Here is a 55,915-nt window from a genome sequence, read left to right as displayed (position 1 = left end):
CCGTGACGATCGGACGCACCGACATCGTGTTCCACGTCGTCGCGCAGGCCGCGCCCCCGCCGCGCCCGACCATGTCGGCCGAAGACGCCACGCGCGCCTACGACCTCCGCGAGCAGGGCCCGCTGTCATGAGCGAACTGACCCTGCTGCTCCTCCGCATCGGCTTCCTCGTGCTGATGTGGGCGTTCGTCTTCGCCGTCGTCTACTCGCTGCGCGCCGATCTCTTCGGCGTGAAGGTGCGAAAGATGCCGGATGCCGCACCCGCCGCCGCAGCACCCGCCGCCGCGGCGGCGACTCCGCCCCGGGGCGGTGCCACCGCGCCCGTCGCGCCGGCCGCCGCGCCCGTCGCCTCGGGGCCGAAGGGCGGACCCGCCACCGCCGCGTCGGTGTCGCGCATCGTCATCACGAGCGGACCCAAGGCCGGCATCGAGCTCCCGCTCGGCAACGAACCGCTCACGATCGGGCGCTCCAGCGAGTCGGCGCTCGTGATCCGCGACGACTACACCTCGAGCCACCACGCGCGCCTCGTGCTGTGGGGCGATCAGTGGATGATCCAGGACCTCGACTCGACCAACGGCACGTGGCACGACGGCCAGCGGGTCACGGCGCCGGCTCCCGTGACGATCGGCGCACCGATCAAGGTCGGCGCGACGACCTTCGAGCTGCGGAAGTAAGCGGCGGAACCCCTCCCCATGGTCTTCCAGGGCTCGAGCGTCGCCATCTCGCACACGGGCAAGGTGCGCTCCAACAACCAGGACTCCGGCTACGCCGGCTCGAACCTGTTCGTCGTGGCCGACGGCATGGGAGGCCACGCCGGCGGTGACGTCGCGTCGAGCCTCGCGATCGCCCGGCTGCAGGCCCTCGACCGACCCTACGAATCGACGGCGGAGGCCGAGCGCGAACTGCGCGACGCGATCTCGGATGCCGCGGCCCAGCTGATCGACACGGTCGGCGATCGCCCGGAGCTGGCGGGCATGGGAACCACCGTCAGCGCGCTGATCATGGTGGACGACTACGCCGTCATCGCCCACATCGGCGACTCGCGCATCTACCTCTTCCGCGACGGCGCGCTCACGCAGATCACCACGGACCACACCTTCGTGCAGCGCCTCGTGGACTCGGGCCGCATCACGCCGGAAGAGGCCCGGTACCACCCTCGGCGCTCTGTCCTCATGCGCGTGCTCGGCGACATGGACCCCGACCCCGAGCTCGACACGTTCATCATGCCGACCCAGCCCGGCGACCGCTGGCTGCTGTGCTCGGACGGCCTGTCCGGCGTGGTCGACGACGCCCACACGTCCAAGGCGCTCGCGCTCGGGCTGGCGCCCGGACGCACGGCCGACAACCTCCTCAAGCAGGCTCTCGACGGCGGTGCGCCCGACAACGTCACGATCGTCCTCGTCGACGTCGGGGGGCAGCATCCCCTCTTCTCCGGCACGCCCACCGTCGTCGGATCCGCCTCCAACCCGGTCGGGGTCGACGTGCCCGCGGCTCGCCCGGGCCGGACGAGCTGGCTGCACCCCAACCGTCAGGCGGCGAACGAGCCGACGCACTTCGAGCCGGCGGCGGAGTTCCTCGAGCAGCTCATCGAGGAGGACCGCCGCCGCGTGCGCCGCCGCCGCATCGGGTGGATCGTCGGCCTGGTTCTCGTGATCGCCCTCATCGTCGGCGCCCTGTTCGTCGGCTACCAGTGGACCCAGACGCGCTACTTCGTGGGTGCCGATGAGGACACCGTCGTGATCTACCGCGGCGTGCAGCAGGGGATCGGTCCGATCTCGCTGTCGACGCCCTACGAAGACACCGAGATCCCGCTCGACTCGCTGCCCGAGTTCGCGCGGGCGACGGTCGAGGGGACCATCTCGGCAAGCTCCCTCTCAGACGCACGGCGTATCGTCGCGACCATTCTGGAGACCTCGGGAGGGGGCGGATGAGCGGCTCCTCGGCCACGGCGACCGAAGCGGTGTCCACCGACACCGCGGTGGTGCGCGCCCTGCGGCGCATCCGCGTTCCCCAGACGCAGCGCAACCGCGAACTGGGTCTGCTCGTCTTCGCATTCCTCATCAACGGCTCCGCGGTCGCCCTCGTGCAGCTCGGGGCGCTCGGTGCGATCGACTGGACCTTCCTCGTCTACTGCGGTGGACTGACGGCGCTCGTCTTCGCCCTGCACATCGTGCTGCGACTGCGCGCGCGGGATGCCGACCCCTTCGTCGTGCCGATCGCCACCCTGCTCACGGGGCTGGGGCTCGCGATGATCTACCGCCTCGACATCGCCCGCGAACGTCACGGCTGGGATGCCTTCTCGACGCGGCAGCTCGCGTGGGCCGCGATCGCCATCGTCGGCGCGATCGCGGTGGTGCTGCTGCTGCGCAACTACCGGGTGCTGTTCCGCTACACGTATGTCTTCGGCTTCACGGGCATCGTGCTGCTCATCCTGCCGATCATCCCGGGCCTGGGCACCAATGCCAATGCGGACGTCTGGGTCTCGCTCGGCTTCTTCAGCTTCCAGCCGGGGGAGCTGGCGAAGATCGCGCTGGCGATCTTCTTCGCGGGATACCTCGTGCGCACGCGGGAGAGCCTCACGTCGGTCGGCACGCGCTTCCTCGGCATGACATGGCCGCGCGCGCGTGAGCTCGGGCCACTCCTGGTGATCTGGCTGATCTCGCTCGGCATCATCGTCATGCAGCGCGACCTCGGCACCGGCCTCCTCATCTTCGGCATGTTCGTGGCCATGCTCTACGTCGCGACCGGCAAGACCAGCTGGGTGCTCATCGGCGTGACGCTCGCCGCGGTGGGCGCGGTCATCGCCTCGCAGGTGCTCGCGTACGTGAACGGGCGCTTCACGAACTGGCTGGATGCCTTCAACCCGACCGTGATCGACGCCCCCGGCGGCAGCTACCAGCTCGTGCAGGGCATCTTCGGTCTCGCGCAGGGCGGGCTCGTCGGCACGGGGCTCGGACAGGGCCGGCCCTATCTCACGCCCGTCGCCGAGAGCGACTACATCCTCCCCGCTCTCGGCGAAGAGCTCGGCCTCATCGGGGTGTTCGCGATCCTCTGCCTGTACATGGTGTTCACGAGCCGCGGGGTGCGCATCGGCCTGGCCGGGCAGGACGACTTCGGCAAGCTCCTCGCCACGGGCCTGTCGTTCACGATCGCGCTGCAGGTGTTCATCATGGTCGGCGGCGTCACGCGCATCATCCCGCTCACGGGCCTCACGACCCCGTTCCTCGCCGCCGGCGGATCCTCGTTGGTGGCGAACTGGATCATCGTCGCGCTCCTGCTCCGCATCTCGGACGGCGTGCGCAGCCGGCCCCGGGTGGTGATCGGCTGACATGACGAAGGAGCACGCGGTCGTTCCGGGCTCGCGTCAGCGAGCCCATCGCCCGAAGGGGGCGATCTCATGACGAAAGAACTCAGGCGTCTCAGCATCCTGATGCTGATCATGTTCCTCGCACTGTTCGGCTCGACCAGCTGGATCCAGGTCGTCAACGCCGAAGAACTCGCGGAGAACCCCCGCAACACCCGGGCTCTCTACGATTCGTTCGAGGTCCAGCGCGGCTCCATCATCGCCAGCGGCACCGCGATCGCGTCGTCCGTGCCGTCGAACGACGTGTACAGCTGGCAGCGCCAATACGTCGAGCCCGACATGTGGGCGCCCGTCACGGGATACATCAACCCGGCGCTCGGCCGCGAAGCGGGGACGGGCATCGAGCAGGCGATGAACTCGTACCTCACCGGCACGGCCGGTTCGCAGTTCCTGTCCCGCATCGAGCGCATCTTCACCGGTCAGCCCCCGCGAGGCTCCAACGTCGTGCTCAGCCTGGACGCCGACGTGCAGCGGGCCGCGTACGAAGCGCTCGGCGACCTGCAGGGTGCCGTGCTCGCGATCGAGCCCTCCACCGGCCGCGTCCTCGCGATGGTGACGAGCCCGAGCTACGACACGAACCTGCTCGCGTCCCACAACACGACCGAGGTGAACGCCGCCTACGACGCGCTCGTCGCCGATCCGGGCAAGCCCCTCTCCAACCGCGCCATCGCCGGCGACCTCAACCCTCCGGGTTCCACGTTCAAGCTGGTCGTCGCCTCGGCCGCGCTCGCCTCGGGCGACTACACCCCGGAGTCGACGCTCCCGAACCCGGCGACCTACCGGCTGCCGCAGTCGGATGCCGTGATCTACAACGACACCCGGGGCACATGCGGTCCCGGCGAAGAGGTGACGATCGCCGACGCCCTTCGCCTGAGCTGCAACATCCCGATGGCCCAGCTCGCGGTCGAGCTCGGCGACACGGCGATCCGCGAGGAAGCCGAGAAGTACGGCTTCAACTTCTCGTTCGAGCTCCCGCTCGTCTCGACGCCCTCCAGCTATCCGCGCGCGCTCGACGACGCCCAGACCGCGCTCACCGGCTTCGGCCAGGGTCAGGTGATCGCCACGCCGCTGCAGATGGCGATGGTGTCCGCCGGGATCGCGAACGGCGGAGTGGTGATGAACCCGAGGATGGTGGACCGCGTGATCGGTCCCGACCTCTCCGTGCAGGAGGACTTCCCCGACGTCGAGTTCGGCCGGGCCCTCGAAGAGGATCTGGCGGAGGAGATGGTCACGATGATGGTCGCCAATGTCAGTGAGGGCATCGCGACCGGTGCAAGAATAGACGGCGTCGACGTGGCCGGGAAGACCGGGACCGCGGAGAACGGTCCCGGCGAGCCGTACACCCTGTGGTTCACCGGGTTCGCCCCCGCGGACGACCCTCAGGTGGCCGTCGCGGTGGTCGTCGAAGACGGCGGCGGGCAAGGGCAGTCGGGCAGCAGCAACAGGATTGCGGCTCCCATCGCAAAGAAGGTCATGGAGGCGGTGCTGGGCAGATGAGACCGACGCAGGGTGTGACCTTCGGAGGCCGGTACGAGCTGGAATCGCGGATCGCGATCGGCGGTATGGGCGAGGTGTGGGAGGCGACCGACCACGTCATCGGACGCACGGTCGCCATCAAGATCCTCAAGGACGAATACATGGGGGATCCGGGCTTCCTCGAGCGCTTCCGCGCCGAGGCCCGGCATGCCGCACTCGTCAACCACGAGGGCATCGCCAGCGTGTTCGACTACGGCGAGGAGAACGGCAGCGCGTTCCTCGTGATGGAGCTCGTGCCCGGCGAGGCGCTGTCGACGATCCTCGAACGCGACGGCACGCTGTCCACCGACAAGACTCTGGACGTCGTCGCGCAGACATCGGCGGCGCTGCAGGCGGCCCACGCGGCCGGACTCGTGCACCGTGACATCAAGCCGGGAAACCTGCTGATCACCCCCGACGGCCGCGTCAAGATCACCGACTTCGGCATCGCCCGCATCGCCGACCAGGTCCCGCTCACGGCGACCGGTCAGGTCATGGGCACGGTGCAGTACCTGTCCCCCGAGCAGGCCTCGGGGCATCCGGCATCCCCCGCGACCGACACCTATTCGCTGGGCATCGTCGCGTACGAGTGCCTCGCCGGCAAGCGGCCCTTCACGGGCGAGTCGCAGGTCGCGATCGCGATGGCGCAGATCAACGAGCAGCCGCCTCCGCTGCCGCCGACGGTCCCCGTCCCCGTCCAGAACCTCGTCATGGCGATGATCGCCAAGAAGCCGGAGGACCGCCCGGCGTCCGCCGCGGCCGTGGCTCGCGCCGCGACCGCCCTCCGCCGGGGCGACATCGCCGCCGCAGCCGCCGCCGTGCCGGCCATCGCCGCCGGGTCGGCCACCGGCGACGACATGACGCAGCTGCTCACGTCGGGTGCCGACACGTCCGCCGCCACGCGGATCCTGCCGGCCGCAGGAGTGGCGGGCGAGGAGGTCGTCGAGGGCGAGGAGCCCGAGAAGAAGAAGCGCAGCCCGTGGACATGGCCGCTCATCGCGCTCATCGTGCTGCTGCTGCTCGTGCTCGGCGGCACGGTGTGGGCGCTCCTGGCGAATCAGGGCGGCGACCCCAACCCGACGGGCACATCGACCTCAGCCTCCCCCACGCCGTCTGACACTCCCACCCCGACGCCGACCCAGACCACCGAGGAACGCGTCGACGTGGGCGCCCTGGGCCTCACCGGCAAGACGTGCGCCGACGCCCGCGCGCTCGTGGAGGGCGCGGAGCTCGTCGCGAACTGCGTCGAGGGCAACGCGGCGCCCACCGCCGGGGATCAGGATGTCGTCTACGACGTCAACCCGACCGGCCGTGTACCCCTGGGCACCACGATCAACCTGACGTACTACGGCCCCCAGGTGCCGATGCCCAATCCCGCCGCGCCCACCTTCGCCGCCGCGACGGTCGCACCGGGCGGGACCATCCAGGTCGACTGGGCGGGATACACCTGCCCGGCGGGCGAGGGCTCGGTGAGCGCCTACAACCTGACGGCGACCAACGGCACCTTCGCGAACGGACAGTCGACGTCGTCGTTCGGTCAGGCCGATCGCTCGGCGCAGATCACCGTCCCGACGACCGCGACCGGAAACCTCGTGGTCAGCTACACCGTGACCTGCACCGGCGGTCCGTCCGGCGACCGAACCTCGGGAGCTTCGCCCGAGGCGAGCGTGCCGATCGAGCCCGCGGCCGGAGGCGACGAAGGCGACGGCTGACCGGCGGTCACGTCGTACGAGCGGGGAGGGTGGCCGGTGCCGGCCGCCTGTCCCCGCTCGGATAGTCTGGCAGTTGTTCCATTCGGGGAGTGACCTGTGACAGCTGAGCCGCGCGTGCTATCGGGGCGTTATCGCATCGACGAGCCGATCGGACGCGGCGGAATGGCGAGCGTCTACCGCGGCTACGACCTGACCCTCGGTCGCGCCGTGGCGATCAAGATCCTCGACCGCGAGCTCGCCGACGACAACGCGTTCCGCACGCGGTTCCGCCTCGAGGCGCAGGCCGCGTCGCGCATGGCGCATCCCACGATCGTCCGCGTGTACGACGCGGGCGAGGACACCTCCACCGACGCCGACGGCCGGGTGCGGCCGGTCCCGTTCATCGTCATGGAGCTCGTGCACGGAGCGCTGCTCAAGGACATCATCGCCGAGGGTCCCGTGCCGGTGACGGATGCCGTCCGCTACGTCGACGGCATCCTCGAGGCTCTCGAGTACTCGCACCGCGCCGGCGTCGTGCATCGCGACATCAAGCCCGGCAACGTGATGGTCACCGGCGCCGGCCAGGTCAAGGTGATGGACTTCGGCATCGCGCGCGCCGTCTCCGACAGCTCGTCGACCGTCGCCGAGACCACGGCGATCCTCGGCACGGCCGCCTACTTCTCGCCCGAGCAGGCCAAGGGCGAGCCGGTCGACGCGCGCGCCGACCTCTACTCGGCGGGTGTCGTGCTGTACGAGCTGCTCGCGGGCCGGCCGCCCTTCCGGGGCGAGTCGCCGGTGGCCGTGGCGTACCAGCACGTGAGTGAGGCGCCCGTCGCGCCGTCCGAGATCCACGAGGGTGTGCCGAGGGCCTTGGATGCCGTGGCCCTCCGTGCGCTCGCGAAGGATCCGTTCCAGCGCTATCAGGACGCGGCGAGCTTCCGCGAGGCGCTCGACGCGACCGTGGACGGCCGCTCGCCGTCCAAGCGGCAGGTGGGCGCTCTGACCAGCGAGCTCTACGGTCCCAACCCGCGGCAGGCGGCCGAGACGGCGCGCTCCCTGCGGCAGCTCAGCACCGACACGACGATGAAGCGCACGCAGTCCGGGCCTCCGGTCGCGTGGATCTGGGCGGGTGTGGGCGTGCTGACGGTGCTGCTCATCTCGGTCCTGTTCTGGGTGCTGTCGATCAACCCCGACGACCGCGTGCCTTCGACGGCCCGAATCGTGCCGGACGTGTCCGGCATGACCTACGATCGCGCGAACGAGGAGCTGCTCGAGGCCGAGATGCGCGCCATCCGCGTGGACGAGCAGAATCCCGACGTCCCCGAGGGCATCGTCATCCGCACCGATCCGGCGGAGGGCACATCGGTCAACCCGAATCAGGAGATCCGCGTCTTCGTCTCCCTCGGCCAGGAGCTCGCCACCGTGCCTCCGCTGGAGGGTCTCGGACGGGATGCCGCGGCCGCCGCTCTCGAGGGAGCGGGCCTGGAGCTCGGCTCGGTCACGCAGCGCAACGATCCGGCGCTGACCGCCGGTACGGTCATCTCGGCCGACCAGACCGACGGGGCGAGCGTCCCGGTGGGCACCGTCGTGAACCTCGTCGTCGCATCGGGCAAGGTGACGATCAACGACGTGCGGGGGTACACCGTCGAGGCGGCTCAGCGCGAGCTCGAGGAGCTCGAGCTCGAGGTCGTCACGCAGGAGGACACCTCGTGCGCCGGCTCCAGTCCCCCGACGGTGTCGACGCAGTCGCTCGCTCCGGGTGACGTGCCGATCCACTCGACCATCACACTGGTCTACTGCTCGGGCACGTGAGCGGCGCGCTCAGCGCCGCGGGCTGAGCCGTGCGCCGAGCGACGCGGCATCCCGGAATCCCGCCGACTCCAGCCAGTTGCCCAGCAGACGGTGACCGCCCTCGGTGAGGACGCTCTCGGGGTGGAACTGCACGCCGACGATCGGCAGCTCGCGATGCGCGACGCCCATGATGACGCCCTCGGGCGTGCGGCTCGTCACGACGAGCGCGCCGGGAAGCGTCTCCGGGACGATGGCCAGGGAGTGATACCGCGTCGCGGTGAAGGGGTCGGGCAGCCCCGCGTAGAGCGCGCTCCCGTCGTGGTGGACAAGCGAGGTCATGCCGTGCATGAGGTCCGGCGCGGTGTCGACCTTCCCGCCGAAGGCCTCGCCGATCGCCTGGTGTCCGAGGCATACGCCGAGCAGCGGCATCCCCTCGTCGGCCGCGGCACGGACGACGGCGACGGATGCTCCGGCATCGCCGGGTGCGCCGGGTCCGGGCGACACCAGCACCGCCCGGTACTCCGCCAGCAGCGCGCGCGGGTCGTCGACGGCGTCGGCCTCGACGAGGTCCGTCGTCACGCCGAGCTCGTGGAGGTAGCCGACGAGGGTGTGGACGAAACTGTCGTGGTTGTCGACGACCAGAACGGACGCGGCTGTCACTCGACGGCGCCGTCGACCGGATTGATGAATTCGCTCGCCCACGGGAAGACGTAGAAGAAGAGGCCGTAGAGGATCGCGGCCGCCGCGACCAGGAGGATGACCAGCCGGATCCACCACGGGCCGGGGAGCACGCGCCACAGTGCCGCGTACATCAGACCACCGCCTCTTCGAGGGCCGCGGGCGGACCCGCGGAGCGGGGCGTGAAGGACTCGAACACGCCGTACGCGATGATGCGCTCCCACATCCAGTGGATGGGGCTGCAGCTGGTCAGGGTGATGTAGCGCGTGCCCGGCGGGACGTCCGGAACCTGCGGCACCGGGAGCAGCACGTCCCGCTGCGTCGGCTGGACGTACTGCAGCGTGCGGAACCGGTAGGTGTACCAGCCGTCCTCGGTCTCGACGACGATCGCGTCGCCGAGACGTAGTTCGGCGATCTTGCGGAAGGGCTCGCCGTAGGACGTGCGGTGCGCGGCCACTGCGAAGTTGCCGACCTCGCCCGGCATCTGGGTGCCCATGTAGTGGCCGATCCCGATGGGGTTGAGGGTGCGCTCGCGCGAGACGCCGCCCGCCATGGGCATGGCGTAGTCGGCTCCGAATCGCGGGATGTGCATGACACCGAAACGCTCGCCGTCCGCCGGCTCGGGCCGGACGATCGGCTCCACGGCGACCGGTGCCGCCTCGGGCTCATTGGTGCTCGGCGAGGCGCCGGCCCACTCCTGCGAGAGCTGCTGCCCCTGGGCGTTGCGCTCTGCGCCGTAGATCTTGTCGCCGATGTAGAGCTGCCACGCGACGTAGAGGAGGACGATGACACCCGCAGTGATGAGGATCTCGCCGAGCACGCCGACGACGGACGTGCGCCGACGCGGGCGCGTGACAGGGCTTCCTGCGTCATGTCCGGCCAGGGCGTGTTCCACAGCGGGATTTTAGTCCCCGCACGCTGTGGGCCGCCTGGCAGTTAGACTTCTGTGCATGGCACGACCCGGCAAAGAAGACGATTCGCTCATCGAGCGGGCAGAAGGCGAAGCCGCACCCAATCCGGTGTGGTTCAAGCCGATCATGATCGGCCTCATGTTGATCGGTCTCGTCTGGGTGCTGGTGTTCTACCTCAGCGGCATGCAGTACCCGATCCCCGGCATCGCCGGCTGGAACCTCGTGATCGGCTTCGGCATCGCGTTCCTCGGCTTCCTCATGACCACCCGCTGGCGTTAGCCGCAGCATCCGATCGTTCGAAAGCCCCGGCGTGACCGGGGCTTTCGCGTTCTCGCTGAGTTTGTTAACAGGGCTGTTAACAGGTGTGAATTACACCGCTGTGATTCATCCCCATGTGTGGATGAGCCTGTGGATAACTCAGGGCAGGACAAGGCCGGGAGCGAGGACCGGGACGAAGAGCAGAGCGATGAGCCCGGCCCCGACCGCGGCCAGGAGGGCGATCTGCAGGCCGCGCTGGCGCCGCGTTCGCGTGCGGGTGTAGATGAAGGCCACGAGGAGCCCGACGATGAGACCACCGATGTGCGCCTGCCACGACACGTTGAACCCGGGGAGGAACCCGATCACCAGGTTCACCCCGAGGATGATCGCGATACCGGCGATGTTCGCGCCGATGTGGCGTCCGATCACCAGCAGGGCGCCGAAGAGTCCGAAGATGGCTCCGGATGCTCCGACCACGGGTGTCAGGAATGAGAGCAGCGTCACGGCTACGGATCCGCCCAGTGCGCTGAGCAGATAGAGCGTCAGGAAGCGCCAGCGCCCGAGCAGGGGCTCGAGGCTTCGTCCGATCATCCACAGCGCGAGCATGTTGAGCCCGACGTGGAAGAAGCTTCCGTGCACGAGGGCCACCGTGAGCAGCCGCCAGGGCTCGAAGCGCCCCGTCAGATCGGGGTAGAGGGCCGGCGCGATGAAGAGCAGCTGGTTCTGGATCGTCGACCCGATCCCCGGGATGAGGGTGAGCAGATAGACGAACAGGGTGATCCCGATGATCGCGTACGTCACGATGGGGCGGGAGTCCGCGACCGTCATCGATCGCGTCCGTGACCACCGGCGCTCGGCCTTGCGCTGCGCGGGCGATGCCGCCTTCTGCTGGTCGCGCAAGCACTCCGGGCAGATCACGCCGACGGCGGCGGGTGTCTGGCATTCCGGGCAGATCGTGCGCAGGCACCGCTGGCACAGCACGAAGCTCTGCCGGTCGGGATGCCGGTAGCAGTAGTTGTCGCGATTGCGGCTGAGGTCGTCGGCGGTCACGGCGGCGGGAAGCCTAGACCTCGGAGATGTCGATCGACTCGAGGACGACGGGCTCGATCGGGCGGTCGCCCGCGGCCGTCGGCACCTCGCTGATCGTGTCGACGACGGCCTTCGAGGCGTCGTCGGCCACCTCGCCGAAGATCGTGTGCTTGCCCTGCAGCCACTCCGGACCGCGGCCGCCCTGGCCGGGCACGGTGATGAAGAACTGCGAGCCGTTGGTGCCCTCGGCCTGGCCGGTGATGGCGTTGCGACGCAGGCCGGCGTTGGCCATCGCGAGCTTGTAGGGCTCGGTGAAGGTGAGCTCGGGGCTGATCTCGTCGTTGAACGTGTAGCCCGGACCGCCCACGCCCTGGCCGAGCGGGTCGCCGCCCTGGATCATGAAGCCCGAGATGATGCGGTGGAAGACGACGTCCTTGTAGAGCGGGCCTTCGCCGGGCTTGCCGGTGGCGGGGTGGGTCCAGGACCCGGTGCCGTCGGCGAGCCCGATGAAGTTCTGGACCGTGCGCGGAGCGTGGTCACCGAAGAGGTTGACGACGATGTCGCCGTAGTTGGTGTGGAAAGTGGCGACAGCGGTGGGAATCGGCATTGCTACATTCTTCCAGAGTTCTGTGCAACCCCTCCCGCGTCGGCGCGCGTCTGGCAAGATGGGTCGAACCAGATCCCCGGTTCGATCAGGAGGGCATCGTGAGCCTCAGCCGCAAGCGCAAGAAGGAACTCCGCAAGCTCCAGACCCAGGCGAACAGCCTGTGGGAGTCGCAGCAGATCCTCGTCGGCGAGGCCGCGAGCGTCGCCCGTGAGGCCGGGCGTCAGCTCGGCCACCTCGGCCGCGAGGAGGTCCGCCCGCGCATCACCGCCGGCTACGAGCAGTACGCCGCCCCTTACGTCGAGAAGGGCAAGAAGGTCGTCAACTCGACCGTCATCCCCGCCGCGGGAGCGGTCGTGGGCTCGGCGATGTCGGTGTGGGATGCCGCGAACGACACGCGCAGCCGCCTGGCATCGGGCCGCGGCATCGACCTCGCCGCGAGCTGGCGCAAGGCTGCTCCCGCCCCCGCCAAGAAGGGGATGGGTGCCGGCGGCGTGATCGCGATCATCCTCGGCGTCGCCGCCGCGCTCGGCGTTCTCTACGCGGCGTGGCAGACGCTCCGCGCCGACGACGAGCTCTGGGTCGCGGACGACCCGCTGCGCGCACCGGACGCCTGACGGTGACGAGCGACCCCGGACTCGATCGGGTCAGGGACGCGGCATCCGCCCGCTCGCTCGAGATCGAGATCCGGGAGCGGCCGGCTGCCCGCAGCCTCGTCGAGGCGGCCGAGATCCTGGGGATCCCGCCTGCCGGGATCGTGAAGACGCTCGTGGTCAAGCGCAGCGACGACACGTACCTGTTCGCCCTGATCCCCGGCGACCGCGCGATCTCGTGGCCGAAGCTTCGTGCCGTGGTCGGGGTGAACAAGCTGCAGCTGCCCGATCCCGACAGGGCGTTCGCGGCGACCGGCTACGAGCGAGGCACGATCGTCCCCATCGGAAGCACGCACGACTGGCCGGTCTACGCCGATGAGCAGATCGTCGGCCGGCGCATCGCGATGGGAGCCGGCGCCCACGGGTTCAGCCTGTTCGTCGAGGCGGACGATCTCATCGCGGCGTACGGCGCGACGGTCGCCGACATCTCGCAGGAGGCCGGGTAGCGGCATCCGCCCTACGTCTTCTTCGCCATCTCCAGTGCGATGTCGACGAGCTTCACCCGCTGGAGCGAGCGCACCTCGGCGAGAGGAAACCACTCGGCGCGGTCGGTAGAGCCGTTCTTCTCGTGTCGCAGCCGCCCGCCGACGATGTGTGCGCGGTAGACGATGCGCAGGGTGTGCAGTGGTTCGGCGACTCCGGGGGTGAGGCGCCTTCCCGGAGGGATGACGCGGGAATGGATGCCGAGCAGCTCGTCGATCTCGACCTTGTAGCCGGTCTCCTCCCGCACTTCGCGGCGAGCCGCCCGCTCCGGGTCCTCGCCCGGTTCGAGCCCGCCGCCGGGCATGGTCCACGCCGCACGGCGCCCCTCGTTCCAGTGCGCGAGCAGCAGCCGGGTCTGGTCGTCGATGATCACGGCGTAGGCGGCCACGCGCAGATCCATGCTTCACCCTATCCGGCGCGACGCGGGCGAACCGAGTGGCCCGCGCACGTGCGACGGCCCGCTCCTCGTGGGAACGGGCCGTCGGTGGAGGCGGGTCAGCCGTGCAGGACCCCGGTTCTGACGACTGCCTCCCGCCGTGTCGCGCGACGCTCCCGGTAGCGTCCGATCGCGATGGCCCCAGCGCCGATCGCGACGAACGCGACGAAGATGCCCAGGATGTAGAGAGCCACCGATCCCCACCCGCCTTCGCCGTGCGGGTCCAGGAACGGGTACGGGTACCACCACGCGGCGAGCCCGGACGGGTCCGAGACCAGTTCGCCGCGCACCATCGTGTACAGCAGCCACGACAGCGGATACACGGTCAGCACCGGCACGCTCCACCACGGAAGGCCGCGCCGTCGCGTGGCGAACAGCAGGTCGGCGAGCACGTAGAGCGGCAGGACCACGTGGAGCACCTCCACCGCATACGCGTCGAGGATCGCGATGCCGGCCGAGTCCGCGGCCGCCACCTCGGAGGGCACTCCCCGCAGCAGGACGTTGTAAACGACGCCGAGCAGAAGCACCGGACCCGCCGTCGCTGCCAGCCCCACAGCGATCCCGAGTGGTTCGCGCGCGCTCTCGGGGTGCATCCGGGCCCAGGTCGCGGCCGCGACGAGGGCCCCGGCGCAGAGCAGCGTCGACACGATCGTGAACATGCTGAAGTAGTTCGCGAGCACCAGAGCGAGGCTCTGCCCTTGCCGTGTCGCGCGGTCCACATTGACGATGTATCCCGCCGCAACCGCCGATACACCCAGGCTGGCGGCGGCGAATCGCATCGATGACCAGTTCATGATGTCTTCCCCAGTTCTCTCAACGCCCTCTGCGTCGGTGAGGAAGGTCTACCGCCGTCGATACCCCCAACCCGCAGATCCTGTGGTCAGCCCGAGACGGAACTATGCGGGCAAACGCGCTCCGTTGTATGGAACGTACACACTGTCCCCCAGTTGGGGGACGAATCCTACAAGCGCTTGCGGGATCCGGGGGAAAGTGGATGCCGAAGCCGACCGATGACCAGCAGGCCCGCCGCCATCAGACCCGTCGCGACCAGGGCGATGCCGAGGAGCGTGAACCACGCCGTGCCGGTGCCGCCGGCCGCGGGGAGGGCCACGCTCGGCACGTCTTGAACACGAATCGTGGTGACCCCTTCGAGCTGCACGAGGGTGACGTGCGATGACCCGGTGGGAGCAAGACTGATCTCGCCGTCCGCGTCGAGGGTGAACGCGATGCGCTCTGCCAGCAGCGCGAATCCGTCGAGCGCGACCGTCTCTTCGAGCCAGTACGTCCCCGGCTCGAGGGTGGTGTCGCGGAAGAGGCCCGGCACCGGGTCGCCGCCCTCCTCGACTGCCGGAACGGCGTCGACGACGGGCGCTCCGTCGGTCGGGGCAACGTAGATCGCCCATTGCGATCCGCTCATCGGCACGACGTCGCCCGCGGCGTCCTCCCCGACCTTGAGGATCTGGACGGGCGTCGGAGTGAACTGGGTGGTGATGCACTCTGTCGGACAGCCGGAGGGGGCGGCTGTCGGCGCGTCACCGACGACCAGGTTGGTGAGCCGCGCACTCCACGCGTCCGCGTCGACGACGACGTCGTAGGTGAGGACGGCGATCGTGGCTCCCGGCAGCGTGAAACGTCCTGTGGTGAGGATGTCGCCCACGGGGTCGGGAACCGCGATCGACGGCCCGCCGTCGAGGGTCAGACGGGCAGACCCGCCGACGAAGTGAGCGTCGTCGAGGACATCGCCGAGGTCGTCGGTGAGCTCGATGTCAGGCACACCGGTGGGAGTGGTGCTCGCAGCGGTGACGCGGTAGGTGATCGTCGACCCCGGTTGGACCCTCGCATCCGCCGCGAGCGGCGTGCCGCCCTGCAGGGCTTCTTTCGCCAGCGTCCACGCAGGATGCGCGGTGTTGATGATCACGCACTCGAGGTGCGACCCGATGCCCGAGGCGGAGGGCACGGTCACCGACCCGGTGCTCCCCGCGCCTCCGGCGATCACCACTCCACCGTCGGCGACATCGGTGCACTGCCACTCGGAGTCGTAGTTGCCGAGATCGGTACCCGCAGCACCGGTTTCGGCGATCGCGTAGGTTCGTCCGGGCACTCCGAGCACAGGGCCCGCGGTCGCCGCTGTGTCGGTCTGGAGCCCGGTCGACGATCCGGACGTCGTGCCGGTGTTCCCGACAGCCACCCCGTTGCCCGACAGGGTGAGATCGAACTGGTCGTCGGGGGTGAACCGGCCGTCGATGTGCTTGCGGAGAGTGACCGTGTGGGGGAGCCAGCAGGAGGCGAGGTCGCTCAGGAATCGATCGGCGGCACCGTTCGGGCCGGTGATCCCGCCGGAGGAGTCGATGGCGCCGCTGTTCGGGTCTGCGCGGCTGATCTCGCTGATCCCGTCGATCGCGTATGTCACCGAGAGGTAGCCGTCCCCGCCGACCGCGACGCCTTCCGGTGCTGTGGTCGACGACTCCAACTCTGCGATCACGCGGGCCTCGGCGACGGTACCGTCGTCGGGCACGTCGGCGATCATCACGAGCGGAATGGTCGACTCGCCGCTCGCAGGCGGGAGCACGACGTACGCGCGACCCTCGCTGTCGAAGAAGAGGTCGCCGTTCGCGCCATCACCGAGTGACGTCGTGGGAAGGATGAACTGCACGCCGAGGTAGGTGTTCGTCGTGGGGTCGACGGCGTGCATGACGACGGAGCCGGAGTCACTCCTCCCACCGAAGTAGTAGTAGCCGTTGGCGGGGTTGACGGCGCCCAGGTCGAAGCCGTCGGGGTCGTTGCCCGGCACCGCTGCGACGGTGGACCGTGCGCCGGTGACCGGATCGACGCGAAGGACCTCAGCGGTCGTCCCGAACCTGTACGTCGCGTAGGCCGTCGACCCGTCGGCGGAGATGGCGAGAGCATCCACGAAGCGATCCGGCGCGGAACCCAGGGTCGCGATCGGTCGGGAGGCTCCGGTGACAGGTTCGATCTCGAGGATCGCGCCGCCGGTGCGGTCGATTCCGTATACGAATCCCTCGGTGCACGAGAACGGCTCACCGACGAAGGTCACCGCCGCGCAGGCGGGCAGGTCGACGCCTACCGCATCGTTGATGTTGGCAGGACAGTTCTCGTACACGCCGGCAACAGCGGACGTCACATTCACGGTGATCGTGCACGACGCCTGCCCCGCGGCGAGACTGCCGTCGGTGACCGCGATCGAACCGCTGCCCGCGGTGGCGCTCACCGTCGCGGCACACGTTCCGCCGACGTTCGCGGGGTCGTCCATCACCAGGCCCGAGGGCAGGGAATCTGTGAAAGACCACCCCGCCTTCGCGGCGAGCTCGCTCGTGTTGGTGACGGTGAGGGTGAGCGTCGACGTGCCGCCGGCGGGCACCGATGCGGGGCTGAAGGACTTGTCGAGCTGGGGGGTCGCGTCGAGCACGCGAACGTTGTCGAAAGCACCGTCGTTTCCGACGAAGCTGCCCGTGAGATTGCGGATCGTGAAGCCGAACGAGGGGCCCGAGGCGAGGATCGCCGAGGTGACCGGGAATCGCCCGTACCTCACGACCATTCCCGAGATGGTGGTCTGCTGCCCTCGCGCATCGGTGCAGGGGTTGATCGAGGATGACGAGACGGGCGTCTCCGTCCCGGCGCCGTCGGTGAGGAAGAACCGGAGCTGTGGGTGGTTCCCGACGCCGCACGAGGTCGCCGCGGCATCCACCGAGAACGTCAGAAACCTGTTGTCGAGCGGGATGGCCAGTTGCGAGCTGACGAACTGGCGGGCGTTGGCCGGACCGTTGCTGCCCGTCGTGTTGCTGGAGACGGCGCGGTTGGTCGCGGTGTTCTGCGGGGTGTTCAACAGGCTTAGGGCTGCCGCCTTGCGCTGCGTCTCCTGGAAGTTCGAGGCGCTTCCGCTGCACGTGGGCGCGCCGGGGAAGGCCTCGGCGGGCGAGACGATGAATCCGTTGCAGGATGCCGCGCTGAGCCAGAACGGGTCTGCGGTGTACGTCGCGCCCGAGAGCGAGACGTAGTTCTCGAGCTCGGTGATACCCGCCCCCTGCTGGAAGTCCTCTTCGAAGAGGACGACGGGTGCATCCGGGGTCCCGGGCGTGCCCGGAGCGGCAGCCGCCGGCTCGACGGGAGCAAGGGGTTCGATGACGGCGACCAGCATGCCGGCGGTGATGGACAGCAGCACGGCGACCGCCGCGAGCCGAGTGCGTCCGGAGGTCTCAGTACGAACGGCCCGCACCTCTTCCCTCCCTGGCTGCGTGCGTCCACCCCTCGTTGGACCGCTCGATCAGCGCGGCGGGCGAGGAGGACAGCGACCGGTGTGTCGCGACCGCCAGGTTAGGCGGCGCACCGCATCCGCCGGAAGGTCGCCGAGATTGCGCCTTCATTGCGCCGGGTCGTTCCCCGTCGTTCCGGTGCTCAGCACCCGGTTTCGCCGATTCCTGCGACCTTGCGCCGCGAATCACAGCACCCGAAGCCAAGGGCGCATGATGGTACTTCTGAAACGCCGTGATCGCGTGAGAACCTCGGCGCTCCACGAAGCTGACTCTCAATCCAGCGGCCTGTCGGGAGCCCGTGCTACCTTCGTATCACTACACCCCCCACGCCTCTCGCAGAAGCGCACTTGGGGGGTTTTCTCACCCTCGCCTGGAGATCCGCGGATGCCTGCACCTCGTCGCACGCCTCGGCCGCGCGGGTCCCTCCTCTACGACAAGCCGGCGCTCAGCCTGGACGAGCTGGTGAACCGGCTGTCCGAGCGAGGGCTCGACGTCCCCGACCGTGAGAGGGCGACGCGGTACCTCCGCCACATCGGCTACTTCCGGCTCTCGCCTTATACGATCCCGTTCCAGCAGGGGCAGCCGGATCACCTCTTCCGGGACGGCGTCGCGTTCGACGACGTGCTGGACATCTACGTGTTCGATCGCGCGCTCCGACTGCTGATCATGGATGCGTTGGAGCGGGTCGAGGTCGCCGTTCGGGCGGCGCTGACCGACCACATGTCGACGACCTACGAGGACCCGCATTGGTACGGCGACCCCTCGCACTTCACCGACTTCGAGACCCACTCGGGCCTCCTCCGCATCGTCCGTAGGACCTCCGCCGAGCGCCTCGAGGGGCAGCCTGAGATCGAGGGCGGCCGCGGTTCGGGAGCAGATGGCGACGGGCCGAAGGTGGTGTACCGCTCGGCACTCGAGCACTACCTGCTGACCTATGGGACTCCCGAGCTACCGCCGTCGTGGCTGATGGTCGAGACGCTCACGATCGGGCAGCTTGCCTCCGTGATCGACAACCTGAAGCGCCGCCCTGACCGAATGGCGATCGCGAGGCGAGTGGGGCTGAATGAGCCGGTGCTCACATCATGGCTGCGAACGTACGTGCGGGTGCGTAACATCTGCGCGCACCATGGGCGCCTGTGGAACGTCGGTCTCGGGGTCTACCCCGCCATCCCCACCTCGCGACACATCTCCTGGCTGCAGGGAGCCGGCGCGCTGCCCAAGCGGTCCGAGAAACGTCTATACCCTGTCCTCGTGTCGCTGCAGTCGGTGCTGGACGTTGTGTCCCCGCGGAGCACGTGGGCGCGGAGGCTCCACCAGCTCCTGAGCACCCGATCACCGATGAACATGCGGGGGATGGGGATCCCCGAGAACTGGGCTGAAGACGAGTTCTGGGCTCGCCACATCCGCTGACGTACGGTCAGGGCGCCGGCGCCTCGAACTCGTCGATCGACTCCATCAGCGGTCCAAGGCCCGCCGAACGAGGCGACCGTAGTGGTCAAGGGTGATCGACCGCCGTGCGTGCCCAAGAGCCCGCCAGACTCGGGCAACAGCCAGGATCAGCGAACTGAGCCAGCGCGGACAACACACCACCCCCGGAGGCGCGACTCGCGCCGTTCGAGGACCCGCAACCGGCCGTCGAGTGCGAATAGGCATGTAGTCCGCGGTTACCGTTGGGTCATGGAACACCACCGGCTGGTCACGATCATGGCCACTCCTGGCGAGGTCGCCGCGACCGTTGATCGTAGTCGTTGGCCTGTGCACGTGACTCTCGTAGGCAACTTCGACGTCGACCCGAAGGCGCTCCACGTTCTTTCCACGGATTTCGCCACTGTCACCAGTAGCGTCCAGGCTCTTGAAGTTCGACTCGGGCCCGCTGCGCAGTTCGGAGGCTCACACGACATTCCCGTGTTGCTAGCCGAGCATCCCACGTTCCACCGGTTGCACAACGCTCTCGCCGCGCGGGTACAGGGGCTGACCGGATTCCCGGCGGCGGAGCCTGCATATTGGATTGGATGGGTGGGTATCGTCCGCACGTCACGCTTGGGACCGTCGCCAACCCCGCCGAAGGCAAACTGTTGACCGTGAACTGGATCACTCTGTTCGCCCTCGAAGGACACACCGGACGACGTCTATCGACAGTCCAACTCACCCCGCGATGACGCCCGCGGAGTTGGACCACTCGGCCGCCCGGCTACGGCCGAAAGCGGACCGTCATTCGTGCTGTCGGTAGGCTCCCGATGTGGAGCGTCGTGATGACGAACTGTGGAGCCTAGGAGACTCCGTCGCCTCGCCTCCGGCTCGGCTCCTCCTCGAATCCCTCCACCCGATAACGCAGGAAGGGCCGCCCCTGCGGGACGGCCCTTCCTGCGTTGTGGAGCCTAGGAGATTCGAACTCCTGACATCCTGCTTGCAAAGCAGGCGCTCTACCAACTGAGCTAAGGCCCCGGGGCACGGAGTGGGGCTACCAGGACTTGAACCTGGGACCTCTTCATTATCAGTGAAGCGCTCTAACCGCCTGAGCTATAGCCCCGTGTGATCCGACGCTTCGCGTCGATCAACCTCCAAGACTTTACCCGACGGCCGACGTTTTCACGAATCCGATCGGCGTGCGGCTGGCGCGGTCCGGGCATCCAAGGTTCACTGGTGGCATGGCGTCTCAAGGGCATCCCGGAGAACCGCACGGAGCGGGTCTCGGGCAGCGACTCAACTGGCTGCGCGCGGGAGTGCTGGGGGCGAACGACGGCATCGTTTCGGTCGCGGCGCTCGTGGTCGGGGTCGCCGGTGCGACCACCGACACTCCGGCGCTCTTCCTCGCCGGCATCGCCGGACTCGTGGGCGGCGCGATCTCGATGGCCCTCGGCGAGTACGTGTCGGTGAGCAGCCAGCGCGACAGCGAACGGGCGCTCATCGCGAAGGAGTCGCGCGAACTGAGGGACATGCCCGACGAGGAGCTCGACGAGCTGACGCAGTTGTATCGCGACCGCGGGCTGTCGGAGGCGACTGCCCGGCGCGTCGCCGAGGAGCTCACCGCCCACGACGCTCTCGCCGCGCACCTCGAGGTCGAGTTGCACATCGATCAGCACGACCTGGTCAACCCGTGGCACGCCGCGATCTCCTCGGCGATCGCCTTCACGGCCGGCGCCCTGCTGCCGCTCCTGGCGATCCTGCTGCCGCCGCCAGAGTGGCGTGTCCCGGTCACGTTCGTCGCGGTCCTCGTCGCCCTCGCCGTCACCGGCAGCATCTCTGCAAGGCTCGGCGGTGCGCCGAGGGGGCGGGCGATTCTGCGACTGGTCGTCGGCGGCGCGCTGGCGCTGGGCGTCACCTGGCTGATCGGCACCCTGCTGGGAACCACGGTGGTGTGAGACGCCGGCCGGGGCCGGCATCCCGGATCAGTTGGACGTGAAGCCGACGAGCAGTCCGCCCGTCACCTTGACGGCGAGGTTGTAGATGCCGGCGATGACCGCGCCGAGCACGGTGACCACCACGAGGTTGAGGATCGCCACGACCGCCGAGAACGCGAGGACCTGCGGGAGGCTGACGAACTGCGAGAGCAGGATGCTGCCGTCGGTGAAGTTGCCGAAGAACTCGTCGGCGCGGGCGATGAGTCCGGTGGTCTGCACCACGAGGAACACGAGGACGAAAGCCACGACCGTGACGATGGCGAGCGCGATCGCCGCGAGGAAGGACAGCTTCACGGCCGACCAGAAGTCGATGTAGACCAGGCGCAGACGCACCTGCTTCGCGGACGTCTTGTGGCTGGATTTCTTGGCGAGCTTGTCGGCTACCGTGCTCATGCGTCAACACTCTCTTCGGGGGTCTCGGGAGAAGCCTCGGGGGTGGGGGCCGTCTCTTCGACGGCGGCTTCTGCGGTATCGGCCAGGCCCCGCTCTCCGTTGCGCGCAATCGCGATGATGCGATCTTCGTCTCCCGCGCGGGCGAACACGACACCCATGGTGTCACGGCCCTTGGCTGGGACCTCGGCCACGGCAGAGCGTACCACCTTGCCGCTGGCAAGAACCACCAAGACCTCGTCGTCGTCGGAGACGATCAGACCCCCCGCCAGATCGCCCCGATCCTCGTGCAGTTTGGCCACCTTGATGCCCAGTCCGCCCCGGTTCTGCACGCGGTACTGGTCGACGGCGGTGCGCTTGGCGTACCCGCCCTCGGTGACGACGAACACGTACTCGTCGTCCTTTGCGACGGATGCCGAGAGCAGGCTGTCGCCGGCGCGGAAGTCCATCCCCTTCACTCCCGACGTCGAGCGTCCCATCGGGCGGAGCGCGCCGTCGGTCGCCGAGAAGCGCAGCGACATGCCGTGACGGCTGATGAGCAGGATGTCGTCGCCCTCATCGACGAGGAGCGCGCTGACGAGCTCGTCGTCGCCCTCGCCGTCGGCCTCGTCGCCCTCCTCGGGCACCTGGCCGCGGAGCTTGATGGCGATGATGCCGCCCTGGCGGTTCGTGTCGTACTCGGTCAGACGCGTCTTCTTCACCAGCCCGCTGCGGGTGGCGAGGACGAGGTACGTCGCGACGCTGTAGTCGCGGATGTCGAGGATCTGAGCGATCTCCTCGCCCGGCTGCAGCGCGAGAAGGTTCGCGACGTGCTGGCCCTTCGCATCGCGGCCGGCCTCGGGCACTTCGTAGGCCTTCGCGCGGTAGACCCGGCCCTTCGTCGTGAAGAAGAGGAGCCAGTGGTGCGTCGTGGTGACGAAGAAGTGCTCGACCACGTCGTCGGCGCGCAGCTGCGCGCCCTTCACGCCCTTGCCGCCCCGGTGCTGCGAACGGTAGTTGTCACTCCGGGTGCGCTTGATGTACCCGTCGCGTGTGACGGTGAGGACCATCTCCTCTTCGGGGATCAGGTCTTCGTTCGTCATTCCCCCCTCGTACCCGTGGAGGATCTCGGTGCGGCGGTCGTCGCCGAACTTCTGCACGATCTCGGTGAGCTCGTCGCGGATGATCGTGCGCTGCCGCGCGGGGGTCGCGAGGATGTCGTTGTAATCGGCGATCTGCGTCTCGAGCTCGGCGGCCTCGTCGACGATCTTCTGTCGTTCGAGCGCCGCGAGGCGTCGGAGCTGCATGTCGAGGATCGCCTGAGCCTGGTCGTCATCGATCTCGAGCAGGGTCTTGAGGCCTTCGCGCGCCTCTTCGACGGTCGGCGAGCGGCGGATCAGCGCGATCACCTCGTCGAGCGCATCGAGCGCCTTGAGATAGCCGCGGAGGATGTGCATGCGGCGCTCGGCCTTGGCGAGGCGGAACCGCGTACGGCGGACGATGACCTGGATCTGGTGATCGATCCAGTGCGTGACGAATCCGTCGAGCGGCAGCGTCCTCGGCACGCCGTCGACGATCGCGAGCATGTTCGCGCCGAAGTTCTCCTGCAGCTGCGTGTGCTTGTACAGGTTGTTCAGGACGACCTTGGCGACGGCATCCCGCTTCAGGACGATCACGAGACGCTGACCGGTGCGACCGGACGATTCGTCGCGGATGTCGGCGATCCCCGTGATCTTGCCCTCGCGGGCGAGGTCGCTGATCTTCACCGCGACGTTGTCGGGGTTCACCTGGTACGGCAGCTCGGTGATCACCAGGCACGTGCGGCCCTGGATCTCTTCGACGTTGACCACCGCGCGCATCGTGATCGATCCGCGACCGGTGCGGTAGGCGTCCTTGATGCCCTTGGTGCCGAGGATCTGGGCGTACGTGGGGAAGTCGGGGCCGGGGATGCGCTCCATGAGCGCCTCGAGCAGCTCCTCGCGCGAGGCTTCCGGATTCTCGAGAGCCCACAGCGCACCGTCGGCCACCTCACGGAGGTTGTGGGGCGGGATGTTGGTCGCCATGCCGACGGCGATGCCGACCGACCCGTTGACGAGGAGGTTCGGGAACCGCGACGGCAGGACGACGGGCTCCTGGGTCTGGCCGTCGTAGTTGTCCTCGAAGTCGACGGTGTCTTCCTCGATGTCGCGCACCATCTCGAGCGCGAGCTGAGCCATCTTCGTCTCGGTGTACCGGGGAGCGGCCGCACCCTGGTTCCCAGGGGAGCCGAAGTTACCCTGTCCCTGAGCAAGCGGGTAGCGCAGCGACCAGGGCTGCACCAGGCGGACGAGGGCGTCGTAGATCGGGGCGTCGCCGTGCGGGTGGTAGTGGCCCATGACCTCGCCCACCACACGCGCGCACTTCGAGAAGGACTTGTCGGGGCGGAATCCGCCATCGTACATGCCGTAGATCACGCGGCGGTGCACGGGCTTGAGGCCGTCCTCGACACGGGGCAGCGCGCGGCCGACGATGACGCTCATGGCGTAGTCGAGGTAGCTGCGCTGCATCTCGGACTGCAGGTCGACCTGCTCGATCTGGCCGTGGTTGTGCGCGGGCACCGGGCGTTCTTCGTCAGTCATGGGGTTCCGTAATCTCGCGTGCGTCCGTCGATCAGATGTCGAGGAAGCGGACGTCCTTGGCGTTGCGCTGGATGAAGCCGCGGCGGGACTCGACGTCCTCGCCCATCAGGATCGTGAAGATCTCGTCGGCCGAGGCTGCGTCGTCGATCGTGACCTGCTTGAGCGTGCGGGTCTCGGGATCCATGGTGGTCTCCCAGAGCTCCTTGTCGTTCATCTCGCCCAGACCCTTGTAGCGCTGGATGCCGTTGTCCTTCGGGATGCGCTTGCCGCTGGCGATGCCGTCGCTCAGCAGCGCGTCGCGCTCACGGTCGCTGTACACGTACTCGTGTGCCGAGTTCGACCACTTCAGTCGGTACAGCGGCGGCTGCGCGAGGTACACGAACCCGGCCTCGATGAGTCCGCGCATGTAGCGGAACAGCAGGGTGAGCAGCAGCGTCGTGATGTGCTGGCCGTCGACGTCGGCATCGGCCATGAGCACGATCTTGTGGTACCGGGCCTTGTCGATGTCGAAGTCCTCGCCGATCCCCGTGCCGAACGCCTGGATCATGGCCTGGACCTCTTTGTTTCCCAGGGCCCGGTCGAGGCGCGCGCGCTCGACGTTGAGGATCTTGCCGCGGAGGGCCAGGATCGCCTGGGTGTGCGGGTCGCGGCCCTGCACGGCCGACCCGCCGGCGGAGTCTCCCTCGACGAGGAAGATCTCACTGATCGACGGGTCCTTGCTGGTGCAGTCCTTGAGTTTGTCGGGCATCGCCGCGGACTCGAACACGCTCTTGCGCCGGGCCGTCTCGCGCGCCTTGCGGGCGGCGAGACGCGCGGTGGCGGCGTCGATCGCCTTGCGCACGACGTTCTTGGCCTGCACCGGGTTGCGGTCGAACCAGTCGCCGAGCTGATCTCCGACGACCTTCTGCACGAACGCCTTGGCCTCGGTGTTGCCGAGCTTCGTCTTGGTCTGCCCCTCGAACTGCGGTTCGGAGAGCTTGACCGAGATGACCGCGGTGAGCCCCTCGCGGATGTCCTCGCCGGTCAGGTTGTCGTCCTTCTCCTTGAGAAGGTTCTGCGCGCGGGCGTAGCGGTTCACGAGGGTCGTCAGAGCGGCGCGGAACCCCTCTTCGTGGGTGCCGCCCTCGTGCGTGTTGATCGTGTTCGCGTAGGTGAAGACGTTCTCGGTGTAGCTCGTCGTCCACTGCATCGCGAGTTCGAGCGCGATCTTGCGGTCGGTGTCCTCGGATTCGAAGTCGATGATCTCGTCGTTGACGACATCGGCGTGACGCACCTTGTTCAGGTGCTCGACGTAGTCCACGAGCCCGCGCTCGTAGAGGAAGCTGTCGTGGCGGGGCTGCAGTTCGTCTTCGTGCCCGGGCTCGCCCGGCTCGACGAGGCCCTCGGGTCGCTCATCGCGGAGGCTGATGCGCAGACCCTTGTTGAGGAACGCCATCTGCTGGAACCGGGTGCGGAGGGTGTCGTAGTCGAAGTCGACGGTGTCGAAGATGTCGGCATCAGGCCAGAACGTGATGGTCGTGCCGGTCTCGCTGCTCTCTTCGCCCTTCTCGAGCGGGCCGAGCGGCTGACCGCCGTCGCGGTAGGACTGGCGCCAGACGTGACCCTGTCGCTTGACCTCGACCTCGAGGCGCGTCGACAGCGCGTTGACGACCGACGACCCGACGCCGTGGAGGCCTCCTGACACCGCATAGCCCCCACCGCCGAACTTGCCTCCGGCGTGGAGGACCGTGAGCACGACCTCGACGGTCGACTTTCCCTCGGTCTTGTGCATGTCGACCGGGATGCCGCGGCCGTTGTCGATGACACGCACCGCGCCGTCCTCGAGGATCGTGACCTCGATGGTGTCGCAGTAACCGGCCAGGGCTTCATCGACCGAGTTGTCGACGATCTCCTGCACGAGGTGGTGGAGTCCGCGCGCACCGGTGGAGCCGATGTACATGCCGGGGCGCTTGCGCACGGCCTCGAGGCCTTCGAGCACCTGGATGGCGTCTGCCCCGTACTCGTTCGGAACCGGCTCGGCGGGTCGGGCTTCGGGTTCTTCAGGAACGCTGTCGGGGTTCACGGACGTCATAAGTCAGGGCGCTCCAGATCGTTCGGCGGGGGCACCGTTCAGTCTACCAAGTAAGCCTTCGCTTTCGGGCTTATACGGCTCTGTGGTGGACGGAAATGGTCGCGGACGATATCTGACGTGGCTCAGCCGTAGGTATCGCGCGGACCGCGCCCTGGAATCGTTCTGGGACCCCATTTCCACGAGGGGACGTCCGGTCCGATGAAGCGGATGGATTCGACCCCCGCCTCGGGGAACCTCCGGACGATCTCCGAGAGGATGTGCGCGCGCATCAGTTGGAGCTGCTTCGCCCACGCCGTCGAGTCTGCCTGGACCGTCAGCGTGCCCTGCGAGAAGGCCACCGGCCGGGTGTGCCGAGCGGTGTCGTCGCCCGCGACATCCGACCACGCCCGCACGACGTCCTCGCGCGCGAGTTCCTTGTCCCAGCCGGACTCTCGCGTGAGCTGCGCGAGCACGTCGCCCACCCCCCGCGGATCACGACCGGGCGTGAACGGCGCGTTCTCGTCGTCGTCCGTGCGCCGGCGCCGCTTGCGGTACGCCCGCGCTGACGGTTCGAGTCCGCGCAGCCGCAGGTAGGTCGACACGGTCTCGGGGACGGCGGGATCCGCGGGACCGTCGGGCTCAGGCATCCGTCGCCTCCAGGATCGTGCCCGCCTCGACGCGGACGACCCGGGCGCGTAGGGCCGCGGGCACATCCTCCTCCACAGCCGCCGTCACCACCACCTGTTCGTAGTCGCCGGCCAGGAGCGCGAGGCGCGAACGGCGGTCGGCGTCGAGCTCCGCGAAGACATCGTCGAGGATCAGCACCGGATCGCCCAGGCGGGAGTCCGCCCGCAGCAGCTCAGCCGACGCCAGTCGCAGCGCGAGCGCGACCGACCACGACTCGCCGTGCGACGCGTAGCCCTTCACCGGCAGGCCGCGCACCCGCAGCAGCAGGTCGTCGCGATGGGGCCCGACGAGCGTGAGCCCGCGGTCGAGTTCCGCGGCCCGCCGGTTCGCGAGGGCCTGGCGGAAGAGCTCCTCGACGCGAGGGGCGGATGCCTCGGCACCGGTCGACGCCGAGTCACGCGATCCAGTCGCAGGGTCGGGCCGCGGCGAAGCGGGGAGGTCGACATCGGGGTCGGCCCCGGCGACGGACAGGAGCCATTCGGCCTCGGGCCGGTGGTCGGCGCCGGCGATCGCTGCGTACGCGGCGGCCAGGGGTGACGCGAGATCTGCGGCGAGGGCGAGGCGGGCCTCGATGACCTGGGTGCCGAGGGAGACGAGCTTGTCGTCCCATACGTCGAGTGTCGTGAGCGCGTCCCCGCGGATTCCGCGTGCCTTCGCGGACTTCAGCAGTGCGGTGCGCTGCTTGAGCACGCGGTCGTAGTCGGCGAGCACGCCCGCCATGCGGGGGGCGCGCTGCACGAGCAGCTGGTCGGCGAAGCGCCGGCGGGCCGACGGGTCGCCGCGGACGATCTGGAGATCTTCGGGGGCGAACAGCACGACTTGCGCGTATCGCGGAAGTTCCGACGGCTTCACCGACGCCCCGTTGACCCGCGCCTTGTTGGAACCCTGGCGGTTCAGCTGCGCTTCGAGGAGCACGTGGCGCTCACCGTGAGTCAGCCGCGCGCGGATGATCGCGGCATCCGCCCCGTCGCGCACCATGGGCGCGTCGTTCGAGACGCGATGCGAGCCGAGGGTGGCGAAGAAGCCGATCGCCTCGGCGAGGTTCGTCTTGCCCTGCCCGTTGCGACCGACGAAGAGGTTGGGTCCGGGGCCGAGAGCGACGTCGGCGACCGCGTAGTTGCGGAAGTCCACGAGACTCAGCTGCTCCACGATCATCGGACAAGCCTAATGATCGGGAACGACGTCACCTGAGCAGGAGGTTCGGCTGGAGCAGGTAGCGGAACGAGTCGGCGCCGGCCTTCTCGACCGAGGTCTGCGGCGTGATGAGCACGGGGCTGAGCTTGTTGGCGTTCTCGCTCGAGGTGAATGTGATGCGCACGAACTCGCTGCGCACCGCCCCGAGGGACTCGAGCAGGTATTGCGGATTGAGGCCGAGCGTCACGTCCTCGCCGACGAGGTTGGCGTCGACGGACTCGGTGGCGCGCGCCTGCTCGGTGCCCGAGGCATCCATCGACACGCTGTCGGTCGAGAAGGTGAACCGCAGCGGCGCCGACCGGTCGAGGACGAGCGACACGCGCCGCACGGCCTCGACGAGCTCGGCCGTGTTCACGACGGCGTGATGCTCGGTCGCCTCGGGGAACAGACGACGGACCGGAGGGAAGTTGCCCTTGATCAGCAGCGACGTCACGGTCTTGTTGCCGGCGGTGAACGCGATGATCTCGCGATCGCCCGACCCGGAGAAGGCGATGGAGATGTCGCCGCCGTGCGCGAACGTCTTGCCGACCTCGGTGAGTGTGCGGGCGGGGACCAGCGCGGTCGTCGATTCGTCGGAGGCGACGCCGCCGCCGTCCCACGGGATCTCGCGCAACGCGACGCGGTAGCGATCGGTGGCGACGAGGCTCAGGGCGTTGCCCGTCACCTCGAGCTGCACGCCGGTGAGCACCGGGGTCACATCGTCGCGCGAAGCGGCGAACGCGACCTGGGCGATCGCGGTCGCGAAGTCCTCGGAGGGCACGAGCCCGGAGTCACCCGTGACCTCGGGGATCGCGGGGTACTCCTGCACCGGCATCGACGCGAGCGTGAACCGTGCCGAACCGCACGTGAGGAGGATGCCGCCGTCGTCGTCGACCTCGACCTGGATCGGTGCATTGGGGAGCCGGCTCGCGATCTCCGACAGCAACCGGCCGTGCACGAGGATCGTGCCGGGCTCGTCGACGGTCGCTTCGATCGTGGTTCGCGCGGAGGCTTCGTAGTCGAACGCGGCGAGCGAGATGCCGGCATCGGATGCCTCGATCAGCACGCCCGCGAGGATCGGCTGCGGGTTGCGCTGCGGCAGGAGCTTGACGACGAACGACACGGCTTCGCTGAACACATCGCGGTTGACGTGGAACTTCACGAATGCTCCCTCGAGTGCTGGCTGGGGGTTCTCATGCTAGTGCCAGGCCGTTCCGATGCTAGTGCCCGCTGCCCCGCCACTTCGTCCACCGGACTTTCCCCCGTCAAGGTGATCGGATCGACTCTCTTCAAATACTTCTTGTCATGGTGTTAACGGCTGTGGAAACTGTGGACAACTCGGCTGATCCCAAGCGGGACAACGGAATCACAAGCGTGTGAGATGTGGAGCCGCTGCGGAGGGATGCGGGACGGAGAATCCTGTCGGTCGCGGGAGTCCTCGATTCATCCACAGGCAGTTCACCGCCGCCCACAGGCTTTCCGCAGCGGCATGTAGTTATCCACAGGTTTTCCACACTGTGAAGAACGCGAATGATGGCGTTCTCATCTTTCGCTGTCAAGCACTTCTTGCGGCATATGTCCGCGCCGCGGGTCAGCGGCCGTTGCGACCCAGCTGGGTGGTGATCTCGGACACCTGGTTGTAGATCGAGCGGCGCTCCTTCATGAGATCGCTGATCTTCTTGTACGCGTACATCACCGTCGTGTGGTCGCGATTGCCGAAGAGCTGGCCGATCTTGGGGAGGGACAGGCTGGTTCGTTCGCGGCACAGATACATCGCGATCTGACGGGCGGTGGCGACGGACTGGGAGCGGCTCGACCCGTACAGATCGTCGACCGTGAGCTTGAAGTACTGCGCGGTCGCCGAGATGATGTCGGTCGGCGAGATGACGTTCGCGTCATCCTGGTCGACGATGTCGCGCAGCACGGTCTGGGCGAGCGACATGTCGAGGGTCGAGCGGTTCAGGCTCGCGAACGCAGAGACGCGGATGAGGGCGCCCTCGAGCTCGCGGATGTTGCTCGAGACCACGGTCGCGATGTACTCCAGGACCTCGTCGGGGATGTGGAGGCGCTCGGACTGGGCCTTCTTTCGGAGGATCGCGATGCGCGTCTCGAGGTCGGGCGCCTGGACGTCGGTGATGAGACCCCACTCGAACCGGCTGCGCATCCGGTCCTCGAATCCCGTCAGATGCTTCGGCGGGACGTCGCTCGTGATCACGACCTGCTTGTCGTGGTCATGCAGCGTGTTGAAGGTGTGGAAGAAGGCCTCCTGCGTCTCAGCGCGACCCTGGAGGAACTGGATGTCGTCGATGAGGAGGATGTCGACGTCGCGGTAGCGCGCCTGGAACGCGGATCCGCGGTTGTTGGCGATCGAGTTGATGAAGTCGTTCGTGAACTCCTCGCTCGACACGTAGCGCACGCGGATGCCGGAGTACAGGCTCATCGCATAGTCGCCGATGGCGTGCAGGAGGTGCGTCTTGCCGAGACCTGAGTCCCCGTAGATGAAGAGCGGGTTGTATGCCTTCGCCGGCGCTTCGGCGACCGCGACGGCCGCAGCGTGTGCGAAGCGATTGGACTGACCGATGACGAAGTTGTCGAACGTGTACTTCGGGTTCAAGCGCGTGTCGTTGCGGGAGACGGATGCCGCGGCATCCGGCGTCTCCTCCAGTGGCGGGCGAACCATCCCCGTCGACGTCGGCGCGGCGGCCGGCGAATCCACGGGCACGGGGATCGGCGCAGTCAGGTGCGCATCGGCGAGTTCGGGATTGACCACGACGCGGAACGTGCTCGTCGGCGGGGTTCCGTCCTGATCGACGCGGGCGAGAGCCTCCATGATCGGCGCGCGCATGCGCTTGGTGAACTGCGCGGCGGTGAGATCGTTCGGCACGTCGAGATAGAGCGTTCCGCCCATGACGCCCTGCGGCACCGCCAGGTTGAGGAAGCCCTGCAGCTGCGGGGTGACCCGCTCATCGTGCGTGAGCTCGTCGAGCACGGCTGACCAGATCGGAACGTCTGGAACTTCGTGCGGTGGCATGGTCCCCCCGGGTTGTTGACGACTCCACCGGAGGCCGCGGAATCATCACGCCGGGACCTGTGGATAACTTGCCGGAGCCACGCTAGTCAGCGGGCGCCTCTCGAGCAAACTCCACTGTAGGGCGGGCGGGTGTGTCGTTGCCAGGGCGGATGCCGCGGCCCGTGGATAATGCCCTCCCGGTGACGCTCGGTTTGAGTTCTCAGGCGCCTCGGCGTACCCTAAATCGGTTGACTTATGCCCTCGCGGCAGTCCCTTTGTACGAAGCGTCCCCGGTCTCAGAGTCCCGGTGACACCTGATCCGGAAGTGATCCCATGAGCAAGCGCACCTTCCAGCCCAACAACCGCCGTCGCGCCAAGAAGCACGGCTTCCGCGCCCGCATGCGCACCCGCGCCGGCCGCGCCATCCTCTCGGCTCGCCGCGGCAAGGGCCGCACCGAGCTGTCGGCCTGACGACCGTACGGTGCTGGCGCGGCCGAACCGACTCACCCGCGGAGCGGATTACAAGGCCGTCGTCCGTCGGGGCCGTCGGTGCGCCGGTGCGCACACCGTGACCTACGTGAAACCCGCCGTGGCCCCAGGCCCGGCGCGTTTCGGTTTCATCGTGAGCCGTCAGGTCGGAGGCGCGGTGGTGCGCAACACCGTCCGACGCCGGCTCAAGGCTCTCTGCGCCGAGGCTCTTCCCGTCGTCGCCGATGGCAGTGACGTCGTGATCCGGGCTCTTCCCAGCGCCGCGACCGCTCCTTTCGGCGAGCTTCGTGCCGACGTCGAGCGCTGTCTGACCCGGAGGACGGCATGAGCGTCCTCCCGTCCTACGCCGTCGGAACGGCCGGGTTCGAGGCATCCGGTGTGCTGCGCAGCGTGCCACTGCTGCCCCGCAACGCCGTGCTGGCTCTGCTTCACGGGTACCGTGCGACCATCTCGCACACCTACGGGGACGTCTGCAAGTACTACCCGTCGTGCTCCGCCTACGCCGTCGGGGCCGTGCAACAGCACGGGGCCGTCAAGGGCGCCGCACTCACAGCCGCGCGTCTCGCGCGCTGCCACCCTTGGGCGGTCGGCGGCGTCGATGACGTCCCGCCGCACTCGCACTTCCGGCACGGACTGACCCCGCACGGGTTCGTCGTGCCCGCCCCCACCGGAAAGGACTGATCCTCCGCATGGATCTTCTGCTGGCCTCCACCCCCACACCCGCGGCAGCCACCGGCGGTGGCTTCGATCTGATCGGAATCATCCTGTGGCCGCTCAAGTGGGCCGTCGAGGCGGTGCTCGTCGCCTGGCACTGGCTGTTCACCTGGCTCGGGCTTCCCCCGGCCGACGGCATCACCTGGGTCCTGTCGATCGTCGGTCTCGTGATCGTCGTTCGCTCGGCCCTGATCCCGCTCTTCGTGCGGCAGATCAAGAGCCAGCGCAAGATGATGGAAATCGCCCCTGAACTGCGAAAAGTTCAGGAGAAGTACAAGGGCAAGCGCGATCAGCTGTCCCGCGAGGCAATGAGCCGCGAGACGATGGCGCTGTACAAGAAGCACGGCACGACCCCGGTCTCGAGCTGTCTGCCGCTTCTCGTGCAGATGCCGATCTTCTTCGCTCTCTTCAGCGTGCTGAACGACGTCACGCGTCACTACAACGCGGGCATCGGCGGCGTCGGACTCCTCAACGCTGAGCTCACGGCGGAGTTCTACAACGCCAAGCTGTTCGGCGTCGCGTCGCTCCACGAGACGCTGATCGATGCGGTGAACACCGGGAACACCGCGGCCATCATCATCCTCGCGACCCTCGTGGTGCTGATGATCGCGTCGCAGTTCTTCACCCAGCTGCAGATCATCTCCAAGAACCTCTCCCCCGAAGCCAAGACCGGTCAGGCCTACCAGATGCAGCGGATCATGCTCTGGGTGCTGCCGTTCGCGTTCGTCTTCTCGGGCGTCTTCTTCCCGCTCGGTGTCGTCATCTACTGGTTCGTATCGAACCTGTGGACGATGGGTCAGCAGTTCCTGGTCATCCGCGAGATGCCCACCCCCGGCTCCGAAGCCGCCAAGGAGCGCGAGGAGCGACTTGCTCGGAAGGGCAAGGCCATCGATGCGTCGGGCAAGGTCGTGCCGATGGAGAAGTACCTCGCCGAGCAGCAGCGGCTCTACGAAGAGGCCGAGAAGGCCCGCGCCGCAACCCCGAAGCGCCAGCAGCCCGTGAGCAAGCAGCGCGCCAAGAAGCAGTCTCAGCAGAAGCAGAACCCGAAGCCCAAGAGCTCGGGAGCGACCGGCAACGCCGGCGACGCAGCATCCTAACCTCCCTCCCCGATACCCGAGGACACCATGACCAGCACCCCTGAGTACGCCCAGACCGACGTGCGCACCGAGCGCGAGCCGGCGACCGTCGAGCAGCTCGAGGAGGAGGGCGACGTCGCGGCGGACTTCCTGGAAGGACTGCTCGACATCGCCGATGTCGATGGAGATCTCGCCCTCGATGTCCGCGGCGGTCGCGCGTACGTCTCCGTCGAGGCGCCGGAGGGCGGATCCGTTTCACTCATCGCCGAGCCCGACACCGTGCAGGCCATCCAGGAGCTGACCCGCATCGCCGTGCAGAACCGCACGGGTCGGTTCTCGCGCCTCATTCTCGACGTGGGTGGCTCGCGCAACACCCGGCAGCAGCAGCTCGCGACGCTGGTCGACCGGGCGATCGATCGGCTCGATGAGGGTGCCTCGCAGGCGTCGCTGCCGGCGATGTCCAGCTATGAGCGGAAGCTCGTGCACGACATCGTGTCGGAGCGCGGATTCGTGTCCGAGTCGTACGGCGAGGGTGCCGACCGCCACACCGTGATCCGCCGCGCGTGACGCACGCGTCGTTTCACGTGAAACATTCATGATCGAGGTCGAGCGGGAACCCGCTGCCGCCGCGGCGATCTTCGGTGACCGCATCGCTCTGGCCCGCCGTTTCACTGCTGCGCTGGGCGAGCACGGCGAAGAACGGGGGTTGATCGGCCCGCTCGAGCCGCCGCGGCTGTGGTCGCGTCACATCCTGAACAGCGCGATCATCGCTCCCCTGTTCCCTCTCGGCCGTGTCGGAGATGTCGGATCGGGAGCCGGACTTCCGGGTCTCGTGCTGGCCATCGCCCGACCCGACGTTGAATGGGTGCTCATCGAGCCGATGGAGCGGCGAGTCGCCTGGCTCACGGAGCAGTCCTCCGAACTCGGTCTCGACAACGTCGAGGTGGTGCGCGCCCGGGCGGAGGACTGGAGGGGCGGTCCCGTGCTCGACGCGGTGACGGCCCGTGCGGTGAGCGCACTGCGGACCCTCGTGCCGATCACCGCTCCCCTGGTGCGCGATGGCGGTGAGCTCATTCTCCTCAAGGGTGCGAGTGCGGTGAACGAGATCGAGGCAGCCGAGAAGCAGCTCCGTAAGTTCAAGGTCACTGACGTCCGGGTGGAAGTCGTGGGTGAAGGCACTCTCGAGGACCCGTCCCGCGTGATTCGCGGCACGGTCCGCTGACCTCTCCCGTCGATCGAGGACCGCGGAGCGGGCGGCCCCGCTGATCGAGTAGCCCGCGGAGCGGGCGGCCCCGCCGATCGAGTAGCCCGCGGAGCGGGCGGGCCCGCCGATCGAGTAGCCCGCCGATCGAGTAGCCCGCGGAGCGGGCGTATCGAGATCTTTGACCGGATTCGGCACCACCACTGCGAAGCAGCAACTCGACGGGACGCGGAGGCGTTGGAGTACAGGATCAACCGATGTTTCACGTGAAACACGTCTTCTCCCCCGTCCCAGTCGCCGGCGAGCTTTCCACAGTTGCTCGACGTACGCGAGAACGCCAGGACGGGCGTTGCAAGCTCGGGAGATGGCGTACATGTACATCCTTGAGTGTTCGGACCGCAGCCTCTACGTCGGAAGCACCCGCGATCTCGAACGTCGTCTCGCACAACACGGAGACGGTGAGGGCTCGCTCTACACGCGTTCTCGACTTCCCGTACGGCTGCTCTACTTCGAGGAATTCGATCGTGTGGAGGATGCCTTTCGACGGGAGAAGCAAGTCCAGGGCTGGGGACGGGCGAAGCGGATCGCGCTGATCAAGGACCAACTATCGAAGTTGCCTCCGCTGAGTCGGAAGGACTTTCGTCGAGAAGGCTGATGTTTCACGTGAAACGGGCGTGCAACCGAGGAGACCGTTTGAGCTCGACGCACCTGTGCGGGGTCTTCGGGAAGGTTCAGAGTGGGCAGTTGGGTGTGGTGAGCTGCCGCTCGCTCGACCGTTAGATGGTGTTGGTCTCGATACGGCGGCGGTGCCGCCTACTCGACCGGCGGGGGTGGTGCTTGGGTCGGGGGTTGGTGGCGTGCTCGGGGCGTTGGTCTCGATGCGGCGGCGGTGCCGCCTACTCGACCGGCGGGGGTGGTGCTTGGATCGGCGGGGTTGGTGGCGTGATCGGGGCGTTGGTCTCGATGCGGCGGCGGTGCCGCCTACTCGACCGGCGGGGGTGGTGCTTGGGTCGGGGGTTGGTGGCGTGCTCGGGGCGTTGGTCTCGATGCGGCGGCGGTGCCGCCTACTCGACCGGCGGGGCTGGTGCTTGGGTCGGGGTTGGTGGCGTGCTCGGGGCGCTGGTCTCGATACGGCGGCTTCGCCGCCTACTCGACCGGCGGGGCCGGTTTGCCGGCCATTCGACCGGCGGGCGGGCTTCGTCTTGGCGGAAGGGCGTGGGGTGGGGGCGGGATAGAGTGGGAGGCGTTGTTGATCGGCTCGCGAAAGGGAGAGTGTTTCACGTGAAACAACCCGACGAGACCGGGGCCGCGGCATCCATCTCGTTCGACGACACCCCTCTCGCCCGTGAACTCGCAGATCTTTCGGCGCGGCGCCGGGCCCTAGAGTCAACTGAAGTCCAGCTCACCGGTCAGACCCGGGTTCTCACCGTCTCGAACCAGAAGGGCGGGGTCGGAAAGACCACGACCACCGTCAACATCGCCGCAGCGCTCGCGGCGGTGGGTGCGCGCGTTCTGGTGATCGACCTCGATCCCCAGGGAAACGCGTCGACAGCGCTCGGAGTACCGCACACCGCTGACATCCCGAGCATCTACGACGTGCTGATCGACGAATTCCCTCTCGCCGACATCGTGCAGACCAGCCCGGAGTCCCCACGCCTCTTCTGCGCGCCAAGCACCATCCATCTCGCCGGAGCCGAGATCGAGCTCGTCTCGCAAGTCGCCCGTGAGCATCGGCTGCGCACGGCGCTTGACGAGTACCTCGCGAGCCCGGAGCACTCGATCGATTTCGTCCTCATCGACTGCCCGCCGTCGCTCGGACTCCTCACCATCAATGCGTTCACCGCGGCCGGTGAGTTGCTCATCCCGATCCAGTGCGAGTACTACGCCCTCGAAGGCCTGAGCCAGCTCCTCAACACCGTTCGCATGATCCAGAAGCACCTGAATCCCCGCCTCAGTCTGTCGACGATCCTGCTCACGATGTACGACGGGCGCACCCGCCTCGCTCAGCAGGTCGCCGACGAGGTGCGCCAGCACTTCCCGCGCGAGGTGCTCGACACTGTGATCCCACGCTCGGTCCGGGTCTCCGAGGCACCCAGCTTCGGTCAGACCGTCATCGCCTACGACGGACAGTCCGCCGGAGCAATCGCCTACCGCGAAGCGGCCGTCGAACTCATCCGGCGCGACGGCGCACCCGCCGTCACTCACGCAGAATCGAACATCGAAGGGAGCGCCTGATGGCCAAGCGCACAGGGCTCGGACGCGGAATCGGTGCACTCATCCCGACGACCGAGGCAGAGGACCGTCCGTCCGACGTCTTCTTCCCCCGCGCCGTCGCGACCGACGAGCGTCCTGACGGCGTCGACGACGACAACGACGGCGTCGAAGACCTCCTCGAGGTTCCCGGAGCCCGCCTCGCGCACATCGATCCCCGCTCGATCGTGCCGAACCCGCGTCAGCCCCGGACGCACTTCGATCCCGAGGATCTCGCCGAGCTCGTCCACAGTGTCCGTGAGTTCGGCGTCCTCCAGCCCGTCGTCGTCCGGGCGAACGAGAACGGACAGTACGAGCTCATCATGGGCGAGCGCCGCACGCGCGCCGCACGCGAAGCAGGCCTGACCTCGATACCCGCGGTGATCCGAGAGACGTCGGACGAGCACCTCCTCCGCGACGCCCTGCTCGAGAACCTCCACCGTTCCGAGCTGAACCCGCTGGAAGAGGCGTCCGCCTACCAGCAGCTCCTCGAAGACTTCGGCATCACCCAGGAGGAGCTCGCGAGCCGTATCGGACGCTCGCGCCCCCAGATCAGCAACACGATCCGCCTGCTCAAGCTCCCCGTCCCCGTTCAGCAGCGAGTGGCCGCCGGCGTTCTCACCGCCGGCCACGCGCGAGCCATCCTCTCGCTCGACGGCCCAGAGGCGATGCAGCGACTGGCCGACAAGATCGTCAACGAGGATCTCTCTGTGCGCGCCGCTGAAGCAGCGGCGAAGGGACCGGATGCCGCGGCATCCCGCGCGACGAAGCCTCAGGCCGGCGCCCGCCGCGCCCACCTCGACGAGGTAGCAGAGCGACTCGGCGACCGCCTCAACACACGGGTCCGGATCTCTCTTTCGGCAAGAAAAGGCCAGGTCACGATCGATTTTGCGAGCATCCAGGACCTGAATCGGATCCTCTCCGAGCTCGGGGAGACCGGCTACGGTCCCGCCTGACCGAGGCTCTCGGCCCGACGCAGCAGCACGCGTCGCTCAGCGTCGTTGCCCGGCAGCGAGGCGGCCGCGCGGAACTCGGCGACCGCGGCATCCGTCCGCCCGAGACGTTCGAGCAGCTCCGCACGGACTGCGCGAAGCGGACGGAAGTCGCCGAGCTCGGGCTCCAGCCCCCCGATGAGGTCCAGCGCGGCGCCGGGGCCCTCCACCATCGACACCGCGACCGCTCGGTTCAGCCGCACGACCGGAGACGGCGCGAGCCGGTCGAGGGCGTCGTAGAGCCGGAGGATGCGGTCCCAGTCGGTGCCGTCGAACGTCTCGGCGACGGCATGGCACTCGGCGATAGCGGCCTGAACGCCGTAGTAGCCGAGTCCGCGGGTCGAGGCATCCGCCCGCTGGAGCGCCTCCCGCCCGCGCGCGATGGCCGACCGGTCCCACCGACGGCGGTCCTGCTCGGCGAGCGTCAGCGGCAGACCGTCGGATCCCACCCGCGCGCCGAAGCGGGAGGACTGGAACTCCATGAGAGCGACGAGACCGTCGATCTCGGCCTCGCCCGGAAGCAGCGCTCGCAGCTGGCGTGCCAGGCGCACCGCTTCGCGGGCCACGTCGGGCCGGATGGGATGGTCGCCCGCGGCGGCCGCGTACCCCTCCGTGAACAGCAGGTAGACCACCTGCAGCACACTCGCGAGCCGCGTCGGCCGCTCGGTCCGGTCGGGCACCGCGAACGGCACCTTCGCTTCGGCGAGCGTCTTCTTCGCCCGGACGATGCGCTGCTGGACGGTCGGCACCGTCATCAGCAGGGCGCGGGCGATCTCTTCGGTGGTGAGGCCCGCCACCGTGCGGAGGGTGAGGGCGAGACGTGCCTGCGGCGTCAGCACCGGATGGCACGCGACGAACACCAACCGGAGCACGTCATCGTCGATCCGGTCCGGATCACCCCGTTCGGGCACGTCGTCGCGGCGTTCAGCTTCGAGAACCTCCGCGCCGAGCAGCGGTTCCCGCGCCTGGAGACGCTCCCGCCGCCGCCACCCGTCGATCGCGCGGCGCTTCGCGACGGCAAGCAGCCACGCGCCGGGATTGTCCGGGATGCCGCTGCCCGGCCACTTCGCGACGGCTTCGAGCAGCGCATCCTGCGCGAGATCCTCCGCCCATCCGAAGTCCCCGGTGTGGCGAGTGAGGGCGGCGACGATCCGGGCGGACTCCTCGCGCCAGACGGCTTCCACCGCCCGCCGAGCGTGCAGGTCCCCGTCATTCATGAGGCCAGCGTAGGCCGAGGCATCCATGCGATTCGGGCGCCCGCGTCGGCGGGGCGGCGTACCCTGGAACGGTGGCGCCAGATGACCAGACCCCGCGTCGCCGGGCCAGTCTCGAGCTTCTGCGTGCCGAGGCATCCGATGAGCTGGCCGTCATCATCGCCGAGCGCCTGCGAGCCGGCGAAGACCCCTGGGACTTCATGGAGGACCTGCCCACGGTCGACGAGCTCGTCGTGTTCACGCTGCGCGCCGACAACATCGCCGCCAACGGAGGTTCGCGACCCAACGCCGCACGCCACTACCGCGTGCTGCGTCAGATCGCGCTCGACTACCCTCAGCTCACCCCGGCGGTGTGGCGCCTGCTCGGCGACGCGAACACGCACCGCCGCTGGGATGCGACGGTGCGCGTAGACGCGTCCTGACTCGGGCGGGATCACGCGTTGGTCGCGCGCCACTCCTGTTCCTTGGTGACCCACTCGTTGTCGGGCATGTCGAAGTCGGCGAGCTCGTTGACGCGCCGAACCTCGAGGGCGGTCCCGGGCCCGAGGGGGCACTTGCGCGCCCAATGCTCGGCTTCCTCGCGGCTCGCCACCTCGAGGATCCAGAAGCCCGTGAACACCTCGCGCGCTTCGGCGTAAGGCCCATCGGTCACCACCGGAGGTGCCGACGAGAAGTCGACGCGGAAGCCCTCGGCCGCGTCCGAGAGTCCTTCGGCGGAGAGGAAGACACCCGCCTTCTGGAGCTCCTCGTTGTAGGCACCCATCGCCGCGATCACCGCCGCCATGTCGAGCTCCTCGGCAGCGCGGGCAGCGGCCTCGGGCTGGACCTGCATGATGAGCATGTAGCGCATGTCTGTCTCCTCTCGTTCCGAGCCGGCGGCCCGGTCGGCGCCGTTCGGCCGCCGTCACTCCGTACGTCGAACGACGATCGCCCAGATCGACATCCTCGTCGAAACTCGTGCGCTCGTGTTACATGTCGTGAGCGGTATGAAACGGAAAAAGCCCCCTGACCGGGAGTATCCGGTCAGGGGGCGAAAGACTGTCACTCAGCCGATGTAGGCCGCGAGGTCCTTCTCGAGCGCGAACTTGGGCTTGGCGCCGATGATCGTGGTCTCGACCTCGCCCTTGTTGAAGACCTTCATCGCCGGGATCGACGTGATCTGGTACTTCATCGCGAGATCGGGGTTCTCATCCACATTGAGCTTCAGAACCGTGATCTTGTCGGGGTGCTCGGACTGGATCTCGTCCAGGACGGGTGCCACCATGCGACACGGCCCGCACCAGGCGGCCCAGAAGTCGACGAGGACGGGGCCCTCGGCCTGCAGAACGTCCTGCTCCCACGTGGCGGATGTCGTCGCCTTGGCGGTCATCATTTCTCCTTAGCTGAAGCTGTCTCTGGGTGAAAACATGGTCGACGGCAGAATCATTCCGTCGCCCAGGGGATGCTCAGGCGGCGTCGACCTCGGGGAGGCCTTCGATCTGATCTCCTGCGGCGTCGGGAGCTCCCGCCTCACCCAGCGACGCGAGGAAGTGTTCGACGTCGAGGGCCGCGACGGTGCCGGTGCCGGCGGCCGTGACCGCCTGGCGGTACGTCGGGTCGATCACGTCGCCCGCGGCGAACACGCCGGGGATCGATGTGCGCGACGACCGGCCGTCCACCCAGATCGTGCCTTCGGGGGTGAGGTCGAGCTTGCCGTGCACGAGGTGAGTGCGAGGGTCGTTGCCGATCGCAACGAACAGACCGTCGATCGCGAGCTCGCTACGGGAGCCATCGACGGTGTTCTCGAGCACGAGGCCGGTGACCGCGTCGTCGCCGAGGACGTCGACGACCTCGCTGTTCCAGACGAACTCGATCTTCTCGTTGTCGAAGGCGCGCTGCTGCATGATCTTCGATGCGCGCAGCTCGTCGCGGCGGTGGATCACGTAGACCTTCGAGGCGAACTTGGTGAGGAAGGTCGCCTCCTCCATCGCGGAGTCACCGCCGCCGACGACGGCGATCACGCGCTCGCGGAAGAAGAACCCGTCGCACGTCGCGCAATACGAGACGCCGCGGCCGGACAGCCGCTCCTCGCCCTCGATGCCGATCTTGCGGTGCGCGGAACCCGTCGCGTAGACGATCGACCGGGCCTCGTACTCCTTGCCGCTGCCGAGCACGACCTTCTTGACGTCTCCATCGAGCTCGAGCGAGACGACGTCGTCGTACAGCACCTCGGTGCCGAAGCGCTCGGCCTGCTCCTGCATCCTGGCCATCAGGTCGGGGCCCTGGATGCCCTCGGGGAACCCGGGGAAGTTCTCGACATCGGTCGTGGTCATCAGGTCGCCGCCGGCCTCGACCGAACTCGCGACCAGGAGCGGCTCGAGGTTCGCGCGCGCCGCGTAGATCGCCGCCGTGTAGCCGGCAGGCCCCGAACCGATGATGATGACGTGACGCACTGCGCCCCCTTCTGTCTCGGGGTTTCAGACCCCGGATGCTTCAACACATGGTAACCGCGGCGCATTCCGCTCGCGGGGTCAGCCGCGGCCGGGGAGGAACCGTCGCGCAATGTTCATCGCGGTCGACAGCTCGGGAGCGCGGAGGAGCGCCAGGAACGCGCCGTACACGACCAGCACCACGAGCCCGATGATCGCCGCCCCGAGTGCACCGAGCAGCGGGGTCGCGGTGGTCCATCCCTCGGCGCCGCCGAGAAGCTCGAAGGTCAGCCACCCGGCGCCGCCGGCGGGAAGGGCCGCGAGCACGAACCGGCCGAGAGCCAGCATCCAGGCGGTGGTCCGCAGGTCGCCGAGCCGGCGCCGCAGCAGCCACGCGGCGACGATGAGCTGGATGATGCCAGCGAGGGACTGCCCCAGGGCGACTCCGGCTGCGAGGGAGGAAACCGGAAGTAGGTCTGCCCCGACCGCCCAGCTCGCCAGCAGCGCGGTCAGGACGACCAGCCCGCACTGCACGAGCGTGAAGACGAACGGCGTGCGGGTGTCGTGATAGGCGTAGAACGTCCTCTGGATCACGAACAGGACGGCCAGCGGAATGAGCCCTACGAGGAAGCAGAGCAGCAGCCCCGCCGCGGCGACGGCCTGAGTCTGGTCGTCCGTGAAGATTCGCGAGGCAGGCACCGCCGCCGCGGCCAGTGCAGCCGTGGCGGCGACGATGAAGACTCCGATGGTGCGGATGCTGGTGCCGATGTCCGTGCGGACGGCGTCGTCGCGGCCGGCCTGGGCGTGCTCGCTGAGCCGTGTGAAGTAGGGGGTTCCGATCGAGAGCACGATGATCGAGTAGGGGAGCATGAACAGCAGCCAGGCGTTCTGCGAGGCGAAGATGCTCGGGTCCCCCTTGGGAATCTGGGACAGCACCCGGGACTGCACCAGTCCTGCGAGCTGGCTCGCCACCACCATCAGGAAGGTCCAGCCCGCGAGCAGCCCGATCTGGCCGAGACCCACCCCGCGCCACGCGAAGTCCGGCTTCACATGCAAGCCTGTCTTGCCCCAGAAGGCGAACAGAATCCCCGTCTGGACGACGATGCCGAAGGTCGCGGTTCCCGCGAGGAGCGCGATCATCCCCGGGGTCCAGGCCGACGGTGCACCCCCTTGCCCGAAGATCCAGATGAAGGCGAGGAATCCGACGATCGAGATGACGTTGTTCGCGATGGGCGCCCACGTGAACGGCCCGTAGACGCGCCGCGCGTTGAGCGACTCGCCGACGAGGGCGAAGAGTCCGTAGAAAGCGATCTGCGGCAGGCACCAATAGGCGAACGCGGTAGCGAGGGCCTTGGCGTCGGGATCGAAATCCGGTGCGTACAGCTGCACGAGAAGCGGAGCGGCGAGAGTGGCCACGACCGCGGTGACGATCAAGGCCACCGTTCCCAGGGTGAACAGCTTGGAGACGAAGGCGCGGCCGCCGTCATCGTGTGCCGCAGCCTTGACGATCTGCGGGACGACGACGGCGCTGATCAGGCCGGTCGAGATGATGGCGTAGATGTTGTTGGGCAGCTGGTTGGCGACGGCGAACGCGTTACCGGCCTCGGCGAACGCGCCCACGGCCGAAACGAGGACGACCGCCCGCAGGAACCCCGCCAGGCGCGAGACGATCGTGCCCGCGCCGATCAGCACGCTCGCGCGACCCATGCTCATCGGGCGTCCTCGCCCTCGGCCCCAGTGGTCTCGGCGGCTGCGGCATCCGTCTGCGGAGCATCGGCGGTTGAGGCATCCACCCCGCGTCGGCGTGCGCGGATACGCAGCACCGTCCGCACGACGCCGAGCAGCAGCAGGCCGCCGACGATGATCCCGAGCGCGGTCAGACCGACGGACTCCCATTCGGCGCGGACGCTCACCTCGACCGACTCGGGGTTCCCGATCGGAATACCCGCCGGACTCCGCAGCTGCAGCTCGAGCCTGACGTCGCCGTTCCCGACCCGCGCCTGCACCGGGACCTCGACGCGGGTGTTGCTGCTCGGCTGGGCCACCACGGGCGTCACGCGCTGCACGTCGAGCCGCAGGTCGTCCGGCGTCGCGGACAGCACGAGGTTCGCCGGATACGGCAGGTCGTTGCGTACCCAGAACCGCAGGCCGACGTTGGATCCGAACAGGCTGATCGGCTCGGACGGCACGAGCCCGACCGCGTCGAGAGTGACCTGGGTCTGCTCGCGGTGGGCTGCGACGGCTTCCTGCCACTCGGTCTCAGCGGCGAGCCAGCCGTTGCCGAGCAGCTGCAGGATCTCTGCGCGCTCGGGCCCGCTGATCAGCGCCGGGTCCTCGAGCACGGTCGCGAAGCGCGCCAGCTCTCCCTCCTCGCCGAGAAGTGTGGATGCCGCGGCCGCCCGCTCGGGCTGCCCGGCGGCGTCCGCGACCTCGATCGGCGTGGTGGCCGAGTTGGCGAGTCCGCCGATCGTGAAGGGCGTCACCCCCGGTGCGTCGAATGCGGCGCCGATCGTCGCGCCGATGTCGACGCGCGAGCGGTCCGGTGCGCGTCCGAGCGTCACGAGGAGCGGCGCGCCGCCCGTCTCGGCGGAGGCGAAGGCGAGGTGGGCCGTCGCTTCGGCCAGTGCCGCTCCGCGCAGCGACGTGTCGCCCAGCACCGACGCGTCTTCGAGCGCCGCGGAGATCTCGGAGTCGTAGACGAGGGCGGAGGCATCCCCCATCACTCCGTGCGCCCGGAGGGTCTCGCCCGCTGCGCCGCCCGTCGTCGATGCCGAGGGGATCACCGTGAGGGAGTCCTGGTCGTCGACGCTGATCTCGCCGAGCTGCTCCAGCACCGCGGGGCCGGCGCTGGAGCCGGCGGGCCAGTACACGCCGCCGCGGGCGTTCGGCCCGATGTCGAGCAGCTCGGCCAGCGTCGGGAGGACCGGCTCCGCGGGATCGGGCTCCGGCGTCGGCGTCGGGGCGGGGGTCGACTCGGCAACCCCGACGAAGTTCACCGGGTCCATATAGGCGGTGAGCGAAGTCGGCCCGATCGGGCGCGGGAGTCCGGACTCGAGTTGCGCGGCCACGTCCGCGTCGGCGAACTGCAGGGCGAAGCGAGAGTTGGGGAGGGACACGAGCCGGTCGAGCCACTCCGTCGCGGTCGGGGGCGCCGTCGTGCCGAGAACCCGGATGGATGCCGGGACCGCCGGATCGACGGCGAGGATCGCCGGCGTCCCCTCGACGCCGTCGAGCTGCGCGGTGAGGTCGCCGTCGGGCGCGGTGAGCGCCACGAGCTCGTCCGCCGTGAGCAGCCCTTCCCTCGAGCGCGGCGCGGTGATCGGCACGACGACGCCCAGGCCGATCTCGCCGGACCCGGTCCTCGGGATCACCACCGCGCTCGTGTCCGAGACCGTCCCCGTCTCGGACGGATAGGACGCGATGAGCGGGTAGACGCCCGGCTCGAGTCCGCGCAGTGCGGGATCGTCGGCTTCGACGCGAGCCGCTGTGACGCCCAGCGAACCGGCCGGAACGGCATCCAGCGTCGCCGTGGCGACCGGGTCGGTCTGCACACCAGCGGTCTCGCCGTCGAGCCAGGCGCTCAGCGCGGAGCGGTCGGGGAGCGGCGTCCGGCCCAGGGCGACCGTGGCCTGGGCGGGCGTGGTCGCGGACGCCGTCTCGTTCTGGATCGTGAGCGACACCGCGAGGCCCTCGCCGGGGGTGAGCACACCGCCGGAGATCGGTGACAGCGTGAACGCGGTCGTCCCCGCGGGAATGGGCGGCGTCGGTGTCGGGGTGGGGGTCGGGGCGGCGGCCAGGGCCGGAAGCCCCGGAGCCGCGAGCGCCGTCAGGATCGCGAGCACCACCGCGGCGGCGCGCGAGGCGCGGCGGCGGGAGGTGCGCGGGGGGATCACGGTCATTGCTGAGTGGTTCGCTCCTGTGCGATGTCCGGACCGCACGATCGCCCCGATTCTACGGTTCGACCCTCCAAGGTCCCGGTACGCCGACGCCGCGCGGCGACGCACGGTTGAATGGACGGGTGCTCCCCGATCCCGACCCCGACCTCTGCCGCAGCCTCGCCGACGACCTGCGCGAGGCGGGGTTCACGGCGGAGGCGCTCCGCTCCGCGTTCGGCGCGGCCGCCGACGACGCGATCGCCCGCGGGCTGCGCGCTCCCGCCGACCGCGCCCTCGGCGACCGCGACGACGCCCTCGCCGGGCTCGCGCGACTCCTCGTGCTCGGGATGCCGCAGGCCGAGGCATCCGTGTCCCGTGCACTTCCGCGGACCGGCGCTGCGGGCCTCGCCGCTCTCGGGCTCGTCGACGTGGGCGACGTCGTGCGCCCGCTCGCCGTCGTGCGCCCGCAGTCCTACGCCGACGCCGACGGCACGGGCCAGTGGTGGATCGCGAGCGACCTCGACGAAGCCGCACTCGGCGGCCCCCTCCCCGAGGATCATGTCCTCGGCGTCGGCGGGGCGTCGCTCACGCTCGCCTCGCTCCAGCTGCCCACGCCGGCCGAGCGCGGACTCGACATCGGCGCCGGGTGCGGCATCCAGGCGCTGCGCGCCCGGCGGAGCGTCGCGCACGTGACGGCCACCGACATCTCGGCGAGGGCGCTGGCGTTCACGCGGCTCAACGCACTGCTCAACGGCGTGGACGGCGTCGACACCCGGCTCGGCAGCCTGTTCGAGCCGGTCGCCGGAGAGACCTTCGATCGCATCGTCTCCAACCCGCCGTTCGTGATCACCCCGCGCGTCGCCGACATCCCCGCGTACGAGTACCGGGACGGCGGCATGGAGGGGGACGATGTCGTCGCCGCGTTCGTCCGCGGCGTCGGGTCGCACCTCGCGCCCGGCGGTGTCGCCCAGCTCCTCGGCAACTGGGAGACGCGCGGCGGGGTCGACGGGATCGACCGCGTGCGGGAGTGGGTCGCCGATTCGCCCGTGCCGCTGGACGCCTGGGTCGTCGAGCGCGAGAGCCTCGACCCGCTGTCGTACGCCGAGCTGTGGGTGCGCGACGGCGGCACGCTCCCCGGCACCCCCGGGTTCGCGCGGCTGGTGGATGCCTGGCTCGACGACTTCGCCGCGCGCGACGTGACCGCGGTGGGCTTCGGGTACCTCCTGCTGCGGAGGCCGCTCCGTGACGCGCCGACGCTCTCGCGCTTCGAGCGGCTGCACCAGTCGCTCGCCGGCGACAGTCTCGGCTCGCACCTGGCCGACGCGCTCGCCGCGCACGACCGGCTCGTCGCGCTCGATGACGCGGGCGTGGCGGCGTCCGTGTTCGTGGTGGCCCCCGACGTGACCGAGGCCCGCCATCATGTGCCGGGTCACGAGGATCCGACGGTGATCGAGCTGCGCCAGGGCGGTGGATTCGGGCGCGCCCTCGCGGTCGACCCCGGACTCGCGGCCCTCGTAGGGGCGAGCGACGGCGACCTGCCCGCGGGCGTGCTGATCGACGCGATCGCCGAGCTCCTCGGCGTCGACGCGACGGCGCTGCGCGCCGACCTCATCCCGCGCGTGCGCGAGCTGGCCTTCACCGGGTTCCTCCGGCTTCGCTGAGTAGGCTCGGGGGATGCTCAACATGGCCGAGGGCATCGCGCGCCTCGGCGCGCTCGCCGAGTCTCCCGTCGTCGCCGCGGTCGCCGCCGCCTTCGACGACGCCGGCCACGACCTCGCGATCGTCGGCGGCCCGGTGCGCGACGCGCTTCTGGGTCGATCGACCAACGACCTCGACTTCACCACCGACGCGCGGCCCGACGACATCCTGCGGATCGTCAGGCCCATCAGCACCGCGCAGTGGGACATCGGCCGCGCGTTCGGCACGATCGGAGCGAAGGTCGCCGGCGAGCACGTCGAGATCACCACGTATCGCGCTGACAGCTACGACGGCGTCACGCGCAAGCCGACGGTCGAGTTCGGCGACACGCTCGAGGCCGACCTCGTGCGCCGTGACTTCACGGTGAACGCGATGGCGCTGCGCGTTCCGGCGCGCACGCTCGTCGACCCGACCGGCGGCGTCGAAGACCTCGTCGCCCGGCGTCTGCGCACGCCCGCCGACCCGGCGGTGAGCTTCGGAGACGATCCGCTGCGGATGCTGCGCGCCGCCCGGTTCGCGTCCCAGCTCGAGTTCGACGTCGATCCGGCGACGGTTCAGGCGATGACCGAGCTGCGGGAAACGCTGGCGATCGTGAGCCCGGAGCGCATCCAGGGCGAGCTCGTACGACTGCTGCAGACCGACGACCCCGTGCGCGGCATCCGGCTCCTCGTCGAGTCGGGTCTCATGGGCGAGTTCCTGCCCGAAGTCCCGGCGCTGCGGCTCGAGGTCGACGAGCACCACCACCACAAGGACGTCTACGAGCACTCGCTCACCGTGCTGCGGCAGGCGATCGACCTCGAGCACGCGAGGCATCCGGATGCCGCGCCCGACGTGCCCCTGCGGCTGGCGGCGCTGCTGCACGACATCGGCAAGCCCGCGACCCGACGGCTCGAGCCGAACGGCGGCGTCACCTTCTACCACCACGACATCAAGGGGGCGCGGATGGCGCGCAAGCGCCTGCAGGCGCTGCGCTTCGACTCCGACACCACGGCGGTCGTGACGAAGCTGATCGAGCTGCACCTGCGGTTCTTCGGCTACGCCGAGGGGACCTGGACCGATTCGGCCGTCCGCCGCTACGTGCGCGACGCGGGCGATGAGCTCGAGCGGCTGCACATCCTGACCCGGGCCGATGTGACGACGCGCAACGCCCGCAAGGCCACCCGGCTCGCCCGGGCGTACGACGACATCGAGCGGCGGATCGCCGAACTCGCCGAGCAGGAGCAGCTCGGCGCGATGCGCCCGGAGCTCGACGGCAACCGCATCCAGGAGGTGCTCGGCATCCCTCCCGGGCGCGAGGTGGGCGAGGCGTACAGGTTCCTGCTCGATCTGCGGCTCGACGAGGGAGTCCTGGGCGAGGACGTGGCCGAGCGGCGCCTGCGCGAGTGGTGGGCAGCGCGCGGCTGACGCGGCTCGAGCCCACCCGGCGCGTGACGCCGGGTTTGCGCTGACCCCCACCCCTCTGCCTACCGTGGAGGAACGCGACCGAGAGGAGACCCGTGTCCGATTCGGTTCAGACCGCCGTCGAAGCCGTGGCCGTCGCTGCGATGAGCCCCCTGACCGGAGCACCCGCGGCGGCACGCACCGTGGCGATGGATGTGCTCGACACCGTCGAGAACGAGTGGCGCTCGTGGTCCGGCTTCGGCGTGCTGCTGGCGATCTCGCTCGGCATCGCGATCGCGATCATGATCGTCACGTCGATCACGCTCGGCCTCATCGGCCGCCGCAAGTCCTGGCCCGGCCTCCTGAGCCGTCGGGTGCGGTGGCCGTTCCGCGTGACGCTCCTCATCCTGGCCTTCGCCGTGTCGTCGGTGGCCCTGCCGGTCGATGCGGCTCTGCGCTCGGGCGTTCAGCATTTCTTGGCGATCCTCGCGATCGCGTCGGGAGCGTGGCTGCTCGGCGAGCTGTTCCTGTTCTTCGTCGACAGCGGGACCCAGCGCTACAAGCTGGTGGAGAGCGACTCGTTCTCGGCGCGGAAGATCCGCACGCAGCTGCAGATCGTGCGCCGGCTCGTGATCGTCATCATCGTCGTGATCGCCATCGGCGCGATCCTGATGACGTTCGATCAGGTGAGGGCCGTCGGCGCGTCGGTGCTGGCGTCGGCCGGCATCGCGTCGATCGTCGCGGGCCTCGCAGCCCAGTCGATCCTCGGCAACCTGTTCGCGGGGGTGCAGCTGGCCTTCAGCGAGGCCATCCGCGTCGGCGACGTGGTCGTCGTCCAGGGAGAGTTCGGCCGGATCAACGAGATCACGCTGAGCTACGTCGTGCTGGAGCTGTGGGATCAGCGCACCCTCGTGCTGCCGTGCACCTACTTCACCACGACGCCGTTCGAGAACTGGACCAAGCTCGGCCGTGCGCTCCTGGGCACCGTCTACTTCGACCTCGACTGGCGCGTGCCGGTGGACCGGATGCGCGAGGAGCTGGCCCGCATCCTCGACGAGACCGACCTGTGGGACGGCGTCTCGCAGGGCGTGTCGGTGACCGACGCGGTGGGCGGTCTCCTGCAGGTGCGAGTGGTGGTCAGCGCCGCCGACTCCAGCAAGCTGTGGGATCTGCGGTGCCTGGTGCGGGAGCGCCTGGCCGACTGGGTGCGCCGCGAGGTGCCCGACGCCCTGCCCCTGCAGCGGGTGCGCATGGAGGCCCCCGAGCTCGGCCGCGCGATCGGCGAGCGGATGGATGCCGCGGCCTCGCCGTCGCGCGCGGGCCCGCACGGCGGACCGCCCACCCGAGGTCACGGACCCGACGGCGCCGACGAGGCCTCCGGCGACTGACTCCGCCCTACACTGGGGGCACGCTCCACCGAGGTCGATCGGAGCCGAGCATGCCCTCACCGTGGTCGCAGCGGCGCGACGTCTCGCCCGAGAACTCCCGCCTGCTGATCGAGCGCGCCCACGAGGAGCTGCTCGCGGGCAACCTCGCCGACGAGCGGCTGGCCGACGTCCGCGCCCTGGTTCGCGAGTCGTGGCGTCGCTCGCTCGAGCGCCTCGTCGGCGCGGAGTCGCTGCCGCCACTCGACCTCGATGCCTCTTCGCTCGCGGAGTACCGGCGCACCCACCCGCTGGTCGGGGTGATCGACATGGTGCGCGGTCTGCTGCTGCCGGGCGGCGCCGACGAGTCCGGCGTGATCGTCGCCGTCGGCGATGAGGCCGGGCGCCTGCTGTGGGTCGACGGCGACCGTCGCGTCCGCACGCTCACCGGCGACATGGGTTTCGTCGAGGGCGCGAACTGGTCCGAACGCGCGGTCGGGACGTCCGCTCCGGGCACGGCGATCGAGCTCGACCGGTCGGTGCAGATCCACGGTGCGGAGCACTTCAACCGGCTCGTGCAGCCGTGGTCGTGCACCGCGGCTCCCGTCCACGACCCGGAGACGCGGCGGCTGATCGGCGTGATCGACGTCACCGGCGGTGCCGAGGCGGCCACCCCGCAAGCGCAGCTGCTGGTGGATGCCACGGCCCGCGCGATCGAGAGCGAGCTGCTCGTCGCGCGGCTGCGGTCTCGTGCGACGCCGTCCGCCCGTCCGCGCCGCACGACCCGCCGCGTCGAACCGAAGCGGAGCACGCTGCGCGTCCTGGGCCGCGATCGCGCGCTGCTCGAGGTCGCCGGCGATGGCGCCGAGACCGTATCGGAGCTCGGCGCCCGCCATGCCGAGCTCGTGCTCATGCTGGCCGTGCACCGTCAGGGCCTGTCGGCCGAGCGGCTCGCCGAACTCGTGTACGGCGATCCCGAGGCCACCGTGACCCTCCGTGCCGAGATGGTGCGGCTTCGCAAGGCGCTCGAGCGGATCGCCCCCGCCCTCGTCCCCGAGTCGCGGCCGTATCGTTTCGCCGCCGGCGTGGAGACGGACGCGCACCAGGTCCTCTCACTGCTCGATCGCGGCGCGCACCGCGTGGCGCTCGCCGCGTACAAGGGGGACGTGCTCCCCGATTCCGTCGCGCCCGGGGTGGAGGAGTTCCGTGACACCGTGCGCATGGCGCTTCGCGAAGCGCTGATGGCCGAGGCATCCGTCGACGTCCTTCTGGCGTTCGCCGACACGGATGCCGCGGCCGACGACGCCGACCTGCTGAGGCTCTGCCTGTCGATGCTTCCCGCCCGCTCGCCGAAACGCGCGGGGCTGGTGGCCCGCATCGAGCGGCTCGACTCAGGTTCCTGAGGATCGGCGCGGACCCCGCAACCCGATGCAACCTGGCCCCGCCTAGCTTCGACGCAACGCGACGACGACCGTCGCGAAGCGTCGAAGGAGACCAGCATGACCATCGTCGAAGAAGGCGTCTCGAGCGTCTACGCCGCCCCCGGGCAGCGCGGCTCGATCGCCGACTACCGCCCCCGCTACGGCCACTACATCGGCGGCGAGTGGGTCGACCCGATCAAGGGCCAGTACTTCGAGAACATCTCTCCGGTCAACGGCAAGCCGTTCACCGAGGTCGGACGCGGCACCGTCGAAGACATCGATCGTGCCGTGGATGTCGCGTGGCGCGCGTTCGATTCGTGGAAGCGCACCACCCCGGCCGAGCGTGCCGTCATCCTCAACAGGATCGCCGACCGCATCGAGGAGAACCTCGAGAGGATCGCCGTGGCCGAGACGTGGGAGAACGGCAAGCCCGTCCGCGAGACGCTGGCGGCCGACATCCCGCTCGCCGTCGACCACTTCCGGTACTTCGCGGGGGTGCTGCGCGCGCAGGAGGGCTCGCTCAGCCAGCTCGACGAGGACACCGTCGCCTACCACTTCCACGAGCCGCTCGGCGTCGTCGGGCAGATCATCCCGTGGAACTTCCCGATCCTCATGGCGACGTGGAAGCTCGCCCCGGCGCTCGCCGCGGGCAACTGCGTGGTCCTGAAGCCCGCCGAGCAGACGCCGGCGTCGATCCTGTTCCTGTTCGACATCATCGGCGACCTGCTTCCGGCCGGTGTCGTGAACATCGTCAACGGCTTCGGCATCGAGGCCGGCGCGCCGCTCGCGCAGCACAAGCGGATCCGCAAGGTCGCGTTCACGGGCGAGACCACGACGGGCCGGCTCATCATGCAGTACGCGTCGCAGAACCTCATCCCGGTGACCCTGGAGCTCGGCGGCAAGAGCGCGAACGTGTTCTTCGAGGACGTCGCCCGCGACAACGACGCCTACTACGACAAGGCGCTCGAGGGCTTCACGTTCTTCGCGCTCAACCAGGGCGAGGTCTGCACGTGCCCGTCCCGGGCGCTCATCCAGCGCTCCATCTACGACGGGTTCCTCGGAGACGGACTCGAGCGCGTCTCGAAGATCGTCCAGGGGAACCCTCTCGACCCGGCCACCATGATCGGCGCGCAGGCGTCGAACGACCAGCTCGAGAAGATCTTGTCGTACATCGACATCGGCAAGGCCGGCGGGGCGAAGCTCCTCGCGGGAGGGGAGCGCGTCGACCTCGGCGGCGACCTCAGCGAGGGGTTCTACGTCGCGCCCACGGTCTTCGAGGGCACGAACGATATGCGCATCTTCCAGGAGGAGATCTTCGGCCCGGTCGTCTCGGTGACGAGCTTCGAGGGCTTCGACGACGCGATCTCGATCGCCAACGACACGCTCTACGGTCTCGGCGCGGGTGTGTGGAGCCGTTCGGGCGACACCGCCTACCGCGCCGGACGCGCGATCGAGGCCGGTCGCGTGTGGACGAACACCTACCACCAGTACCCGGCGCACGCCGCGTTCGGTGGGTACAAGCAGTCGGGCATCGGTCGCGAGAACCACCTCAAGATGCTGGACCACTACCAGCAGACGAAGAACCTCCTCGTGTCGTACGCCGAAGGCGCGATGGGCTTCTTCTGAGCCGATGATCGCGAACACGCAACACAGCAGGGTGGCCGTGACGGATGCCGCGGCCGCCCTGCTGCGGCAGCTCACCGCGCAGCACGGCCGGCTGATGTTCCACCAGTCCGGCGGCTGCTGCGACGGCAGCGCACCGATGTGCTATCCCGTGGGGATGTTCCTCACGGGACCGAGCGACGTGCACCTCGGGTCATTGGACGTGGGCCTGGACGACCCGATCGAGGTCTTCATCTCGGAGGCCCAGTTCGAGTACTGGAAGTACACCCACCTCACGATCGACGTCGTGACGGGCCGAGGTGCGGGGTTCAGCGTCGAGGGGCCGACCGGGAACCGTTTCCTCATCCGTTCCCGGATGCTCGACGACGCCGAGCTGGCGGCCTTCGGGATGCGCCCTTGACCGCGGTCAGCGCCAGAAGAGCCCGAAGAACCCGGTGTTGGTGAGGATCCACATCACGACGACCACGCCCGCGATCACGAACGTCACCCACGGGATCCCCTTCTGGAGCCGACGGCCGGGCGCTGCCACCCCGGGCGGCGGCCGCAGACTCTCCGGCGGCGCGACGAAGGGGACGGATGCCGCGTTCCCGCCCGCGCCCGCGGCTGCGGCATCCCTCCCTCCGGCGCCGGTGGGCGGGGTCACCACGAGCCGCTCGTCGCGCCACCGCGCCCACTGCGCCAGCTTGTCGAGGAGCGCGCCGACGACGGAGAACAGCCACGCCCAAGTCGCCGGGTCGAGGGTCGAGAAGTCGCGCTTGGCGTACAGGAAGAGCCAGTCGTCGACGATCTCGACGTCGAGCGCTGCGGCGTTGTCGATGAAGCGCGCCATGATGTCGGGCGTGAACAGGTAGAGCGCGTCGCGTTCGTAACCGGCGGGGCAGTAGAGGGAGAAGTAGCGGTCGAAGTCGCCTTCGAGGCCGAGGCGCTGATCGCGATCGAACGCCTGCGGCAGGTTCGACCCGAACAGCCCGTTGTTCCCCGTCGCGTCGAGGACGATGTGGGGCAGCGGCACGTCGAGCTTGACGGCGACGTAGCCCCAGCGGTGGGTCGTCTTGTTCTTCCCCGAACCGGTCGTGTACCGGTAGTTCGCGAACTCGACGAACCGTGGCCGGTCGCCGCGGACGAGATCCGAGGCCGTGCGCGAGCTCCCGACCTGGAAGATCATCCCCGGCGGGCGGGGGGCGGGCAGCTGCGGCTGGTAGCTCATGCCGTTGGCGCGCGCGAAGCGATCGAGGCGCAGCATCCGCTCGGCGCCGGATCGCCGCGCCGCGACGAACGCGACGATCCCGACGGTGATCACGACGCCGAAGAGCAGGAACGGCGCGACGGCCAGCAGCCCGCCGGCTAATCCGCCGGAACCCGAGCCCGCGATCGCCCCGAAGGCCGAGACGAGCAGCGACACGAACATCGACCCGAACACGGTCAGCACGACGACGCCGACGATGACGGCGACGACGACGCCCGAGCCGCTCAGGGAGCCGGGCAGGCGACCGCTCTGCCGCAGCTGCTGCGCGAACGCGCGCGCCGCACCCGGCTCGACCGGATCCACGAGCGGACGGGCGTCGAACGGAGGGGAAGCGGCGGCCATGGCCACACGCTACCGGGCGAGGTGCGGGCCCGACGTCGGCGATCCCCGGCGAGATCCGGCTCAACTCGGCCGATCCCCACCGGATCCTCGCCGAACTGCCGACATCGTGCACACCGCGCCGCGGGCACAATGGCAGGACGGACTGAGGAGGCGGGCGATGGAGCCGAGGAACCCCGACGATCTCGCGGCGCTGCGCGAGGCATCCGACGTGCTGGCGCTGGATGCCCTGCTGACCCCGCAGGAGCGGGCCACGCGCGACCGCGTGCGGGCGTTCGTGGACGCCGAGATCCGCCCGCACATCGCGGACTGGTTCGACCGCGGGCACTTCCCGGCCGAGCTCGCGCCGGCCTTCGGCGAGCTCGGGGTGCTCGGGATGACGCTCGAGGGGTACGGATGCCCCGGCCGCAGCGCCGTGGAGTACGGGCTGGCCGCGCTCGAGCTCGAGGCCGGCGACTCCGGGCTGCGGACGTTCGTGTCGGTGCAGGGCTCGCTCGCGATGGGGTCGATCCATCGCTGGGGGTCGGAGGAGCAGAAGCGGGAGTGGCTGCCGCGCATGGCCGCGGGCGAGGTGATCGGCGCGTTCGGGCTGACCGAGCCGACGGCCGGGTCCGACCCGTCGAGCATGAAGACGTTCGCGCGCCGCGACGGCTCGGACTGGGTGCTGTCGGGCGCGAAGCGCTGGATCGGCCTGGCGTCGATCGCACAGCTCGTGGTGGTGTGGGCGCAGACCGACGACGGGGTGCGCGGATTCCTCGTGCCCACGGGAGCGCAAGGGTTCGGCATCCGCGTCCTCGAGCCGAAGGGCTCGATGCGGGCGTCGGTCCAGACCGAGCTGACGTTCGACGACGTGAGGCTCCCCGCCGACGCCGTCCTCGAGGGGGTGCGCGGGCTCCGCGGCCCGTTCTCGGCCCTGAATGAGGCCCGGTACGGGATCGTGTGGGGCGCGCTCGGCGCGGGACGCGACAGCTACGAGGCGGCGCTGCGCCACGCGCTGCGGCGCGAGCAGTTCGGACGCCCGATCGCGGGATTCCAGCTCACGCAGCAGAAGCTCGTCGACATGGTCGTCGAACTGCAGAAGGGCGCCCTTCTCGCGCTGCACATCGGCCGGGCGAAGGATGCCGGCACCCTGCGCCCCGAGCAGGTGTCGCTCGGGAAGCTGAACAACGTGCGGGAGGCGATCGCTATCGCGCGGGAGGCGAGGACGATCCTCGGCGGGGACGGCGTGCTGCTCGAGCACTCGCCGATCCGGCACGCCGCGAACCTCGAGTCGGTGCGCACCTACGAGGGCACGGACGAGGTGCACACGCTCGTCCTCGGCCAGCACCTCACGGGGATCGGCGCGTTCCGGTGACCGTGCTTTCTCCCGCGGGTCGCCGCCGCAGTTCGGCGAGGATCGCCTGCCGCACCCAGGCCTCGTAGGCGTCCCGCGACATGCCGGACTGCGCGACGAGCTGCTGGAAGCTCTCGGGTGAGAGCAGGAACGAGACGACGGCGGCCGCGGCGGCGCGATCCGTGACCGCTTCGGCATACCCGCGCGCGATGAGCTGGTCCACGAGGAGGAGATAGTCGGCACGCCGTCGTGTGAGCATCGCCTGGAGCGCGTCGTCGACGACGGGGTCGGATGACGCGGC

At 69.1% G+C, this 55,915-nt stretch carries 53 protein-coding genes and 2 tRNA genes (2 of these 55 only partly in view); 30 read left to right on the top strand and 25 right to left on the bottom strand.

Going from position 1 to position 55,915, the window contains the following annotated elements:
• The 7 genes from ACFQ0P_RS06170 to pknB all read left to right on the top strand — a co-directional run.
• Positions 1-131, top strand: partial view of an FhaA domain-containing protein gene (locus ACFQ0P_RS06170; RefSeq protein ID WP_204981228.1) — the 3' portion only. 616 nt of this gene lie to the left of the window's left edge; only the last 131 of its 747 coding nucleotides appear in the window; its start codon lies off the left edge, out of view; its stop codon occupies positions 129-131.
• Positions 128-673, top strand: coding sequence for an FHA domain-containing protein FhaB/FipA (locus tag ACFQ0P_RS06165; RefSeq protein ID WP_204981227.1), 546 nt, complete (start codon positions 128-130; stop codon positions 671-673). Before ACFQ0P_RS06170 ends, ACFQ0P_RS06165 begins: the two co-directional genes overlap by 4 nt.
• Positions 674-691: 18 nt before the next feature.
• Positions 692-1,930 carry a PP2C family protein-serine/threonine phosphatase gene (locus tag ACFQ0P_RS06160; protein WP_204981226.1) on the top strand — a complete coding sequence of 413 codons (1,239 nt, stop codon included), beginning with the start codon at positions 692-694 and terminating at the stop codon, positions 1,928-1,930.
• Positions 1,927-3,327 carry an FtsW/RodA/SpoVE family cell cycle protein gene (locus ACFQ0P_RS06155; RefSeq protein ID WP_204981225.1) on the top strand — a complete coding sequence of 467 codons (1,401 nt, stop codon included), beginning with the start codon at positions 1,927-1,929 and terminating at the stop codon, positions 3,325-3,327. Before ACFQ0P_RS06160 ends, ACFQ0P_RS06155 begins: the two co-directional genes overlap by 4 nt.
• A gap of 69 nt (positions 3,328-3,396) precedes the next feature.
• Positions 3,397-4,860 carry a peptidoglycan D,D-transpeptidase FtsI family protein gene (locus ACFQ0P_RS06150; protein WP_204981224.1) on the top strand — a complete coding sequence of 488 codons (1,464 nt, stop codon included), beginning with the start codon at positions 3,397-3,399 and terminating at the stop codon, positions 4,858-4,860.
• On the top strand, positions 4,857-6,590 hold the full coding sequence (locus ACFQ0P_RS06145; RefSeq protein WP_204981223.1) for a serine/threonine-protein kinase: 1,734 nt from the start codon (positions 4,857-4,859) through the stop codon (positions 6,588-6,590). The genes ACFQ0P_RS06150 and ACFQ0P_RS06145 overlap by 4 nt, the downstream gene beginning before the upstream one ends.
• Positions 6,591-6,686: 96 nt before the next feature.
• On the top strand, positions 6,687-8,381 hold the full coding sequence (gene pknB, locus ACFQ0P_RS06140) for a Stk1 family PASTA domain-containing Ser/Thr kinase (RefSeq protein WP_204981222.1): 1,695 nt from the start codon (positions 6,687-6,689) through the stop codon (positions 8,379-8,381).
• 9 nt (positions 8,382-8,390) lie between these two features.
• Here pknB and ACFQ0P_RS06135 read toward each other — a convergent pair whose 3' ends face one another.
• Genes ACFQ0P_RS06135 through ACFQ0P_RS06125 form a run of 3 tightly spaced genes read right to left on the bottom strand, consistent with a single transcriptional unit; the run spans position 8,391 to position 9,933 of the window.
• Positions 8,391-9,020, bottom strand: coding sequence for an anthranilate synthase component II (locus ACFQ0P_RS06135; protein WP_204981221.1), 630 nt, complete (start codon positions 9,018-9,020; stop codon positions 8,391-8,393).
• Positions 9,017-9,172: a hypothetical protein gene (locus ACFQ0P_RS06130; protein WP_204981220.1), complete on the bottom strand. Its 156-nt coding sequence runs from the start codon at positions 9,170-9,172 to the stop codon at positions 9,017-9,019. Before ACFQ0P_RS06130 ends, ACFQ0P_RS06135 begins: the two co-directional genes overlap by 4 nt.
• Complete coding sequence (locus ACFQ0P_RS06125; protein WP_204981219.1) at positions 9,172-9,933, bottom strand: class E sortase; 762 nt, start codon at positions 9,931-9,933, stop codon at positions 9,172-9,174. The genes ACFQ0P_RS06130 and ACFQ0P_RS06125 overlap by 1 nt, the downstream gene beginning before the upstream one ends.
• Before the next feature lie 55 nt (positions 9,934-9,988).
• On the opposite strand from ACFQ0P_RS06125, the gene ACFQ0P_RS06120 reads away from it, so the two are divergent.
• The gene (locus ACFQ0P_RS06120; RefSeq protein WP_204981218.1) at positions 9,989-10,228 is read left to right on the top strand and encodes a cell division protein CrgA; all 240 of its coding nucleotides are present in this window, start codon (positions 9,989-9,991) and stop codon (positions 10,226-10,228) included.
• 138 nt (positions 10,229-10,366) lie between these two features.
• On the opposite strand, the gene ACFQ0P_RS06115 is transcribed toward ACFQ0P_RS06120, so the two are convergent.
• The gene (locus tag ACFQ0P_RS06115) at positions 10,367-11,257 is read right to left on the bottom strand and encodes a rhomboid family intramembrane serine protease (RefSeq protein ID WP_204981217.1); all 891 of its coding nucleotides are present in this window, start codon (positions 11,255-11,257) and stop codon (positions 10,367-10,369) included.
• 13 nt (positions 11,258-11,270) lie between these two features.
• Positions 11,271-11,843, bottom strand: a complete 573-nt coding sequence (locus ACFQ0P_RS06110) for a peptidylprolyl isomerase (protein WP_204981216.1) — start codon at positions 11,841-11,843, stop codon at positions 11,271-11,273.
• Positions 11,844-11,941: 98 nt separating this feature from the next.
• On the opposite strand from ACFQ0P_RS06110, the gene ACFQ0P_RS06105 reads away from it, so the two are divergent.
• Both ACFQ0P_RS06105 and ACFQ0P_RS06100 read left to right on the top strand, forming a co-directional pair.
• On the top strand, positions 11,942-12,457 hold the full coding sequence (locus tag ACFQ0P_RS06105) for a DNA helicase (RefSeq protein WP_204981215.1): 516 nt from the start codon (positions 11,942-11,944) through the stop codon (positions 12,455-12,457).
• 62 nt (positions 12,458-12,519) lie between these two features.
• Positions 12,520-12,939 carry an aminoacyl-tRNA deacylase gene (locus tag ACFQ0P_RS06100; protein WP_204981553.1) on the top strand — a complete coding sequence of 140 codons (420 nt, stop codon included), beginning with the start codon at positions 12,520-12,522 and terminating at the stop codon, positions 12,937-12,939.
• 11 nt (positions 12,940-12,950) lie between these two features.
• On the opposite strand, the gene ACFQ0P_RS06095 is transcribed toward ACFQ0P_RS06100, so the two are convergent.
• The 3 genes from ACFQ0P_RS06095 to ACFQ0P_RS06085 form a co-directional block, all read right to left on the bottom strand.
• Positions 12,951-13,376, bottom strand: coding sequence for an NUDIX hydrolase (locus ACFQ0P_RS06095; RefSeq protein WP_204981214.1), 426 nt, complete (start codon positions 13,374-13,376; stop codon positions 12,951-12,953).
• 95 nt (positions 13,377-13,471) lie between these two features.
• Positions 13,472-14,206 carry a Pr6Pr family membrane protein gene (locus ACFQ0P_RS06090; RefSeq protein ID WP_204981213.1) on the bottom strand — a complete coding sequence of 245 codons (735 nt, stop codon included), beginning with the start codon at positions 14,204-14,206 and terminating at the stop codon, positions 13,472-13,474.
• Positions 14,207-14,373: 167 nt separating this feature from the next.
• Positions 14,374-17,646 carry a DUF7933 domain-containing protein gene (locus tag ACFQ0P_RS06085; RefSeq protein WP_204981212.1) on the bottom strand — a complete coding sequence of 1,091 codons (3,273 nt, stop codon included), beginning with the start codon at positions 17,644-17,646 and terminating at the stop codon, positions 14,374-14,376.
• Between the two features lie 421 nt (positions 17,647-18,067).
• Between ACFQ0P_RS06085 and ACFQ0P_RS06080 the strand changes: the two genes are divergently transcribed.
• Both ACFQ0P_RS06080 and ACFQ0P_RS06075 read left to right on the top strand, forming a co-directional pair.
• Complete coding sequence (locus ACFQ0P_RS06080; RefSeq protein WP_204981211.1) at positions 18,068-19,093, top strand: Abi family protein; 1,026 nt, start codon at positions 18,068-18,070, stop codon at positions 19,091-19,093.
• A gap of 267 nt (positions 19,094-19,360) precedes the next feature.
• Positions 19,361-19,762: a 2'-5' RNA ligase family protein gene (locus tag ACFQ0P_RS06075; RefSeq protein ID WP_204981210.1), complete on the top strand. Its 402-nt coding sequence runs from the start codon at positions 19,361-19,363 to the stop codon at positions 19,760-19,762.
• 293 nt (positions 19,763-20,055) lie between these two features.
• Here ACFQ0P_RS06075 and ACFQ0P_RS06070 read toward each other — a convergent pair.
• Together ACFQ0P_RS06070 and ACFQ0P_RS06065 are read right to left on the bottom strand one after the other, a co-directional pair.
• Positions 20,056-20,128, bottom strand: a tRNA-Ala gene (locus ACFQ0P_RS06070).
• A gap of 11 nt (positions 20,129-20,139) precedes the next feature.
• Positions 20,140-20,213 (bottom strand) — tRNA-Ile (locus ACFQ0P_RS06065).
• A 118-nt stretch (positions 20,214-20,331) separates the two neighbouring features.
• Between ACFQ0P_RS06065 and ACFQ0P_RS06060 the strand changes: the two genes are divergently transcribed.
• A complete protein-coding gene (locus ACFQ0P_RS06060; protein ID WP_204981209.1) occupies positions 20,332-21,045 on the top strand; it encodes a VIT1/CCC1 transporter family protein in 714 nt (237 codons plus the stop codon).
• Between the two features lie 27 nt (positions 21,046-21,072).
• On the opposite strand, the gene ACFQ0P_RS06055 is transcribed toward ACFQ0P_RS06060, so the two are convergent.
• The 7 genes from ACFQ0P_RS06055 to dnaA form a co-directional block, all read right to left on the bottom strand.
• Entirely contained in the window at positions 21,073-21,477 is a 405-nt protein-coding gene (locus ACFQ0P_RS06055; RefSeq protein ID WP_204981208.1) for a DUF3566 domain-containing protein, read from the bottom strand.
• A complete protein-coding gene (gyrA, locus tag ACFQ0P_RS06050; RefSeq protein WP_204981207.1) occupies positions 21,474-24,071 on the bottom strand; it encodes a DNA gyrase subunit A in 2,598 nt (865 codons plus the stop codon). The genes ACFQ0P_RS06055 and gyrA overlap by 4 nt, the downstream gene beginning before the upstream one ends.
• A gap of 31 nt (positions 24,072-24,102) precedes the next feature.
• A complete protein-coding gene (gene gyrB, locus ACFQ0P_RS06045; protein ID WP_204981206.1) occupies positions 24,103-26,142 on the bottom strand; it encodes a DNA topoisomerase (ATP-hydrolyzing) subunit B in 2,040 nt (679 codons plus the stop codon).
• Positions 26,143-26,264: 122 nt separating this feature from the next.
• Entirely contained in the window at positions 26,265-26,768 is a 504-nt protein-coding gene (locus ACFQ0P_RS06040) for a DUF721 domain-containing protein (RefSeq protein WP_204981205.1), read from the bottom strand.
• Positions 26,761-27,963, bottom strand: a complete 1,203-nt coding sequence (gene recF / locus ACFQ0P_RS06035) for a DNA replication/repair protein RecF (protein WP_204981204.1) — start codon at positions 27,961-27,963, stop codon at positions 26,761-26,763. The genes ACFQ0P_RS06040 and recF overlap by 8 nt, the downstream gene beginning before the upstream one ends.
• A 28-nt stretch (positions 27,964-27,991) precedes the next feature.
• Positions 27,992-29,143 (bottom strand): DNA polymerase III subunit beta, encoded by a 1,152-nt coding sequence (gene dnaN, locus ACFQ0P_RS06030; RefSeq protein WP_204981203.1) that lies wholly within the window; start codon positions 29,141-29,143, stop codon positions 27,992-27,994.
• Between the two features lie 429 nt (positions 29,144-29,572).
• A complete protein-coding gene (dnaA, locus tag ACFQ0P_RS06025; protein WP_204981202.1) occupies positions 29,573-31,012 on the bottom strand; it encodes a chromosomal replication initiator protein DnaA in 1,440 nt (479 codons plus the stop codon).
• Positions 31,013-31,324: 312 nt separating this feature from the next.
• Here dnaA and rpmH point away from each other — a divergent pair, with 312 nt between their 5' ends.
• The 9 genes from rpmH (at position 31,325) to ACFQ0P_RS05980 (ending at position 37,677) form a co-directional block, all read left to right on the top strand.
• The gene (gene rpmH / locus ACFQ0P_RS06020; protein ID WP_036304730.1) at positions 31,325-31,462 is read left to right on the top strand and encodes a 50S ribosomal protein L34; all 138 of its coding nucleotides are present in this window, start codon (positions 31,325-31,327) and stop codon (positions 31,460-31,462) included.
• Between the two features lie 10 nt (positions 31,463-31,472).
• Positions 31,473-31,808, top strand: a complete 336-nt coding sequence (rnpA, locus tag ACFQ0P_RS06015) for a ribonuclease P protein component (protein WP_204981201.1) — start codon at positions 31,473-31,475, stop codon at positions 31,806-31,808.
• A complete protein-coding gene (gene yidD, locus ACFQ0P_RS06010; protein WP_204981200.1) occupies positions 31,805-32,161 on the top strand; it encodes a membrane protein insertion efficiency factor YidD in 357 nt (118 codons plus the stop codon). The genes rnpA and yidD overlap by 4 nt, the downstream gene beginning before the upstream one ends.
• An 8-nt stretch (positions 32,162-32,169) precedes the next feature.
• Positions 32,170-33,291, top strand: coding sequence for a membrane protein insertase YidC (gene yidC / locus ACFQ0P_RS06005; RefSeq protein ID WP_204981199.1), 1,122 nt, complete (start codon positions 32,170-32,172; stop codon positions 33,289-33,291).
• 27 nt (positions 33,292-33,318) lie between these two features.
• Positions 33,319-33,837 carry a Jag family protein gene (locus ACFQ0P_RS06000; protein WP_204981198.1) on the top strand — a complete coding sequence of 173 codons (519 nt, stop codon included), beginning with the start codon at positions 33,319-33,321 and terminating at the stop codon, positions 33,835-33,837.
• A gap of 28 nt (positions 33,838-33,865) precedes the next feature.
• Positions 33,866-34,492, top strand: a complete 627-nt coding sequence (rsmG, locus tag ACFQ0P_RS05995; protein WP_204981197.1) for a 16S rRNA (guanine(527)-N(7))-methyltransferase RsmG — start codon at positions 33,866-33,868, stop codon at positions 34,490-34,492.
• 343 nt (positions 34,493-34,835) lie between these two features.
• On the top strand, positions 34,836-35,126 hold the full coding sequence (locus tag ACFQ0P_RS05990) for a GIY-YIG nuclease family protein (protein WP_204981196.1): 291 nt from the start codon (positions 34,836-34,838) through the stop codon (positions 35,124-35,126).
• A gap of 626 nt (positions 35,127-35,752) precedes the next feature.
• The gene (locus ACFQ0P_RS05985; RefSeq protein WP_378771628.1) at positions 35,753-36,706 is read left to right on the top strand and encodes a ParA family protein; all 954 of its coding nucleotides are present in this window, start codon (positions 35,753-35,755) and stop codon (positions 36,704-36,706) included.
• The gene (locus ACFQ0P_RS05980; RefSeq protein ID WP_204981194.1) at positions 36,706-37,677 is read left to right on the top strand and encodes a ParB/RepB/Spo0J family partition protein; all 972 of its coding nucleotides are present in this window, start codon (positions 36,706-36,708) and stop codon (positions 37,675-37,677) included. Before ACFQ0P_RS05985 ends, ACFQ0P_RS05980 begins: the two co-directional genes overlap by 1 nt.
• Here the strand turns inward: ACFQ0P_RS05980 and ACFQ0P_RS05975 are convergent.
• Positions 37,662-38,930, bottom strand: coding sequence for an RNA polymerase sigma factor (locus ACFQ0P_RS05975; RefSeq protein WP_204981193.1), 1,269 nt, complete (start codon positions 38,928-38,930; stop codon positions 37,662-37,664). The genes ACFQ0P_RS05980 and ACFQ0P_RS05975 overlap by 16 nt on opposite strands.
• Before the next feature lie 71 nt (positions 38,931-39,001).
• Between ACFQ0P_RS05975 and ACFQ0P_RS05970 the strand changes: the two genes are divergently transcribed.
• Positions 39,002-39,349, top strand: a complete 348-nt coding sequence (locus tag ACFQ0P_RS05970; RefSeq protein WP_204981192.1) for a tryptophan synthase subunit alpha — start codon at positions 39,002-39,004, stop codon at positions 39,347-39,349.
• 11 nt (positions 39,350-39,360) lie between these two features.
• On the opposite strand, the gene ACFQ0P_RS05965 is transcribed toward ACFQ0P_RS05970, so the two are convergent.
• From ACFQ0P_RS05965 to ACFQ0P_RS05945, 5 genes are all read right to left on the bottom strand, one after another.
• Positions 39,361-39,777 carry a YciI family protein gene (locus ACFQ0P_RS05965; RefSeq protein WP_204981191.1) on the bottom strand — a complete coding sequence of 139 codons (417 nt, stop codon included), beginning with the start codon at positions 39,775-39,777 and terminating at the stop codon, positions 39,361-39,363.
• 195 nt (positions 39,778-39,972) lie between these two features.
• On the bottom strand, positions 39,973-40,296 hold the full coding sequence (trxA, locus tag ACFQ0P_RS05960) for a thioredoxin (protein WP_204981190.1): 324 nt from the start codon (positions 40,294-40,296) through the stop codon (positions 39,973-39,975).
• A gap of 76 nt (positions 40,297-40,372) precedes the next feature.
• A complete protein-coding gene (gene trxB / locus ACFQ0P_RS05955; protein ID WP_204981189.1) occupies positions 40,373-41,359 on the bottom strand; it encodes a thioredoxin-disulfide reductase in 987 nt (328 codons plus the stop codon).
• A 78-nt stretch (positions 41,360-41,437) separates the two neighbouring features.
• Positions 41,438-43,048: a murein biosynthesis integral membrane protein MurJ gene (murJ, locus tag ACFQ0P_RS05950; protein WP_204981188.1), complete on the bottom strand. Its 1,611-nt coding sequence runs from the start codon at positions 43,046-43,048 to the stop codon at positions 41,438-41,440.
• Positions 43,045-45,234, bottom strand: a complete 2,190-nt coding sequence (locus tag ACFQ0P_RS05945; protein ID WP_204981187.1) for a DUF6049 family protein — start codon at positions 45,232-45,234, stop codon at positions 43,045-43,047. Before ACFQ0P_RS05945 ends, murJ begins: the two co-directional genes overlap by 4 nt.
• Positions 45,235-45,353: 119 nt before the next feature.
• Between ACFQ0P_RS05945 and ACFQ0P_RS05940 the strand changes: the two genes are divergently transcribed.
• From ACFQ0P_RS05940 to ACFQ0P_RS05915, 6 genes are all read left to right on the top strand, one after another.
• Positions 45,354-46,871 (top strand): DUF7059 domain-containing protein, encoded by a 1,518-nt coding sequence (locus ACFQ0P_RS05940; protein WP_204981186.1) that lies wholly within the window; start codon positions 45,354-45,356, stop codon positions 46,869-46,871.
• Between the two features lie 13 nt (positions 46,872-46,884).
• Positions 46,885-48,312, top strand: coding sequence for a CCA tRNA nucleotidyltransferase (locus ACFQ0P_RS05935; RefSeq protein WP_204981185.1), 1,428 nt, complete (start codon positions 46,885-46,887; stop codon positions 48,310-48,312).
• Positions 48,313-48,404: 92 nt separating this feature from the next.
• Positions 48,405-49,676 (top strand): mechanosensitive ion channel family protein, encoded by a 1,272-nt coding sequence (locus ACFQ0P_RS05930; RefSeq protein WP_204981184.1) that lies wholly within the window; start codon positions 48,405-48,407, stop codon positions 49,674-49,676.
• 50 nt (positions 49,677-49,726) lie between these two features.
• Complete coding sequence (locus ACFQ0P_RS05925; protein WP_204981183.1) at positions 49,727-51,055, top strand: GAF domain-containing protein; 1,329 nt, start codon at positions 49,727-49,729, stop codon at positions 51,053-51,055.
• 96 nt (positions 51,056-51,151) lie between these two features.
• Complete coding sequence (gene exaC, locus ACFQ0P_RS05920; RefSeq protein WP_204981182.1) at positions 51,152-52,699, top strand: acetaldehyde dehydrogenase ExaC; 1,548 nt, start codon at positions 51,152-51,154, stop codon at positions 52,697-52,699.
• Positions 52,700-52,703: 4 nt separating this feature from the next.
• Positions 52,704-53,096: a DUF779 domain-containing protein gene (locus tag ACFQ0P_RS05915; RefSeq protein WP_204981181.1), complete on the top strand. Its 393-nt coding sequence runs from the start codon at positions 52,704-52,706 to the stop codon at positions 53,094-53,096.
• Positions 53,097-53,102: 6 nt separating this feature from the next.
• Here ACFQ0P_RS05915 and ACFQ0P_RS05910 read toward each other — a convergent pair whose 3' ends face one another.
• Positions 53,103-54,284, bottom strand: coding sequence for a hypothetical protein (locus ACFQ0P_RS05910; protein WP_204981180.1), 1,182 nt, complete (start codon positions 54,282-54,284; stop codon positions 53,103-53,105).
• A 157-nt stretch (positions 54,285-54,441) separates the two neighbouring features.
• Between ACFQ0P_RS05910 and ACFQ0P_RS05905 the strand changes: the two genes are divergently transcribed.
• Complete coding sequence (locus ACFQ0P_RS05905) at positions 54,442-55,635, top strand: acyl-CoA dehydrogenase family protein (RefSeq protein WP_204981179.1); 1,194 nt, start codon at positions 54,442-54,444, stop codon at positions 55,633-55,635.
• Here ACFQ0P_RS05905 and ACFQ0P_RS05900 read toward each other — a convergent pair.
• Positions 55,610-55,915: the final stretch of a TetR/AcrR family transcriptional regulator gene (locus tag ACFQ0P_RS05900; protein ID WP_378771617.1), read on the bottom strand. The gene runs 366 nt beyond the window's last position; only the last 306 of its 672 coding nucleotides appear in the window; its start codon lies off the right edge, out of view; the stop codon is at positions 55,610-55,612. The genes ACFQ0P_RS05905 and ACFQ0P_RS05900 overlap by 26 nt on opposite strands.

Source organism: Microbacterium insulae (assembly GCF_042677065.1).
Lineage (GTDB): Bacteria > Actinomycetota > Actinomycetes > Actinomycetales > Microbacteriaceae > Microbacterium > Microbacterium insulae.
The sequence above is the reverse complement of the archived record's forward strand: the minus strand, read 5'-3'. Positions and strand labels throughout refer to the sequence as shown.

Excerpts from the sequence above, each read along its gene's own strand:
- ACFQ0P_RS06165 (WP_204981227.1), top strand. The coding sequence starts at position 128 with ATGAGCGAACTGACCCTGCTGCTCCTCCGCATCGGCTTCCTCGTGCTG.
- ACFQ0P_RS06160 (WP_204981226.1), top strand. The coding sequence starts at position 692 with ATGGTCTTCCAGGGCTCGAGCGTCGCCATCTCGCACACGGGCAAGGTG.
- ACFQ0P_RS06155 (WP_204981225.1), top strand. The coding sequence starts at position 1,927 with ATGAGCGGCTCCTCGGCCACGGCGACCGAAGCGGTGTCCACCGACACC.
- ACFQ0P_RS06150 (WP_204981224.1), top strand. The coding sequence starts at position 3,397 with ATGACGAAAGAACTCAGGCGTCTCAGCATCCTGATGCTGATCATGTTC.
- ACFQ0P_RS06145 (WP_204981223.1), top strand. The coding sequence starts at position 4,857 with ATGAGACCGACGCAGGGTGTGACCTTCGGAGGCCGGTACGAGCTGGAA.
- ACFQ0P_RS06130 (WP_204981220.1), bottom strand. The coding sequence starts at position 9,172 with ATGTACGCGGCACTGTGGCGCGTGCTCCCCGGCCCGTGGTGGATCCGG.
- ACFQ0P_RS06120 (WP_204981218.1), top strand. The coding sequence starts at position 9,989 with ATGGCACGACCCGGCAAAGAAGACGATTCGCTCATCGAGCGGGCAGAA.
- ACFQ0P_RS06110 (WP_204981216.1), bottom strand. The coding sequence starts at position 11,843 with ATGCCGATTCCCACCGCTGTCGCCACTTTCCACACCAACTACGGCGAC.
- ACFQ0P_RS06095 (WP_204981214.1), bottom strand. The coding sequence starts at position 13,376 with ATGGATCTGCGCGTGGCCGCCTACGCCGTGATCATCGACGACCAGACC.
- ACFQ0P_RS06090 (WP_204981213.1), bottom strand. The coding sequence starts at position 14,206 with ATGAACTGGTCATCGATGCGATTCGCCGCCGCCAGCCTGGGTGTATCG.
- ACFQ0P_RS06080 (WP_204981211.1), top strand. The coding sequence starts at position 18,068 with ATGCCTGCACCTCGTCGCACGCCTCGGCCGCGCGGGTCCCTCCTCTAC.
- ACFQ0P_RS06075 (WP_204981210.1), top strand. The coding sequence starts at position 19,361 with ATGGAACACCACCGGCTGGTCACGATCATGGCCACTCCTGGCGAGGTC.
- ACFQ0P_RS06060 (WP_204981209.1), top strand. The coding sequence starts at position 20,332 with ATGGCGTCTCAAGGGCATCCCGGAGAACCGCACGGAGCGGGTCTCGGG.
- ACFQ0P_RS06055 (WP_204981208.1), bottom strand. The coding sequence starts at position 21,477 with ATGAGCACGGTAGCCGACAAGCTCGCCAAGAAATCCAGCCACAAGACG.
- gyrA (WP_204981207.1), bottom strand. The coding sequence starts at position 24,071 with ATGACTGACGAAGAACGCCCGGTGCCCGCGCACAACCACGGCCAGATC.
- gyrB (WP_204981206.1), bottom strand. The coding sequence starts at position 26,142 with ATGACGTCCGTGAACCCCGACAGCGTTCCTGAAGAACCCGAAGCCCGA.
- ACFQ0P_RS06040 (WP_204981205.1), bottom strand. The coding sequence starts at position 26,768 with ATGCCTGAGCCCGACGGTCCCGCGGATCCCGCCGTCCCCGAGACCGTG.
- recF (WP_204981204.1), bottom strand. The coding sequence starts at position 27,963 with ATGATCGTGGAGCAGCTGAGTCTCGTGGACTTCCGCAACTACGCGGTC.
- dnaA (WP_204981202.1), bottom strand. The coding sequence starts at position 31,012 with ATGCCACCGCACGAAGTTCCAGACGTTCCGATCTGGTCAGCCGTGCTC.
- rpmH (WP_036304730.1), top strand. The coding sequence starts at position 31,325 with ATGAGCAAGCGCACCTTCCAGCCCAACAACCGCCGTCGCGCCAAGAAG.
- yidD (WP_204981200.1), top strand. The coding sequence starts at position 31,805 with ATGAGCGTCCTCCCGTCCTACGCCGTCGGAACGGCCGGGTTCGAGGCA.
- yidC (WP_204981199.1), top strand. The coding sequence starts at position 32,170 with ATGGATCTTCTGCTGGCCTCCACCCCCACACCCGCGGCAGCCACCGGC.
- ACFQ0P_RS06000 (WP_204981198.1), top strand. The coding sequence starts at position 33,319 with ATGACCAGCACCCCTGAGTACGCCCAGACCGACGTGCGCACCGAGCGC.
- rsmG (WP_204981197.1), top strand. The coding sequence starts at position 33,866 with ATGATCGAGGTCGAGCGGGAACCCGCTGCCGCCGCGGCGATCTTCGGT.
- ACFQ0P_RS05990 (WP_204981196.1), top strand. The coding sequence starts at position 34,836 with ATGGCGTACATGTACATCCTTGAGTGTTCGGACCGCAGCCTCTACGTC.
- ACFQ0P_RS05980 (WP_204981194.1), top strand. The coding sequence starts at position 36,706 with ATGGCCAAGCGCACAGGGCTCGGACGCGGAATCGGTGCACTCATCCCG.
- ACFQ0P_RS05975 (WP_204981193.1), bottom strand. The coding sequence starts at position 38,930 with ATGAATGACGGGGACCTGCACGCTCGGCGGGCGGTGGAAGCCGTCTGG.
- ACFQ0P_RS05965 (WP_204981191.1), bottom strand. The coding sequence starts at position 39,777 with ATGCGCTACATGCTCATCATGCAGGTCCAGCCCGAGGCCGCTGCCCGC.
- trxA (WP_204981190.1), bottom strand. The coding sequence starts at position 40,296 with ATGACCGCCAAGGCGACGACATCCGCCACGTGGGAGCAGGACGTTCTG.
- murJ (WP_204981188.1), bottom strand. The coding sequence starts at position 43,048 with ATGAGCATGGGTCGCGCGAGCGTGCTGATCGGCGCGGGCACGATCGTC.
- ACFQ0P_RS05945 (WP_204981187.1), bottom strand. The coding sequence starts at position 45,234 with ATGACCGTGATCCCCCCGCGCACCTCCCGCCGCCGCGCCTCGCGCGCC.
- ACFQ0P_RS05935 (WP_204981185.1), top strand. The coding sequence starts at position 46,885 with ATGCTCAACATGGCCGAGGGCATCGCGCGCCTCGGCGCGCTCGCCGAG.
- ACFQ0P_RS05925 (WP_204981183.1), top strand. The coding sequence starts at position 49,727 with ATGCCCTCACCGTGGTCGCAGCGGCGCGACGTCTCGCCCGAGAACTCC.
- exaC (WP_204981182.1), top strand. The coding sequence starts at position 51,152 with ATGACCATCGTCGAAGAAGGCGTCTCGAGCGTCTACGCCGCCCCCGGG.
- ACFQ0P_RS05915 (WP_204981181.1), top strand. The coding sequence starts at position 52,704 with ATGATCGCGAACACGCAACACAGCAGGGTGGCCGTGACGGATGCCGCG.
- ACFQ0P_RS05910 (WP_204981180.1), bottom strand. The coding sequence starts at position 54,284 with ATGGCCGCCGCTTCCCCTCCGTTCGACGCCCGTCCGCTCGTGGATCCG.
- ACFQ0P_RS05905 (WP_204981179.1), top strand. The coding sequence starts at position 54,442 with ATGGAGCCGAGGAACCCCGACGATCTCGCGGCGCTGCGCGAGGCATCC.